The organism is Pseudomonas sp. FJ2-5-13, from assembly GCF_029201605.1.
Taxonomy (GTDB): domain Bacteria; phylum Pseudomonadota; class Gammaproteobacteria; order Pseudomonadales; family Pseudomonadaceae; genus Aquipseudomonas; species Aquipseudomonas lactis.
The window spans coordinates 4,363,780-4,421,450 of the sequence record NZ_CP104045.1 but is presented as its reverse complement, the minus strand read 5'-3'; the positions used below and the strand labels follow the sequence as shown (position 1 = coordinate 4,421,450).

At 61.4% G+C, this 57,671-nt stretch carries 47 protein-coding genes, 1 other RNA gene and 1 pseudogene (2 of these 49 only partly in view); 25 read left to right on the top strand and 24 right to left on the bottom strand.

All coding sequences use genetic code 11. From position 1 onward, the window contains the following. The 5 genes from nirB to N2A98_RS19450 all read right to left on the bottom strand — a co-directional run. Nucleotides 1–1,832: the 5' portion of a nitrite reductase large subunit NirB gene (gene nirB / locus N2A98_RS19470; protein ID WP_044275100.1), read on the bottom strand. It extends 622 nt beyond the left edge of the window; only the first 1,832 of its 2,454 coding nucleotides appear in the window; its start codon is at nt 1,830–1,832; its stop codon lies off the left edge, out of view. Nucleotides 1,833–2,065: 233 nt separating this feature from the next. After that, nucleotides 2,066–3,733: a bifunctional protein-serine/threonine kinase/phosphatase gene (locus tag N2A98_RS19465; protein ID WP_275622523.1), complete on the bottom strand. Its 1,668-nt coding sequence runs from the start codon at nt 3,731–3,733 to the stop codon at nt 2,066–2,068. Next, entirely contained in the window at nt 3,733–4,944 is a 1,212-nt protein-coding gene (locus N2A98_RS19460; RefSeq protein WP_003193275.1) for a nitrate/nitrite transporter, read from the bottom strand. Before N2A98_RS19460 ends, N2A98_RS19465 begins: the two co-directional genes overlap by 1 nt. Before the next feature lie 147 nt (nt 4,945–5,091). Then, nucleotides 5,092–5,667, bottom strand: a complete 576-nt coding sequence (locus tag N2A98_RS19455; protein WP_003193274.1) for an ANTAR domain-containing protein — start codon at nt 5,665–5,667, stop codon at nt 5,092–5,094. A gap of 13 nt (nt 5,668–5,680) precedes the next feature. Continuing rightward, the gene (locus N2A98_RS19450) at nt 5,681–6,880 is read right to left on the bottom strand and encodes a CmpA/NrtA family ABC transporter substrate-binding protein (RefSeq protein ID WP_078803615.1); all 1,200 of its coding nucleotides are present in this window, start codon (nt 6,878–6,880) and stop codon (nt 5,681–5,683) included. Between the two features lie 246 nt (nt 6,881–7,126). Between N2A98_RS19450 and N2A98_RS19445 the strand changes: the two genes are divergently transcribed. From N2A98_RS19445 to N2A98_RS19425, 5 genes are all read left to right on the top strand, one after another. Further along, the gene (locus N2A98_RS19445) at nt 7,127–7,858 is read left to right on the top strand and encodes a secretin N-terminal domain-containing protein (protein ID WP_275622522.1); all 732 of its coding nucleotides are present in this window, start codon (nt 7,127–7,129) and stop codon (nt 7,856–7,858) included. 15 nt (nt 7,859–7,873) lie between these two features. After that, nucleotides 7,874–8,089: a FliM/FliN family flagellar motor switch protein gene (locus N2A98_RS19440; protein ID WP_003193267.1), complete on the top strand. Its 216-nt coding sequence runs from the start codon at nt 7,874–7,876 to the stop codon at nt 8,087–8,089. A 166-nt stretch (nt 8,090–8,255) separates the two neighbouring features. Next, entirely contained in the window at nt 8,256–8,645 is a 390-nt protein-coding gene (locus tag N2A98_RS19435) for a winged helix-turn-helix domain-containing protein (protein ID WP_044275094.1), read from the top strand. After that, nucleotides 8,632–9,099, top strand: coding sequence for a transglycosylase SLT domain-containing protein (locus tag N2A98_RS19430; RefSeq protein ID WP_044275092.1), 468 nt, complete (start codon nt 8,632–8,634; stop codon nt 9,097–9,099). Before N2A98_RS19435 ends, N2A98_RS19430 begins: the two co-directional genes overlap by 14 nt. A gap of 85 nt (nt 9,100–9,184) precedes the next feature. Beyond that, the gene (locus N2A98_RS19425) at nt 9,185–10,204 is read left to right on the top strand and encodes a quinone-dependent dihydroorotate dehydrogenase (protein ID WP_275622521.1); all 1,020 of its coding nucleotides are present in this window, start codon (nt 9,185–9,187) and stop codon (nt 10,202–10,204) included. 121 nt (nt 10,205–10,325) lie between these two features. Here N2A98_RS19425 and N2A98_RS19420 read toward each other — a convergent pair whose 3' ends face one another. Continuing rightward, on the bottom strand, nt 10,326–10,541 hold the full coding sequence (locus N2A98_RS19420; protein WP_002553055.1) for a ribosome modulation factor: 216 nt from the start codon (nt 10,539–10,541) through the stop codon (nt 10,326–10,328). 532 nt (nt 10,542–11,073) lie between these two features. On the opposite strand from N2A98_RS19420, the gene rlmKL reads away from it, so the two are divergent. Then, complete coding sequence (gene rlmKL, locus N2A98_RS19415) at nt 11,074–13,338, top strand: bifunctional 23S rRNA (guanine(2069)-N(7))-methyltransferase RlmK/23S rRNA (guanine(2445)-N(2))-methyltransferase RlmL (RefSeq protein ID WP_034128371.1); 2,265 nt, start codon at nt 11,074–11,076, stop codon at nt 13,336–13,338. 253 nt (nt 13,339–13,591) lie between these two features. Beyond that, entirely contained in the window at nt 13,592–16,015 is a 2,424-nt protein-coding gene (locus N2A98_RS19410; protein ID WP_078803611.1) for a GGDEF domain-containing protein, read from the top strand. Between the two features lie 48 nt (nt 16,016–16,063). Here N2A98_RS19410 and dacB read toward each other — a convergent pair whose 3' ends face one another. Beyond that, complete coding sequence (dacB, locus tag N2A98_RS19405; protein WP_003193256.1) at nt 16,064–17,524, bottom strand: D-alanyl-D-alanine carboxypeptidase/D-alanyl-D-alanine-endopeptidase; 1,461 nt, start codon at nt 17,522–17,524, stop codon at nt 16,064–16,066. Between the two features lie 236 nt (nt 17,525–17,760). Here dacB and N2A98_RS19400 point away from each other — a divergent pair, with 236 nt between their 5' ends. After that, on the top strand, nt 17,761–18,105 hold the full coding sequence (locus tag N2A98_RS19400) for a YggL family protein (protein WP_003193255.1): 345 nt from the start codon (nt 17,761–17,763) through the stop codon (nt 18,103–18,105). Between the two features lie 37 nt (nt 18,106–18,142). Here N2A98_RS19400 and N2A98_RS19395 read toward each other — a convergent pair whose 3' ends face one another. Continuing rightward, nucleotides 18,143–19,333, bottom strand: a complete 1,191-nt coding sequence (locus N2A98_RS19395; RefSeq protein ID WP_019820510.1) for a benzoate/H(+) symporter BenE family transporter — start codon at nt 19,331–19,333, stop codon at nt 18,143–18,145. A gap of 339 nt (nt 19,334–19,672) precedes the next feature. On the opposite strand from N2A98_RS19395, the gene N2A98_RS19390 reads away from it, so the two are divergent. Beyond that, the gene (locus N2A98_RS19390) at nt 19,673–20,437 is read left to right on the top strand and encodes a GntR family transcriptional regulator (protein ID WP_014719469.1); all 765 of its coding nucleotides are present in this window, start codon (nt 19,673–19,675) and stop codon (nt 20,435–20,437) included. Nucleotides 20,438–20,592: 155 nt separating this feature from the next. Here the strand turns inward: N2A98_RS19390 and guaD are convergent, their stop codons facing one another. From guaD to xdhA, 4 genes are all read right to left on the bottom strand, one after another. Then, nucleotides 20,593–21,897: a guanine deaminase gene (gene guaD, locus N2A98_RS19385; RefSeq protein WP_275622520.1), complete on the bottom strand. Its 1,305-nt coding sequence runs from the start codon at nt 21,895–21,897 to the stop codon at nt 20,593–20,595. Between the two features lie 12 nt (nt 21,898–21,909). Then, nucleotides 21,910–22,749, bottom strand: coding sequence for a xanthine dehydrogenase accessory protein XdhC (gene xdhC, locus N2A98_RS19380; RefSeq protein WP_275622519.1), 840 nt, complete (start codon nt 22,747–22,749; stop codon nt 21,910–21,912). 115 nt (nt 22,750–22,864) lie between these two features. After that, nucleotides 22,865–25,264, bottom strand: coding sequence for a xanthine dehydrogenase molybdopterin binding subunit (gene xdhB, locus N2A98_RS19375; RefSeq protein WP_078803608.1), 2,400 nt, complete (start codon nt 25,262–25,264; stop codon nt 22,865–22,867). Beyond that, the gene (gene xdhA / locus N2A98_RS19370; RefSeq protein WP_275622518.1) at nt 25,257–26,705 is read right to left on the bottom strand and encodes a xanthine dehydrogenase small subunit; all 1,449 of its coding nucleotides are present in this window, start codon (nt 26,703–26,705) and stop codon (nt 25,257–25,259) included. The genes xdhB and xdhA overlap by 8 nt, the downstream gene beginning before the upstream one ends. A 280-nt stretch (nt 26,706–26,985) precedes the next feature. Here xdhA and N2A98_RS19365 point away from each other — a divergent pair, with 280 nt between their 5' ends. The 4 genes from N2A98_RS19365 to ligA all read left to right on the top strand — a co-directional run bounded on the left by N2A98_RS19365 (nt 26,986) and on the right by ligA (nt 34,712). Next, complete coding sequence (locus tag N2A98_RS19365; protein ID WP_044275079.1) at nt 26,986–27,645, top strand: GntR family transcriptional regulator; 660 nt, start codon at nt 26,986–26,988, stop codon at nt 27,643–27,645. A 2-nt stretch (nt 27,646–27,647) separates the two neighbouring features. Continuing rightward, entirely contained in the window at nt 27,648–31,136 is a 3,489-nt protein-coding gene (smc, locus tag N2A98_RS19360; protein WP_275622517.1) for a chromosome segregation protein SMC, read from the top strand. A gap of 258 nt (nt 31,137–31,394) precedes the next feature. Next, nucleotides 31,395–32,258: a cell division protein ZipA gene (gene zipA, locus N2A98_RS19355; protein WP_032895820.1), complete on the top strand. Its 864-nt coding sequence runs from the start codon at nt 31,395–31,397 to the stop codon at nt 32,256–32,258. A gap of 87 nt (nt 32,259–32,345) precedes the next feature. Then, nucleotides 32,346–34,712 (top strand): NAD-dependent DNA ligase LigA, encoded by a 2,367-nt coding sequence (ligA, locus tag N2A98_RS19350; protein ID WP_078466681.1) that lies wholly within the window; start codon nt 32,346–32,348, stop codon nt 34,710–34,712. Nucleotides 34,713–34,726: 14 nt separating this feature from the next. On the opposite strand, the pseudogene N2A98_RS19345 reads toward ligA, so the two are convergent. Further along, nucleotides 34,727–34,849, bottom strand: a pseudogene (locus tag N2A98_RS19345) (outer membrane lipoprotein carrier protein LolA); the annotation flags it as partial. A 48-nt stretch (nt 34,850–34,897) separates the two neighbouring features. Between N2A98_RS19345 and N2A98_RS19340 the strand changes: the two are divergent. The 5 genes from N2A98_RS19340 to N2A98_RS19320 all read left to right on the top strand — a co-directional run bounded on the left by N2A98_RS19340 (nt 34,898) and on the right by N2A98_RS19320 (nt 40,169). After that, nucleotides 34,898–36,064 (top strand): putative zinc-binding metallopeptidase, encoded by a 1,167-nt coding sequence (locus tag N2A98_RS19340; RefSeq protein ID WP_153474576.1) that lies wholly within the window; start codon nt 34,898–34,900, stop codon nt 36,062–36,064. Nucleotides 36,065–36,162: 98 nt separating this feature from the next. Next, nucleotides 36,163–36,259, top strand: an RNA gene (gene ffs / locus N2A98_RS19335) — signal recognition particle sRNA small type. Between the two features lie 151 nt (nt 36,260–36,410). Further along, a complete protein-coding gene (locus N2A98_RS19330; RefSeq protein WP_275622516.1) occupies nt 36,411–38,372 on the top strand; it encodes a hypothetical protein in 1,962 nt (653 codons plus the stop codon). A 158-nt stretch (nt 38,373–38,530) separates the two neighbouring features. Beyond that, nucleotides 38,531–39,577 (top strand): N-acetylmuramidase family protein, encoded by a 1,047-nt coding sequence (locus N2A98_RS19325; protein WP_047711554.1) that lies wholly within the window; start codon nt 38,531–38,533, stop codon nt 39,575–39,577. 1 nt (nt 39,578) lies between these two features. Next, complete coding sequence (locus tag N2A98_RS19320; protein ID WP_069557131.1) at nt 39,579–40,169, top strand: hypothetical protein; 591 nt, start codon at nt 39,579–39,581, stop codon at nt 40,167–40,169. Nucleotides 40,170–40,324: 155 nt separating this feature from the next. Here N2A98_RS19320 and N2A98_RS19315 read toward each other — a convergent pair whose 3' ends face one another. Further along, nucleotides 40,325–41,188 (bottom strand): LysR substrate-binding domain-containing protein, encoded by an 864-nt coding sequence (locus tag N2A98_RS19315; RefSeq protein ID WP_078803603.1) that lies wholly within the window; start codon nt 41,186–41,188, stop codon nt 40,325–40,327. 98 nt (nt 41,189–41,286) lie between these two features. On the opposite strand from N2A98_RS19315, the gene N2A98_RS19310 reads away from it, so the two are divergent. The 6 genes from N2A98_RS19310 to N2A98_RS19285 all read left to right on the top strand — a co-directional run bounded on the left by N2A98_RS19310 (nt 41,287) and on the right by N2A98_RS19285 (nt 47,947). Then, complete coding sequence (locus N2A98_RS19310; protein ID WP_275622515.1) at nt 41,287–42,228, top strand: DMT family transporter; 942 nt, start codon at nt 41,287–41,289, stop codon at nt 42,226–42,228. 77 nt (nt 42,229–42,305) lie between these two features. Beyond that, complete coding sequence (dnaX, locus tag N2A98_RS19305) at nt 42,306–44,366, top strand: DNA polymerase III subunit gamma/tau (protein ID WP_275622514.1); 2,061 nt, start codon at nt 42,306–42,308, stop codon at nt 44,364–44,366. A 43-nt stretch (nt 44,367–44,409) separates the two neighbouring features. After that, on the top strand, nt 44,410–44,748 hold the full coding sequence (locus tag N2A98_RS19300) for a YbaB/EbfC family nucleoid-associated protein (protein WP_003193199.1): 339 nt from the start codon (nt 44,410–44,412) through the stop codon (nt 44,746–44,748). A gap of 139 nt (nt 44,749–44,887) precedes the next feature. Continuing rightward, the gene (locus N2A98_RS19295) at nt 44,888–45,922 is read left to right on the top strand and encodes an NADP-dependent oxidoreductase (RefSeq protein WP_275622513.1); all 1,035 of its coding nucleotides are present in this window, start codon (nt 44,888–44,890) and stop codon (nt 45,920–45,922) included. Between the two features lie 66 nt (nt 45,923–45,988). After that, the gene (recR, locus tag N2A98_RS19290; RefSeq protein ID WP_032895829.1) at nt 45,989–46,591 is read left to right on the top strand and encodes a recombination mediator RecR; all 603 of its coding nucleotides are present in this window, start codon (nt 45,989–45,991) and stop codon (nt 46,589–46,591) included. Between the two features lie 207 nt (nt 46,592–46,798). After that, on the top strand, nt 46,799–47,947 hold the full coding sequence (locus N2A98_RS19285; RefSeq protein WP_057709748.1) for an acyl-CoA dehydrogenase family protein: 1,149 nt from the start codon (nt 46,799–46,801) through the stop codon (nt 47,945–47,947). A gap of 112 nt (nt 47,948–48,059) precedes the next feature. Here N2A98_RS19285 and N2A98_RS19280 read toward each other — a convergent pair whose 3' ends face one another. Together N2A98_RS19280 and fnr are read right to left on the bottom strand one after the other, a co-directional pair. Beyond that, entirely contained in the window at nt 48,060–48,608 is a 549-nt protein-coding gene (locus tag N2A98_RS19280) for an adenine phosphoribosyltransferase (protein ID WP_003193191.1), read from the bottom strand. Nucleotides 48,609–48,684: 76 nt separating this feature from the next. After that, nucleotides 48,685–49,419: a fumarate/nitrate reduction transcriptional regulator Fnr gene (gene fnr, locus N2A98_RS19275; RefSeq protein WP_005790290.1), complete on the bottom strand. Its 735-nt coding sequence runs from the start codon at nt 49,417–49,419 to the stop codon at nt 48,685–48,687. Nucleotides 49,420–49,573: 154 nt separating this feature from the next. On the opposite strand from fnr, the gene N2A98_RS19270 reads away from it, so the two are divergent. Further along, nucleotides 49,574–50,035 (top strand): hypothetical protein, encoded by a 462-nt coding sequence (locus N2A98_RS19270; RefSeq protein WP_044275063.1) that lies wholly within the window; start codon nt 49,574–49,576, stop codon nt 50,033–50,035. A gap of 6 nt (nt 50,036–50,041) precedes the next feature. On the opposite strand, the gene hemN is transcribed toward N2A98_RS19270, so the two are convergent. The 8 genes from hemN to N2A98_RS19230 all read right to left on the bottom strand — a co-directional run. Continuing rightward, complete coding sequence (gene hemN / locus N2A98_RS19265) at nt 50,042–51,424, bottom strand: oxygen-independent coproporphyrinogen III oxidase (protein ID WP_153474571.1); 1,383 nt, start codon at nt 51,422–51,424, stop codon at nt 50,042–50,044. A gap of 103 nt (nt 51,425–51,527) precedes the next feature. Next, nucleotides 51,528–52,211 (bottom strand): sulfite exporter TauE/SafE family protein, encoded by a 684-nt coding sequence (locus tag N2A98_RS19260; protein ID WP_275622512.1) that lies wholly within the window; start codon nt 52,209–52,211, stop codon nt 51,528–51,530. Then, nucleotides 52,204–52,416 (bottom strand): cbb3-type cytochrome oxidase assembly protein CcoS, encoded by a 213-nt coding sequence (ccoS, locus tag N2A98_RS19255; protein ID WP_003193184.1) that lies wholly within the window; start codon nt 52,414–52,416, stop codon nt 52,204–52,206. The genes N2A98_RS19260 and ccoS overlap by 8 nt, the downstream gene beginning before the upstream one ends. 22 nt (nt 52,417–52,438) lie before the next feature. Continuing rightward, entirely contained in the window at nt 52,439–54,883 is a 2,445-nt protein-coding gene (locus tag N2A98_RS19250; RefSeq protein ID WP_275622511.1) for a heavy metal translocating P-type ATPase, read from the bottom strand. A gap of 100 nt (nt 54,884–54,983) precedes the next feature. Continuing rightward, nucleotides 54,984–55,523: a FixH family protein gene (locus N2A98_RS19245; RefSeq protein WP_032895835.1), complete on the bottom strand. Its 540-nt coding sequence runs from the start codon at nt 55,521–55,523 to the stop codon at nt 54,984–54,986. Between the two features lie 14 nt (nt 55,524–55,537). Beyond that, nucleotides 55,538–56,941: a cytochrome c oxidase accessory protein CcoG gene (gene ccoG, locus N2A98_RS19240; protein WP_078803597.1), complete on the bottom strand. Its 1,404-nt coding sequence runs from the start codon at nt 56,939–56,941 to the stop codon at nt 55,538–55,540. A gap of 207 nt (nt 56,942–57,148) precedes the next feature. Then, nucleotides 57,149–57,559, bottom strand: coding sequence for a type II toxin-antitoxin system VapC family toxin (locus tag N2A98_RS19235; protein ID WP_275622510.1), 411 nt, complete (start codon nt 57,557–57,559; stop codon nt 57,149–57,151). Further along, a protein-coding gene (locus tag N2A98_RS19230) for a type II toxin-antitoxin system Phd/YefM family antitoxin (RefSeq protein WP_003193175.1) crosses the window boundary here: on the bottom strand, nt 57,559–57,671 show its 3' end. 142 nt of this gene lie beyond the right edge of the window; 113 of the gene's 255 nt are visible here — the last part of the coding sequence; the start codon falls outside the window, past its right edge — the gene reads right to left on this strand; the stop codon is at nt 57,559–57,561. Before N2A98_RS19230 ends, N2A98_RS19235 begins: the two co-directional genes overlap by 1 nt.

The following is a 57,671-nucleotide window of genomic DNA, read 5'->3' as shown; positions in this document are numbered from 1 at the left end:
CCGAGCAAGTCAATGCGCTGGCCGCCGGTGACCTTGACCATCGGCACGTTGTACTTGTCGGCCACATCGGCGATGCGGCGCAGCTCCGAAGGATTGGTCACGCCGCCCCACATCCGTGGCACCACAGAATAGGTGCCGTCTTTTTGAATATTGGCGTGGGCCCGTTCGTTGATCAGCCGCGATTGCGGGTCGTCCTTGGCTTCGCCGGGCCAGGTGGAGATCAGGTAATAGTTGAGCGCCGGGCGGCAGGTGGCGCAGCCATTGGGGGTGCGCCAGTTCAAGTAGCGCATGGTGCTGTCGATGGTCAGCAGGTGCTGCTCGCGAATGGCCTGGCGGATCTGTCCGTGGTTGAGGTCGCTGCAGCCGCAGATGGCTTTTTCACTTTTGGGTTTTACGTCGGCGGCGCCGCCTACAGTGTTGATCAGGATCTGCTCGACCAACCCGGCACAGGAACCGCAGGAGCTGGCGGCCTTGGTGTGTTTTTTCACCTCATCGACACTGAACAACCCTTGTTCCTGGATCGCCTTGACGATGGTGCCCTTGCATACGCCATTGCAGCCGCAGACTTCGGCGCTGTCGGCCATGCTCATGGCTTTGTCCTGGCCTTGGTGGCCGACATCGCCGAGTGCATTTTCACCGAACATCAGGTGATCGCGGATTTCACCGATGGCGTGGTTCTCACGGATCTGGCGGAAGTACCAACCGCCATCGGCGGTATCGCCGTACAGGCAGGCGCCGACCAGGATGTCGTCCTTGATCACCAGCTTTTTGTACACGCCACCAATCGGGTCGGAGAGGGTGATGGTCTCGGTGCCTTCGCCACCCATGAAGTCGCCGGCGGAGAACAGGTCGATGCCGGTGACTTTCAGCTTGGTCGAGGTCACTGAGCCCTTGTAAGTGGCAAAGCCCAATTGGGCCAGGTGGTTGGCGCAGACCTTGGCCTGTTCGAACAAGGGCGCCACCAGGCCATAGGCGATGCCGCGATGGCTGGCGCATTCACCGATGGCGTAGATGCGCGGGTCGTAGGTTTGCATGGTGTCGTTGACCAGGATCCCACGGTTGCAGGGGATGCCCGACTTTTCCGCGAGTTCGGTGTTGGGGCGGATGCCGGCAGCCATCACCACCAGGTCGGCGGGGATGATGTCGCCATTTTTGAACTGCACCGAGCCGACGCGGCCGTTGCCGGCATCGTGCAGGGCCTGGGTCTGCTCGCACAGGCGGAACACCAGGCCGCGACTTTCCAGTTCGGTTTGCAGTAGCTGGCCGCTGGTCTTGTCCAGTTGCCGCTCCAGCAGCCATTCACCGATGTGCACCACCGTCACGTGCATGCCGCGCAGCATCAGGCCGTTGGCCGCTTCCAGGCCGAGCAGGCCGCCGCCGATCACCACTGCATGCTTGTGAGTCTTGGCGGTGTCGATCATCGCTTGGGTGTCGGCGATGTCGCGGTAGCCAATTACGCCCTGCAGGGTATTGCCGGGAATCGGCAGAATAAACGGCGTGGAACCGGTGGCGATCAGCAGGCGGTCGTACTCAGCCTCGGTGCCGTCTTCGGCGATGACTTTGCGCTTGACCCGGTCGATCTGCACCACCTTGCGGTTGAGCAGCAGCTTGACGTTGTTGTTCAGGTACCAATCCAGGTCGTTGAGCACGATCTCTTCGAAGGTTTGCTCACCGGCCAGTACCGGCGACAGCAGGATGCGGTTGTAGTTGGTGTGAGGCTCGGCGCCGAACACGGTGATGTCGTACAGCTCGTTGCTCAGCTTGAGCAGCTCTTCCAGGGTGCGAACCCCGGCCATGCCGTTGCCGATCATCACCAGTTTGAGTTTTTTCATGTCGTTCTCCGCAATGGCTCGACAAATCGTGCGCAAACAAAAAAGGCGTCCCCGCTAGTCAGCTAGCGAGGACGCCTTTGTCCTGGTCCCGTTCTCTCGGGAAGCTCGTCCCTTCGTCGTTGAAGGCGCGGCTATATGTGGTGTGTTGGGAAAGCTAATGCAGCAGCTGTGCCAAGTCCCTATAGCCCCAGTTTTACTGGGCGTTTACACGCAGAACCGGCGGATTCTGCCCGTTAGTGGTGCAGCAGCCAGTACAGCAGCACCAGATTGAGCAACAACGAAGCCGCCGCCAGGGTCTGCCAGACCTTCAAGGGTTCGCGTTCGAGCAAAGGCCGTGGGCGTAGGCTCAATTCGCGGCGGTCGGCCTGCTCCAGCACCAACAGCCATTCTTCGGCGGTTTCATAACGTTGGGCCGGGGCTGCGGTCACCGCCCGTTCCAGGCTGTGTGGCAACCACTCCGGCAAGTCGGGGCGATAACGGCTGGCGCTGACGGGTTGGTTAAACCTGGGCCGTTGGAAGGCCTCGATTTCACCGTAGGGGTAATGCCCGGTCAGCAGGTAATACAAGGTCACGCCGACGCTATACAAATCCTGTTGCGCCGTAGGCTGCTCGCCAGCGAACGCCTCGGGCGCGATGAAGCTTGGGGTGCCGGGCAGCAGGTGGGCACGGTCCTCGGAGAGCCCGGGGCAATAGGCCAGGCCGAAGTCCAGCACCCGCAGTTCGCCATCTTCTCCCAGCAGCAGGTTTTCCGGCTTGATGTCGCGGTGCAGGATCTGCCGGCGATGCAGCAGGCCCACGGCGCGCAGCAAGCGTTCGGCAACCGACTGCCATTGCGCCAGTGGCAGCGGGCCCTGTTGTTGGAACAGTTGGGCCAGGGTTTGTCCGGCGTATTCGCGCATCACGTAGTACAAATGCTGACGACCGCTGGCGGCATGTACTTCGGGAAAGGCGCGGCCGGCGACCCGGCGCAGAAACCATTCCTCCGATAACAAGGCCTGGGCCGCATCGGTATCCTCGCAACGCAACGGCAAGGTCTTGAGCAGCCAGGGTTGCCCCTGGGCGTCGTGCACGCGGTACAGCAATGACTGGCGACTCTGCGCCAGCACGCTTTGCACCTCCCAGCCTTCAAAGGTTTGCCCGACTTTCAGCGGTGGCGGCAGTGGCCATTGCTGCAACTGCACCAGGGCGTCGCCGAGGGTGGCGGCACCGAGTTGATCGATGCGCACCAGCAAGGCGCTGGCGTTGTCTTGGCTACCCGCCAGGTGGGCGGCGTTGACCAGGGTGTTGACGGCCAGGTCGAGGTCGCTTTGTTCGCGCAGGATCGCGCCGATGCTGTGATCGCCCAGCGTGGCCCACACCCCATCGCTGAGCAGCAGGAAACTTTCGCCCTCGCGCAGTTGGCCATCGAGGAAGTCCAGCACCAGGTGCTGATCCAGGCCGAGGGCGCGCTTGAGCACATGCTGCATGCCCGGCTGTTCCCACACATGGTCTTCGCTGATGCGTTGCAACTCGCCGTCAAGCCAACGATACGCCCGGCAATCACCGACATGGGCCAGGGTGAAACGTTGGCCGCGAAACACCAGGGCGCTGAGGGTGGTGAGCAACGGTTGCCCGCCGCCGTTGGCTTGCAACCAGCGATTCTGCGCCAGTAACAGACGCTCCAGCGCCTGGGCCACGCTCCAGGTCTGTGGCGTGGCGTAGTAGTCCAGGGCCAGGGCCTGCAAGGTCGAGCGTGCGGCCAGGCCACCGTCGGCGCATTGGCTGACGCCATCGGCCAGTGCGCACAGGTAGCCTTTGCTGGCGGCCAGTTCCGCCATGGGCGTGACCACCCGCAGGGCATCCTGGTTCTCGCTGCGCGGGCCGATGGCACTGGCCTGGGCGACGCTCAGTTGTAAGCTCATCAGACGCGGGCGGCGGTCACGGCGGCCGAACCCCAGGTGGTTCTCCAGCGCCGTTTCACCCCATGCAGGCCGAACCAGGCCAGCACACCGAGGCTGGCGAACAACCACAGGGCCAGTTGATAGCTGCCGGTGCTCTGCTTGATAGCGCCCATGCCCGCCGCGAGGGCGAAGCCACCAATGCCACCGGCCATGCCGATCAGCCCGGTCATGACGCCGATCTCACTGCGAAAACGCTGCGGCACCAGCTGGAATACCGCGCCATTGCCGGCGCCCAGGCCGAGCATGGTGCAGACGAAAAGCGCCAGCGCCGCGTAGGAACTGGGCAGATTGAACCCCACTGCCGCAATGCAGATCACCGCCACGCTGTACATGCCGAGCAGAGTCTTGATCCCGCCGAACCGGTCTGCCAGGGCGCCGCCCAAGGGGCGCATCAGGCTGCCGCCGAACACACAGGCGGCGGTGTAGTAGCCGGCGGTCACCGGGCTCAGGCCGTACTGGTCGTTGAAGTAGCCGGGCAGGGCGCTGGCCAGGCCGATAAACCCGCCGAAGGTCACGCTGTAGAAGAACATGAACCACCAGCTGTCACGGTCGCCCAGGGCCTTGAAGTAGTCGGCCATGGCTTTGGCTTTTGGCCGTTGAGGGGCATTGCGCGCCAGCCAGGCGAACACGATCAGGGTCAGCACCAGTGGGATCAGCGCAAAACCGAACACGTTGCTCCAACCAAACGCGGCAGCCAGCACGGGCGCCAGCAGCGCGGCAAACACGGTACCGGAGTTGCCGGCGCCGGCGATGCCCATGGCTTTGCCCTGGTGCTCCGCCGGGTACCACTGGGACGCCAAGGGCAGGGCGACCGCAAAGGACGCGCCGGCCATGCCCAGGAACATGCCCAGCAGCAACGCTTGTTCGTAGCTGTGGATCCCCAGTTTCCAGGCGCAGAACAGGGCCACGATCACAATTACCTGGCCAATCAGCCCGGCGGTCTTGGGCGACAGCTTGTCGGCCAGCATCCCCATCAAGAAGCGCAGCACCGCGCCCGCCAGGATCGGTGTGGCCACCACCAGGCCACGTTGTTGGGTGGTCAGGTGCAAGTCAGCGGCAATCTGCACCGCCAGGGGGCCCAACAGGTACCAGACCATGAAGCTCAGGTCGAAATACAGGAACGCGGCAAACAGGGTCGGGGTGTGCCCGGATTTCCAGAAGCTTGATTTCATCACGCACCTCAACGGTTGGGGGTCTAGAAACGAAAAAACGCCGCCACCGGGTTCGCGTGGGCAAACCGGGTGGGCGACGTCTTTGTCGTGGAGGGGGCAACCGCCGTTGGCTACCTGTGATAATTCTTTAGCAAGAGCTGAGCCACATCAGCCGAGCAACTCGCTCATGGCAATAATCTGCTCTGCCACCTGGATCAGTTTCTGTTGACGGCTCATGGCCTGGCGGCGCATCAGGGTGTAGGCCTCTTCTTCGTTACAGCTCTTCATCTTCATCAACAGGCCCTTGGCCAATTCGATGCGCTTGCGTTCGGCCAGTTGCTGGTCGCGTGCATGCAGCTGGGCGCGCAGGGCCTGGTCACTCTCGAAGCGCGCCATGGCCACATCGAGGATCGGTTGCAGGCGCTGGGCCTGGATGCCTTCGACGATATAGGCACTGACGCCGGACTTGATGGCCTGGCGCATCACATTTGGGTCGTGCTCGTCGGTGAACATCACGATGGGCCGGGGCTGATCGCGGCTGACCAGCACCACTTGCTCCATCACATCGCGCCCAGGTGACTCGGTATCGATCAGGATCACATCCGGGCGCACTGTTTCGACGCGTGCGGGCAGGTCGATGGTCAAGCCGGACTCATCGATCACCTCAAAGCCGGCCTCGGTCAATGCGGCCTTGAGGCGCCCGACCTTGCGCGGGGTGTCGTTGATCAACAGGATTCGCAGCATCGTCGGGCTCCTGTCAGCGCAGCGCTTGACGGTTAGTGTCATCGGCCAGGGCATGCAGATGGAAGCTGCGCGCATAGCCGGCGGGGTCGCTGCCGTCCCAGGTCTTGCCGTCGAGAAATTGGCTGCGGCGCATGTCCGAGTTGCCTGCGGCAATGCCCAGCGCCTCGGCCGCCTGGCGGTACAGCGCCAGTTGCTGCACCTGCCGGGCGACGCCCAGGTAGTCCGGGTCTTCACGCAGCAAGCCCCAGCGCCGGAACTGGGTCATGAACCACATGCCATCGCTGAGGTAAGGCAGGTTCACCTCGCCGTCGGCGAAAAAGCGCAGTGCATGGGGATCCTGCCACTGGTTGCCCAGGCCGTCGTCATAGTGCCCCAGCAGGCGTGGTTCGATGCAAGCCACAGGCGCATCGAGGTATTCAGGGGCACTGAGCAACTGGGCGGTAGAGCGGCGGTTTTCAAGGCTCTGCTCGATAAACCGGCTGGCCTCCAGGATCGCCATGACCAGCACGCGTGCGGTATTGGGGTAGGCGTCAACGAAGGCTTGGGTGCAGCCCAGGACTTTTTCCGGGTGGTCCGGCCAGATCGCCTGGCTGGTCGCCAGGGTAAAGCCCTGGTTCTGTTGCACTGCGCTGGCGCACCAGGGTTCACCCACGCAAAGGCCGTCGATGCGGCCGGCTTGCAGGTGCGCCACCATTTGCGGCGGCGGCACTACTACGCTGTTCACATCCTGCAAGGGATGAATGCCTTGGCTCGCCAGCCAGTAATACAACCACATGGCGTGGGTGCCGGTGGGAAACGTCTGGGCGAAGGTCAGTTTTGTCCGGCTTTGGTGCACGTGGCGTTTCAATGCTTCAGGAGTGATCACCCCTTGCTGTTGTAGGCCATGGGACAGGTTGATGCCCTGGCCATTCTGGTTCAGCCCCATCAGCACCGCCATGGGGCTGGGGGCGACGCCGCCGATGCCCAGGTGTACGGCATAGATCAGCCCGTAGAGACTGTGGGCGGCGTCCAGTTCACCGCTGACCAGCTTGTCGCGCAGGTTGGCCCAGGACGCCTGGCGCTTGAGGTTGAGGGTGAGGCCGTAGGGTTGGGCGAAGCCCTGGGTGGCGGCGACCACCAGCGAGGCGCAATCGGTCAGGGCCATGAACCCCAGGTCCAGGCTGCTCTTTTCCGGGGCATCGCTGCCGTTTACCCAAGCCAGCGGATCGTTCATCAATACCTGCCTTTTTCTGAAAAAAAAGCGCCGTTTCCCAGGTTGGCGTATAGGCCATTGCAGGGGAACGACGCCTTTGTCCGTAGGCCCGTGCCGCCGTTGGTGCGAGCCTGATACAGAGTGCAAAGCAAGGCACATGCCATGGGTGGGGCGGTGCAACTGGCCGTCAGCTTTCGATCATGATTGAACCTCGTGCGCCTCGCAGTATGGCCGCTTCTTCAGGCCAGACCGCCAGGCATACCCACGGTGCACGCTGATTTACTCGCAACCCTCAATTGCCGCTGGCTGTTCAGCGCGCTGCTGTGCGCCGCGCTGTTGCTGGGCAGTCGCACGGCCTATGGCGAGGTGTTGCAGCTCTACGCTGCCGACGACACGAGAAGCTCGGCGGTGGTGCTGCGGCATATTTCCGTCGGTAAGCTGCGCGGCATCATGCGCCGTGCGGGGCTGGATGAGCCGCGTTACCCACTGCGTGAACACGGCGGGCGTACGTTCTATGTAACCGGCCCTTCCAGTTATGTCGATCAGGTGTTGCGTCTTGCCCAACGGATGGACCGACCCCCTCGCAAGGTGCCAGAGCGCGCCCCGGTGTTCGGCGTGGTGAAAGTGATCAATGTCCTCGTGGACGATCACCTGCAAGGTGCGGGAGCCAACAAGGTCCAGGTACCGGGCATGGCCTCCATGCTCGAAGCTCGGCTATCCCAGGCGCAGAAGGATCAACTGGCCGATGGCCGCCTTGCGGTGATGGCCTATCCGGATACCAACAGTCTGTTGGTCAAGGGCCCACCCGCCCAGGTGAAGGTTATCGAAAAACTGGTGGCCGAGCTGGATGTCGCCCAGCCGCTGGATGACGCCTCGCCAGGGCAGGCTGGCGTAGGTGGCGACGGACTGCCCTGGATTGGCCCACCTCAGTTGAGCCCCGCGCAACACGAGCGTGTGCGACGTGCGTTCCTGGGAGCGGACCCTGAGTTTTCCCCCTGAAAAAGGCGTTTGTCCATGCACCTGGAAATATTGCTGCAGGAGCAACTGATCAGCCGCAAGCGTTTGGCCGCATTCGCACCGGGGAAGGTGCTGCCCTTGGACCCAGGCGTCACCCGCTGTGTGGAGGTGCGGGTCAATGGACAACTGATGGCAGTGGGAGAGTTGGTGCAGTTGGAGGATCGGCTAGGGGTTGAATTGCAGGAGACGTTTCAGGAGTGGTTGCCGCGATAAGGGTGCGTTAGCGAATTGTCTGACCGGCAGTGGCCAAAAAAAGGCGAATGAATGGGTTTTTTCCTAACGCGGGTCTTCGAGCCGTTTTTTTATAGTCGTGCCAATGGCAGATGAGCTGGTCACACAGTAAGGATTTGAATGTCAGTAGTCGACTACAGAGGTGCGTATGGCCGTCGTGACGGATGAAACGACGACGTCCCTGGTTTTCGCGCGTTGGACCTTGCATGGTGACGGCCGGTTGACGGGCGTGGAGGCGGATATTCAGTTGCCTCCCAAGGAGGGGCACGTGCTGCGGTTGCTGCTGGCCTCCGGTGGCGCGCTGATGACCAAGGACCGTTTGCTGGAGCTGGCCTGGCCTCGGGGTGAAGTGGCCGAAGAGTCACTCACGCGGTGTATCTATTCCCTGCGCAAGCACTTGAGGGCCGACAAAGGCTTTATCAAGACGATTTATGGCAAGGGCTATCGCTTTACCTGCCCGGTGCGCACAGGTGATCAACCCAGGGCAGTGGCACACGTGTGCGCCGTCTGTGGTCAGGCCAGCAATGTCCAGGGTTAAGGCATGGGGCAAAGGCCTGATGCTCGGGGTATTGATGGGCAGCAGCCAGGCCTGGGCCTTTTGCTGGGAAGAGGCGGCCAGCCGCTACGACCTTGAGCCGGAGTTGCTGCAAGCTATCGCCTCGGTCGAATCGGGTTACCGGGCCCAAGCGATGAACTACACCAACCGCAATGGCACGCGGGATATCGGCTTGATGCAAATCAACAGCATCCACTTGCCGCGCTTGCTCAAGCAGGGCATTACCGAAGAACGGCTGTTGAGCGAGCCTTGCCTGTCGGTGGAAGTAGGCGCCTCGATTCTTGCCGAATTCATCCAGCGGTTTGGCTATAACTGGACGGCGGTGGGAGCTTACAACGTGGGGCCGGGGCCCGGGCCACAGCGTGAGGCATTGCGTCTGCGCTACGCCGAAAGGATCTGGGTGCGTTATGAGGCCTTGACGGCGCAACGTCAATGAGATCAGGTGGCACGCCTCGCATGCAGGCCGCCACCCTGGCTATAATCACCGCCACCTTTTGTCGCCATCCGAGTCTAGCCCGCCCATGTATACCCTGGCCCGCCAGCTGTTGTTCAAACTCTCCCCGGAAACCTCCCACGATCTGTCCCTGGACCTGATCGGTGCCGGTGGCCGCCTGGGGCTCAATGGCCTGGTATGCAAGGCACCGGCGAAAGTGCCGGTGTCGGTGATGGGGTTGAACTTCCCCAACCCGGTCGGGCTGGCAGCCGGCCTGGACAAGAACGGCGCGGCCATCGACGGGTTTGCGCAGTTGGGTTTCGGTTTTGTCGAAATCGGCACCGTGACGCCGCGGCCGCAACCGGGCAACCCCAAGCCGCGCATTTTCCGCCTGCCGGAAGCGGAGGCGATCATCAATCGCATGGGCTTTAACAACCTCGGGGTCGACCATCTGCTGTCGCGGGTTCAGGCGGCGAAGTACACCGGCATCCTGGGTATCAACATCGGCAAGAACTTCGACACGCCGGTGGAGCGTGCGGTGGATGACTACCTGATTTGCCTGGACAAGGTCTACGCCCACGCCAGCTATGTCACCGTCAACGTCAGCTCGCCCAACACCCCGGGCCTGCGCAGCCTGCAATTTGGTGATTCCCTCAAGCAACTGCTCGAAGCCTTGCGCCAGCGCCAGGAAGACTTGGCCGTGCGTCATGGCAAGCGTGTGCCGCTGGCTATCAAGATAGCGCCGGACATGAGCGATGAAGAAACCATACTGGTGGCCCAGGCCCTGCTGGATTCTGGGATGGATGCGGTGATTGCGACCAACACCACCCTCAGCCGCGTGGGCGTCGAAGGCCTGGCCCATGGTGACGAGGCGGGCGGCCTGTCGGGCGCGCCGGTGCGTGACAAGAGCACCCATATCGTCAAGGTGCTGGCAGCCGAGTTGGCCGGGCGTTTGCCGATCATCGCGGTGGGCGGTATCACCGAAGGCAAGCATGCGGCTGAGAAGATCGCGGCCGGCGCCAGCCTGGTGCAGTTGTACTCCGGCTTTATCTACAAAGGGCCGGCGCTGATTCGCCAGTCGGTGGACGCCATAGCTGCCTTGCGCTGAGCAGGCAATAAAAAGGGCTCCATGAAGGAGCCCCTGGGCCGAAGCCCGCCGCCCGGATGGGGCGCGCGTGGTTAAGTCGTTACAGATTCAAAGATGTGTGTGTCGCAATTAAATCCCCTGATTAGCCGACGGCGTGAAGTTCGTTGAGTCTGTGGATGCCCGCAGTGCCAGTCATACCGTCCCAGTTGTCGCCGCGTCCTTCTCGCCAGCCGTTGATCCAGGCTTGGCGTACCGACGGTAGAGTAAATGGGCAAAGCTCACGGGATTTTCCATGAACGCCATATTGATATCCGCGTAAAAATGCTCTTTCCAACGGATCACGCTTAAGTCTTCTCATAGGGTGTTTCCCTCACTTGTTGACTGTCTAGATATCCTTCGGCCTTGTCCAAGGCCGGGCAGAGTTTTTCTGCCGTTGGTGGGCTCGCTGCCGGCGTGGCGAGCCGATGTGTTGGCACCGTTACGGCGCCAACCTGTGTTGAGTTCTAACCAATAGGTCACATGTATTCAATGATCGTTTTGTCATAAGCACGTAACGATAACGATGCTATAGCCATAAGCTGGGCTGGTTATTCGCCCCTTTTATAGGGCAAAGCCAGCTATGATGTGCCCTGCAAAGAGGAAAGGTTTAATTCCTTAGTGAGAATGCCCGCCTGTTGCAGTCGGTTATTATTCGACGAAGGGTCGGAATATTTCTTTTTGTTGCGCAACATTCTTCTTCTGCCTCGCCCATAAAGGCTCAAGAGCCCGCCAGACGGGGTGGAACGGCACATTCGTGCCACGCGAGCACTCTTCGAGAAAAGTGCTTGATTGAAAACCGAACCGGCGATGCGTCGCCTGTTCACTTATTGCTGAAAAGCCTGGAATGCCCCATGTCGGACCGTTTTGAACTCTTCCTCACCTGCCCCAAGGGCCTCGAAGGCCTGCTGATCGAGGAAGCCGTCGGGCTTGGCCTTGAGGAAGCCCGCGAGCACACCTCGGCCGTGCGCGGCATGGCCGACATGGAAACCGCCTACCGCTTGTGCCTCTGGTCGCGCCTGGCCAACCGTGTGTTGCTGGTGCTCAAGCGCTTCCCGATGAAGGACGCCGAGGATCTTTACCACGGCGTGCTGGACATCGAATGGGCTGACCACATGGTCCCCGACGGAACCCTCGCGGTGGAGTTCAGCGGCCATGGCTCGGGCATCGACAACACCCACTTCGGCGCGCTGAAGGTCAAGGATGCGATCGTCGACAAACTGCGCACCCCGACCGGCGAACGTCCGTCCATCGACAAGATCAACCCTGACCTGCGCATTCACCTGCGCCTGGACCGTGGCGAAGCCATCCTGTCCCTGGACCTTTCCGGCCACAGCCTGCACCAGCGCGGCTACCGCCTGCAGCAGGGCGCGGCACCCCTGAAGGAAAACCTGGCGGCGGCGATCCTGATCCGCGCCGGTTGGCCGCGTATTGCAGCCGAAGGCGGCGCACTCACAGACCCGATGTGCGGTGTGGGTACCTTCCTTGTCGAAGGCGCGATGATCGCCGCCGACATGGCCCCCAACCTCAACCGTGAACTCTGGGGGTTCACCACCTGGCTGGGCCACGTCCCGGCGCTGTGGAAAAAATTGCACGCAGAAGCCACTGAGCGTGCCGCCATCGGCATGAACAAGCCGCCGTTGTGGGTACGTGGCTATGAAGCCGACCCACGCCTGATCCAGCCTGCGCGCAATAACATCGAGCGCGCCGGGCTGAGTCATTGGATCAAGGTGTACCAGGGCGAAGTCGGTACTTTCGAGCCGCGCCCGGACCAGAACCAGAAAGGCCTGGTCATCTGCAACCCACCTTACGGCGAGCGCTTGGGTGATGAAGCCAGCCTGTTGTACCTCTACCAGAACCTCGGCGAGCGTCTGCGCCAGGCCTGCATGGGCTGGGAGGCGGCGGTGTTTACCGGCGCGCCAGACCTGGGCAAGCGCATGGGGATCCGTAGCCACAAACAGTATTCGTTCTGGAACGGCGCATTGCCGTGCAAGTTGCTGCTGATCAAGGTCAACCCGGATCAGTTCGTCACGGGCGAGCGCCGCACCCCTGAGCAGCGCCAGGCCGAACGTGAGCAAGCGGCTTACGACCAGGCCCCGAGCGAGCCGGCAGAGCGTCAGTACAACAAGAACGGCAACCCGATCAAACCCGCCCCGGCCCCCGTGGTGGAGCAGGCGCGCTTGAGCGAAGGCGGGCAGATGTTTGCCAACCGCCTGCAGAAGAACCTCAAGCTGTTGGGCAAATGGGCCAAGCGCGAAGGCGTGGATTGCTACCGTGTGTATGACGCCGACATGCCTGAGTACTCCATGGCCATCGACCTGTACCACGATTGGGTGCACGTGCAGGAATACGCCGCGCCAAAATCCATCGACCCGGAGAAAGCCTCGGCCCGTATGTTCGATGCCCTGGCGGCCATTCCCCAGGCACTGAATGTCGACAAGAGCCGTGTGGTGGTCAAGCGTCGTGAGCGTCAGAGCGGCACCAAGCAATACGAGCGTCAGAGTGCCCAAGGTAAATTCACCGAGGTCAGCGAAGGCGGCGTGAAGTTGCTGGTCAACCTCACCGATTACCTGGACACCGGCCTGTTCCTCGACCATCGCCCGATGCGCATGCGCATTCAGAAGGAAGCGGCGGGCAAGCGTTTCCTCAATCTGTATTGCTACACCGCCACCGCCAGTGTGCATGCTGCCAAGGGCGGCGCGCGCAGCACCACCAGCGTCGACCTGTCCAAGACCTACCTGGACTGGGCGCGTCGCAACTTCTCCCTCAACGGCTTTTCCGACAAGAACCGCCTGGAACAGGGTGACGTGATGGCGTGGCTGGAAGCGAGCCGCGATGAATTCGACATGATCTTCATCGACCCGCCGACCTTCTCCAACTCCAAGCGCATGGAAGGCATCTTCGACGTGCAGCGTGACCATGTGCAGTTGCTCGACCTGGCCATGGCGCGCCTGGCGCCGGGTGGCGTGTTGTACTTCTCCAACAACTTCCGCAAGTTCCAGCTGGAAGACAACCTCAGCGAACGCTATGCGGTCGAGGAAATCAGCGACAAAACCATCGACCCGGATTTTGCGCGCAATGCCAAGATCCACCGCGCCTGGAAAATCACCGCACGCTGATTCTCCCTTGTAGGAGCGAGCTTGCTCGCGAAGATCGTCAACGGTAACGCGGATATCCTGGATGAACGCGGTGCCTGTGAGTTTTTCGCGAGCAAGCTCGCTCCTACGGTAAGCCTCTGTGGCGAGAGAGCTTGCTCCCTCGCCCCAATAAGCCTGTTGACGGTTTTGCACTGGTCAAACCCCTGACCGATGGCTATAACTTAAGCCCTAGCCAAAGTGACACCCCCGCACACTGGCGCTGTGAGTGTTGCCTATGCCGATGCAAGTCGTTCGCCCGAAAATCCTTGGTTTTATCAGTGAGCAGGCATCGGCTTGGCTGGTGGCATTGGTGGTGTTATCAATCGGTAGCGCGCTGACGGTGGTTGTCGCATGGGCGGCATCCGACTTATATCAGCAACAGGTGCGCCAGCGGTTCCAGTTGCTGGTCAACGAGCGCTACACCCGCATCCAGGAACGTTTCGAAGACCAGGAGCAGCGCCTGGGCAGCTTGCAGCGTTTCTTCGTCAATTCCGGCGAGGTGTCCCGCGCCGAGTTCGACGGTTTCGCCAAACCGCTGTTGTTGCATGCCCGTGCTTATGCCTGGGCTCCACGGATATTTCGCACGCAGCGCAGCCTGTTTGAGCAGGACATTTCTCGCCAGCGCGGCATTCCTTTCAGTATCCGCGAACTGAATACTGCAGGTGAGTTGGCGCCAGCGGCCGAACGCGATGAATACGTACCGGTGCTGTACAGCCAGACACAAAGTCTGCTGGGCTCGCCGCTGGGCTTTGATCTGCTGGCCCAACCCCTGCGTCGCTCAGCTCTGGAGCGTGCGCAACAAAGCGGCCAGTTGGCGGTGTCGCAACCCATGCAACTGGTGGGGGTGGAACCCGCTTATGCGGCAGGCGTGTTGTTGGTGGCGCCCGTGAGCAAGCTCGCAGGTGCCGAGCCCTACGGCTATGTGATGGCGGTGATCAGCATGCGTCAGCTGGTAGCCGAGGGGTTGCCCAGGCCCAACCGGGACAACCTGGTGATGCAGATCGTAGACACTTCCGACACCCAGCAACGGGTGTTGTATGCCTCCAGCAACGCCTTGGGCAGCAGTGGCTTGACGGCTGCGCGCCGCCTCACCCTGGGCGACCATGTCTATGCCCTGAGCCTGAGCGCCAGCGAAGTGTTCGACAGGGCCAACCATTCTTCGATGCACGCCATTCTGGCGATGGGCGTGTTGCTCAGCGCCTTGCTCAGTGCGCTGCTTTACATGCTGGTGAGCCAGCGCCAGCGCGCACTGAAACTGGTGGAGCAACGCACCGTGCAATTGCGTGCCCGTGAGCAGGAGTTGCGTGGCGCCCATGGGCAACTGCGCAGTGTGCTGAATGCGGCGACTCAAGTGGCGATCATTGCCACGGACCTGCGCGGCGTGATCAACACCTTCAATGCCGGTGCCGAGCAGATGCTGGGCTTTACGGCCGAGGAGGTGCTGGGGCATATGACCTTGGACCGTCTGCACGTAGCCATGGAACTCGACGCCCGCGCTGAGCCGTTGAGCAGGGCGCTGGGCAAGCGCATCCCCGCGAGCCAGGCGATGCTGGTGGAGAGCCCGGACAGTCAACATGAAGGACGTGAGTGGACGCTGGTGCGCAAGGACGGCAGCCAACTGACGGTCAACATGTTGCCGACCGTGCTCTTGGATGACCATGGCCTGTGGGTCGGACACCTGGCGATTTACCTGGATGTCACCGAGCAAAAGCGCGCCTATGAGGCCCTTGCCGTACGCGACCGCCTGCTGAAAAAACTCAGCGCCCACGTGCCGGGTGGGATCTTCCAGTTCACCCTGGAACCCCAGGACACCTGGCGTTTCATCTATGCCAGCGAAGGCATGCGCGATATCTATGAAATCGAGTTGGGCGTGCTGCAGCAGGATGGGAGCACGGTCCTGGAGCGCATTCATCCTTTGGACCTGGAGCGCGTGCGTGCGTCGATACGCCTTTCTGCGTTGCAACTGAGCCATTGGCGTGAAGAGTACCGCGTGCAATTACCCCAACGAGGCCTGCGCTGGATTCGCGGCGAAGCGACGCCGGAAGAGTTGCCGGGAGGCGGTACGCTTTGGCACGGTTATGTCTCGGATATTTCGGATCTCAAACGGGTCGAGGAAGAACTGCGTGCGCTGTCCATCACCGACTCTCTGACAGGGATCTATAACCGCCGCTATTTCCAGGATCGCCTCAAGGGCGAAATGCTCCGGCTCAACCGTATGTCTGGCGCGCTTTCGTTGATCATGCTCGATATCGACCACTTCAAGCGCATCAACGATCAGCACGGCCATGCCGTGGGCGACGGCGTGCTGCAGGAGTTGTGCAAGCGTATCGGCCAACGCTTGCGCCGCACCGATGTATTTTGCCGGATCGGCGGGGAAGAGTTTGTGGTGCTGTGCCCCAACACCGATGGCGCCCAGGCCTACAGCCTGGCGATGCAGTTGTGGCAGTCGCTGCGCGATGCGGCGATGGAACCGGTGGGGGTGGTTACCGCCAGTTTTGGCGTGGCCAGTTGGCGAGTCGATGAAGGTATCGATGGGTTGCTGCTGCGCGCGGATTCGGCGGTGTACGTGGCCAAGCAGGCGGGCAGGGATCGGGTGCAGGTGTGTGGGAGCGGGCTTGCCCGCGAAGGCGGTGCGTCAGTTGTCGAAGATATCGACTGAACAACCGCTATCGCGGGCAAGCCCGCTCCCACAGGGTAAATGGGGTGCTTAGAGAACCGGCGCGGCGGCAACGGCCTTCGGCTGGCGATACAGGTCCAGCAGTACCTGATCCAACACCGACGAGGCTCCCCAAGGTTTGGGGTCGTTGAGAATCGCCACCACCGCCCAGGTATTGCCATTGTTGTCGCGGCTGTAGCCGGCGATGGCGCGTACGGTGTTCAAGGTGCCGGTCTTCACATGGGCTTCGCCGCGCAGGGCGGTGGTTTTCAGGCGTTTACGCATGGTGCCGTCGGTGCCGGCGATCGGCATCGAGCTGATGTACTCCGCCGCATAAGGGCTTTTCCACGCGGCTTGCAGCATGGCCGCCATCTCGCGGGCGCTGACCCGTTCGGCGCGGGACAGGCCGGAGCCGTTTTCCATCACCAGGTGCGGCGCGGTGATGCCTTTTTTGGCCAGCCACTGGCGCACGACACGTTGCGCGGCCTTGGCATCGTCGCCATCGGCATCGTTGCGAAACTGTGCACCCAGGCTCAGGAACAACTGTTGGGCCATGGTGTTGTTACTGTATTTGTTGATGTCACGGATGATCTCCGCCAGGTCCGGTGAGAAGGCGCGAGCCAGGACTTTTGCATCCTTGGGCACCGGTGCCTGGATATCACGGCCCTGGATGGTGCCGCCCAACTCCTTCCAGATCGCCCGCACGGCGCCTGCGGTGTAGGTGGCGTGGTCGAGCAGCGACAGGTAGGTCTGCGAGCTGCAGCCATCACCCAGTTGGCCGCTGACGGTCACGGTCACGCTGCCGTCGGCGGCGGTCACCGGGCTGTAGCGCACGTCACCGGTGCACTGTTTGGCGTTGGTGACTTTCACCTGATTGTCGATGCGGATGCTGGCAATCGGCGGTTCGACCGATACGATCACCCGCCCTGAATCATTGCGGGTCACGAAGCGCAGGGCCTTGAGGTTGACCAGCAAGGCGTCGGGCTTGACCAGGAACGGCTTGTTTTCGTCGTTGCCGTCGTCATTGAACTCGGGCAATTGCGGCTGGTTGAAGAAGTTACGGTCCAGCACCAGGTCGCCGGTGACTTGCTGCACGCCATTGGCGCGCAGGTCGCGCATCAGCAGCCAGAGTTTTTCCATGTTCAGCTTGGGATCGCCGCCGCCCTTGAGGTACAGGTTGCCGCGCAACACGCCGCCGCTGAGGGTGCCATCGGTGTAGAACTCGGTCTTCCACTGATGGTTGGGGCCGAGCATTTCCAGGGCCGCGTAAGTGGTGACCAGCTTCATGGTGGAGGCCGGGTTCACCGAGACGTCGGCGTTGAAAACCGTAGGGGTACCCGGGCCGTTCAGGGGCAGCATCACCAGAGACAGCGCGGTATTTTGCAGCTTGGCCTTCTGCAAGGCCTGCGCAACGCTGGGTGGCAGGGTGTTATTGACGGGAGCGGCGCAAACGGAAAAGGCCAGGGGCAAGACAACACTGGCAAGTAACACTGAACGCAAAGATTTGATCATAAGAAATAAAACCCTACTGCTGAGGAGGGTGAAAAAGGCGAGGGGTATGGAAGAAAATCCCTCAGTGGTCACGAAAGTGTCGGCATTATGCCCCAAGCTGGCGCCACGTGTAGCTGAACGATAGCTGCTAATCGTGGTTTTTTTGCGCGCATTTGCCCGTCGGTCCCAGAGAGTCGGGCAATTGCCGCCTTAAACTGCTAAAGTGCCGCCCGTTAATACTTATGAGGATTGTTCCAATGGCGACTAACCGTTCCCAGCGTCTGCGCAAAAAACTGTGCGTTGATGAATTTCAAGAGCTGGGTTTCGAACTGAACCTGGACTTCAACGAAGGCCTGAGTGAAGAAGCTATCGACGCTTTCCTCGAAGCATTCATCAAAGAAGCCATGGAAGCCAATGGCCTGGGCTATGTGGGCGGCGATGACTACGGTCTGGTTTGCCTGCAGAAGCGTGGCTCGGTCTCCGAAGAGCAGCGTGCTGCGGTCGAAGCCTGGCTGAAAACCCGTTCCGAGCTGACCAAGGCTGAAGTCAGCCCGTTGCTGGACGTGTGGTATCCAGAAAAGCCGATCAACGCGGCTAAGTGATACTGAAAAAAACGGCGACCTGAGGGTCGCCGTTTTTTTATGCCTTGCGCCAATTCAGAATCAGCAGCGTCAACACCCCCGCCACAATCCCCCAGAACGCCGACCCGATGGAAAACAACGTCAAGCCTGACGCGGTGACCATAAAGGTGATCAGCGCCGCTTCCCGTTCCTTCGGCTCATTCATGGCGATGCTCAAGCCATTGATGATCGAGCCAAACAACGCCAACGCCGCAATCGACAGCACCAACTCCTTGGGCAGCGCCGCGAACAACGCCGCCAAGGTCGCGCCGAATACCCCGGCAATCCCGTAGAACACTCCACACCACACCGCGGCGGTGTAGCGCTTGTTGCGGTCTTCATGGGCGTGCGGCCCGGTGCAGATCGCGGCGCTGATCGCCGCCAGGTTGATGCCGTGGGAGCCGAACGGTGCCAGCACCAACGAGGCCAGGCCGGTGGTGGTGATCAACGGCGAAGCCGGCACGGTGTAACCGTCGGCCCGCAGCACCGCAACGCCGGGCATGTTCTGCGAGGTCATGGCCACCACGAACAGCGGGATGCCGATGCTGATGGTCGCCGCCAGCGAGAAGTGCGGCGTGGTCCACACGGGCGTCGCCACTTCCAGATGAAAGCCGCTGAAGTCCAGCAGCCCCATCAGCCCTGACAAAGCGGTGCCGATGAGCAAGGCGGCCAGCACGGCATAACGCGGCGACAGGCGCTTGATGATCAGGTAGGTGAAGAACATTCCCAGCACCAGCCCGGTACGGTGCTGGGCGGCGACGAAAATTTCGCTGCCGATCTTGAACAGAATCCCCGCCAGCAGCGCCGCCGCCAGTGATGCTGGAATCCGCTTGACCAGTTTCTCAAAGCTGCCGGTCAACCCGCAGAGCGTCACCAGTACCGCGCAAGTGATGTAGGCACCGATGGCCTCGCCATAGCTCACGCCACCCAGGCTTGTGATCAGCAGCGCCGCGCCAGGGGTGGACCAGGCGATGGTGATGGGGGTGCGATAACGCAGGGACAGGCCGATGCTGCACACCGCCATGCCGATGGAAATCGCCCAGATCCACGAAGAAATCTGCGCGGTGGTCAAGCCGGCGGCCTGGCCGGCCTGGAACATCAGCACCAGGGAGCTGGTGTAGCCGGTCATCATGGCGATAAAGCCGGCGACGACGGCCGACGCAGAAGTGTCGGCCAGTGGGCGCAAGGGCGCTTGGGTGGCGTCGGTCATGGAGAGGTGTTCCTTTTTACCTGACTCCGCACGCTGTAGGAGCGAGCTTGCTCGCGAAAATCGCCGACGATAACGCGGGCAATCAGATTAAACGCGGCGCCCTTGGGTTCTTCGCGAGCAAGCTCGCTCCTACAGTGGGATGTCGTTCATGGGAAATCGTGGAATCAAGCCTAAACTCAAACGTAACGAGTCATTGCAATACAGCCGTGGCCGCAAACAGCCGTACAGTGTGTTGGCGCAATGGGTTGTGTACAATGTGCGCTGTTTTTAGGTGATACTTGCCAGCGACACGCTGTTGCCGTATTACCGTTAATTCGCCGTTCTCAAACCCGAGTGCCCATGAACGAACAGTTGCAACCTCTCAAGAAACAACCGCGAGCCGGCAAGGCCGGTCGCAGCGGAACCCAGGACGATATCGTCTATGCGCATATCTTCGAGGCGATCCTTGAACAACGCCTGGCGCCCGGAACCAAATTGAGTGAAGAGGCACTGGGCGAGATCTTCGGCGTGAGCCGCACCATCATTCGCCGCGCGCTGTCGCGCCTGGCCCATGAAAGCGTGGTACTGCTGCGGCCCAATCGCGGTGCGGTGGTTGCCAGCCCAAGCGTCGAAGAAGCGCGCCAGGTGTTCATGGCCCGGCGCCTGGTGGAGCGGGCGATCACGGAGTTGGCGGTGCAGCACGCCACGGCCGAGCAGTTGGCCGAGTTGCGCCAGATGGTCAACGACGAGCGCGACAGCTTTTCGCGCGGTGATCGCGGCGCCGGTATCCGTCTCTCCGGCGAATTCCACTTGAAGCTGGCCGAAGCCGCGAAGAACGCGCCGCTGATCAGCTTCCAGCGCAGCCTGGTGTCGCAGACGTCATTGATCATCGCCCAGTACGAAAGCGGCAACCGCTCGCACTGTTCCTACGATGAACACACCCAGTTGATCGATGCGATCGAAGCCCGGGATGCGACGTTGGCGGTGAACTTGATGATGCATCACATGGATCACATCGACAGCAAGCTCAACCTCGATGAAGAGAGTGCGTCGGATGATTTGCATGCGGTGTTTTCGCATCTTTTACAGACTAAAAAACCTGGGCGCTCGTCTGTAAAGTTGTAAACCCAATCAAATGTGGGAGCTGGTTTGTGTGGGAGCCGGGCTTGCCCGCGATGCAGGCGCCGCGGTGTATCAGTTACACCGCGGTGATGCTATCGCAGGCAAGCCAGCTCCCACACAAGCCCGTTCCCACATTTGTTTCGATGGTGTATCCGAAATCAGCGCTGGTGCACGAGCTGCCCGGCTGCATAGGTTTGCAGCACCGTCCGGTCATCCCCCAACGTCATCAGCACAAACAACGTCTCGGCAATGTTATTGGCCTGTTTCAGGCGATAGCTCAGCAGTGGCGTGGCGTTGTAATCCAACACTAGGAAGTCCGCATCGGTGCCCGGCTGCAAGGTGCCGATCTTGTCTTCCAGGCGCAGCGCTCGAGCGCCGCCCAGGGTTGCCAGGTACAGCGACTTGAACGGGCTCAAGCGCGCACCTTGCAACTGCATGACCTTGTAGGCTTCGTTCAGGGTTTGCAGCAGCGAGAAGCTGGTGCCGCCACCCACGTCGGTGCCCAGGCCCACGTTCAAGTTGTGTTTCTCGGCCATCGGCAGGTTGAACAGGCCACTGCCGAGGAAGAGGTTCGAGGTCGGGCAGAACGCGACTGCCGAGCCGGTCTCTGCCAGCCGTGCGCATTCGTCATCACACAGGTGTACGCCGTGGGCAAACACCGAGCGCTCGCCGAGCAGCTTGTAATGGTCGTAGACATCCAGGTAGCCGTTGCGCTCCGGGAACAGCTCGTTTACCCACTCGATTTCCTGCTTGTTTTCGCTGATGTGGGTCTGCATGTACAAATCCGGGTACTCGCCCAGCAGTTGCCCGGCCAGCGTCAGTTGCTCCGGCGTGCTGGTAGGCGCGAAGCGTGGCGTCACCGCGTAATGCAGGCGGCCCTTACCGTGCCAGCGTTCGATCAGCGCCTTGCTTTCCTGGTAGCCGGATTCGGCGGTGTCGGTCAGATAGTCCGGCGCGTTGCGGTCCATCATCACCTTGCCGGCAATCATGCGCAGGTCGAGTTTCTCGGCCGCTTCAAAGAATGCATTCACCGATTGCGGGTGCACGCTGCCGAACACCAGCGCGGTGGTGGTGCCGTTGCGCAGCAGTTCCTTGATGAAGATGTTGGCGACTTCTTCAGCGTGAGCCTTGTCGGCAAACTGGCTTTCACAGGGGAAGGTGTAGGTGTTGAGCCAGTCCAGCAGTTGCTCGCCATAGGCGCCGACCATCCCGGTTTGCGGCAGGTGAATATGGGTGTCGATCAAGCCAGGGGTGATCAACGCATCCTGGTAATGGGTGATGTCGATATCGGCGGGCAGGCTCGGCAGCAGGTCGCTGGCGTGGCCAAGGGCGCTGATCTGGCCGTTATCGATCACCAGCAGGCCGTCCTCGAAATATTCGTAGGAGGCATCGATCCCAACAACGGCAGGGTCGGCGATGCTGTGCAGGATGGCGGCACGGTAGGCTTTGCGAGTCAAAGGCATGATCGTCTCAACTTAGATAGCGTGGCTGCGGCGCGAAGCCGGCAGCAGTTTGGCAATAGGTTCGGCGCCGGCAAGGTGCTGGCCGAAATTGGCGTTATAGGTGGCGATGATTTCGCCGGCGATGGAGATGGCGATCTCCACCGGTAGCTTGCCCTTGACCTCGGGGAGGCCCATGGGGCAACGCATGCGCTGTAACTGCGTGGCATCAACGCCACGGTCACGCAGGCGGTGTTCGAATTTGACCCGCTTGGTTTTCGAGCCGATCAGGCCGAAGTAGGCGAAGTCGTTGCGCTTGAGCAGGGCGGCGGTCAGTTCCAGGTCCAGCGCGTGGTTGTGGGTCATGACGATGCAGTAACTGCCTGCAGGCAGGTCGGCAATTTCGTCGACCGGCTCTTCGCTGACGATTTTACGCACGCCTTGGGGGATGTGCTGCGGGAATTCCTGCTCGCGGGAATCGATCCAGCGCACCCGGCAGGGCAGGCTTGCCAGCAATGGCACCAACGCACGGCCGACATGGCCGGCGCCAAATACAGCGATGTGCGCCTGCGCCTGGCCCATGGGCTCGAACAGCAGCACGGTCACGCCGCCGCAGCATTGGCCCAGGCTGGCGCCGAGGCTGAAGCGCTCCAGGTGAGTGTTCTGCTGGCCGCGCACCAACATGTCCCGGGCGATCTGCATCGCCTTGTATTCCAGGTGCCCGCCGCCGATGGTGTCGAAGGCCTGCGCGGCGCTGATGACCATCTTGGAACCGGCGTTGCGCGGGGTGGAGCCGAGTTCTTCGATGATGGTGACGAGCACGCAGGGTTCGCCCTGGTTTTGCAAGGTGGCGAGGGCGCTGATCCAGTTGTCCATGTCTACCTCAACATTTCTGCTGTTAGTTCGGCCGCCTTCGCGAGCAAGCCCGCTCCCACATGGGAATGCATTTCAAGTGTGGGAGCGGGCTTGCTCGCGAAGGCGGCGCCTGGGTCTAGAGCGAAGCCATCTCGGTGTCAGCCTCGACAGCTTTCGCCACCTGTAACTGCCGCATCTGCTCACACCCCCACAACACCCGCTCGGGCGTCGCTGGCGCATCAATGTGGGGCTGATGGCGATAATCACCGAGGCTCGCCACCGCATCCTTGATCGCACACCACGACGCAATGCCGAGCATGAACGGCGGCTCACCCACGGCCTTGGAATGGAACACTGTGTCTTCCGGGTTCTTGCGGTTCTCTACCAGCTTCACTCGCAGGTCCAGCGGCATGTCGGCCACCGCCGGGATCTTGTAGCTGGCCGGGCCGTTGGTCATCAGCTTGCCCTTGTTGTTCCACACCAGCTCTTCCATGGTCAGCCAGCCCATGCCCTGAATGAAGCCGCCTTCGACCTGGCCGATGTCGATGGCCGGGTTCAGCGAGGCGCCCACATCGTGCAGGATGTCGGTGCGCAGCATTTTGTATTCGCCGGTCAGGGTGTCGACGATCACTTCGCAGCAGGCCGCGCCGAACGCGTAGTAGTAGAACGGCCGCCCGCGTGACTGGCTGCGGTCGTAGAAGATTTTCGGGGTCTTGTAGAAACCTGTGCTGGAGAGCGACACCTGGGCGAAATACGCCTGCTGGATCAACGCTTCGAAGCTGAGGATCTGCTCGCGCACGCGCACATGGCCGTTGCGAAACTCCACGTCCGCCTCGCTTACGTCGTACTTGCGCGCCGCAAATTCCACCAGCCGCTGCTTGATGGTTTCGGCCGCATTCTGCGCGGCCTTGCCGTTCAGGTCGGCGCCGCTGGAGGCCGCGGTGGGCGAGGTGTTAGGCACCTTGTCGGTGTTGGTGGCGGTGATCTGGACGCGGTCGATCTCTACCTGGAATACCTCGGCCACGACTTGCGCGACCTTGGTATTCAAGCCCTGGCCCATCTCGGTGCCGCCGTGGTTCAGGTGGATGCTGCCGTCGGTGTAGATATGGATCAGTGCGCCAGCCTGGTTGAGGAAGCTGGCGGTGAAGGAAATACCGAATTTCACCGGGGTCAGCGCCAAGCCCTTTTTCAGGATCGGGCTGTGGGCGTTGTACAGGCGGATCGCTTCGCGGCGCTCGGCATATTGGCTGCTGGCTTCCAACTCGGCGGTCATTTCTTCGAGCATGTTGTGCTCGACGGTCTGGTAGTAGTGGGTGACGTTGCGCTCGGTCTTGCCGTAGTAGTTGGCCTTGCGCACGGCCAGCGGGTCTTGGCCCAGATGGCGCGCGATGGCGTCCATCACCTCTTCGATGGCGACCATGCCCTGGGGGCCGCCGAAGCCGCGATAGGCGGTGTTGGAGGCGGTGTTGGTCTTGCAGCGATGGCCGTTGACCGTGGCGTCGCCCAGGTAATACGAGTTGTCGGCGTGGAACATGGCGCGGTCGACAATCGAGTTGGACAGGTCCGGCGAACAACCGCAGTTACCCGCCAGCTCCAGGTTGATGCCGTGCAGGCGGCCGTTGTCGTCAAAGCCCACGTCGTATTCGATATAGAAGGGGTGGCGCTTGCCGGTCATCAGCATGTCTTCGACCCGTGGCAGGCGCATCTTGGTCGGCTGGCCAGTGAGGCGCGCCACCACGGCGCACAGGCACGCCGGGCTGGCGGCCTGGGTTTCCTTGCCGCCAAAGCCACCGCCCATGCGGCGCATGTCCACCACAATCTTGTTCATCGACACATCCAGCACCTCCGCCACCAGCTTCTGCACTTCGGTGGGGTTTTGCGTGGAGCAATAGACGATCATGCCGCCATCTTCGGTGGGCATCACCGAAGAAATCTGGGTTTCCAGATAGAAGTGTTCCTGGCCACCGATATGCAAGGTGCCCTGAATACGGTGCTTGGCACTTGCCAGCGCAGCGGCCGAATCGCCGCGCTGGTGAGTGTGGCTGTCGAGCACGAAGTGCTTGTTGCGAAACGCCTCGACCACATCCAGCACTGGCTCCAGGTCTTCATATTCGATCACCGCCGCCATCGCCGCCTTGCGTGCGGTTTCCAGGTCGCGGGCGGCCACGGCCAGCACCACCTGGCCGACGAACTGCACGGTGTCGATGGCCAGCAGCGGGTCGCCGGGCATCAGCGGGCCGATGTCTTTCAGGCCTGGCACGTCTTCGTGGGTGATGACTATGCGTACGCCGTCGAAGGCATAGCAGGGCGCGGTGTCGATGCTGATGATGCGGGCGTGGGCACGGTCGGACATGCGCGCATACAGGTGCAACTGGTTGGGGAATTCCAGGCGGTCGTCGATGTACTGCGCTTCACCGCTGACGTGCTTGGCGGCGCTGTCATGCTTGACGCTGCGCCCGACCCCGGTGGTGAGGTCCTGGGCAAACAGTGCGGCAAGTTCGGCCTGGGTTTTTACCACGGCGTGATGGTTAGACATAAGCGGTCACCCGAGTCTCGATGTGCGGCGTTTGCAGTTCGATGAAGTATTTGCGCAGCAGGTTTTGCGCGCTGAGCAGGCGGTATTCCTTGCTGGCGCGAAAGTCCGACAGTGGGGTGAAGTCCTGTGCCAGGGCGGCGCAGGCTTTCTCGACCGTGGCCAAGTTCCAGATGGCGCCCAACAACGCGGCCTCGCAATTTTTTGCGCGTTTTGGTGTGGCGGCCATGCCTCCGAAGGCAACGCGAGCCTCGCTGATCACACCGTTGTCGATCTTCAGGTTGAACGCTGCGCACACGGCGGAAATATCGTCGTCCAGACGCTTGGACACCTTGTAGGCCCGAAACAGCGTGTGGCCCTTGGGCACGATGATGGTCTCGATGAACTCGCTGTCCTGGCGGGCGGTGACGCGGTAGTCGATGAAGTAGTCTTCCAGCGCCAGGGTACGGCGGGTGTTGCCCTTGCACAGTACGATCTGTGCGCCCAGGGCAATCAGCAGCGGCGGCGAATCACCAATGGGCGAAGCGTTGCCGATATTGCCGCCCAGGCTGCCCTGGTTGCGAATTTGCAGGGAGGCGAAGCGGTGCAGCAGTTCGCCGAAGTCCGGGTATTCGTGGTGCAGCGCGGCGTAGCAGTCGGAGAGGGCGGTGGCTGCGCCGATTTCCAGGCGGTCGTCGAACTGCTCGATGCGTTTCATGGCTTCAATGTTGCCCACGTAGATCATCACCGGCAGGGTGCGGTGGAACTGGGTGACTTCCAGCGCCAGGTCAGTGCCACCGGCCAGCAGGCGGGCCTGCGGGTAGGCGTCATAGAGGTCGGCCAGGTCGGCGACGGTCAACGGCACCAGGCAGCGCTTGTCACCGCTGTTGAGTTCACCGGTCTGGGTCGGCGCGATGGCTTTAAGGCGTGCGATGGTTTCAGCCAGGCGGCTGTCGAATTGATCCTGGGGTTTGTTGCAGCAGGCCTGTTCGGCAGCGGCGAGGATCGGGCGATAACCGGTGCAGCGACACAGGTTGCCGGCCAGGGCTTCATGGGCTTTCTGGCTGTCGGGGGCGTCGCTGTTTTTTTGCAGGGCAAACAGCGACATCACAAAACCTGGGGTGCAAAAGCCGCACTGCGAACCGTGGCACTCGACCATGGCCTGTTGCACGCTGTGCAATTGGCCCTGGTGCTTGAGGTCTTCGACGCTGATCAGTTGTTTGCCGTGCAGTGACGACACAAATGTCAGGCAGGAGTTGAGGCTGCGATAACGAATCTGCTCGGCGCCTTGCTCGTCGGTGTGCAGCTCGCCGACCACCACGGTGCACGCGCCACAGTCGCCACTGGCGCAGCCTTCCTTGGTACCGGGTTTGCCCACATGCTCGCGCAGATAGTTGAGCACGGTCAGGTTGGGGTCCAGGGCGTGCTCGCTACGGAGTTCCTGGTTAAGTAAAAACTGGATCACGGAAGGCCTCGCAGACTCATTATTGTTGTTAACCGCTTTGCGCCGAATCTAGTCATGTCTGACTTTTCGGTCAATGGTTTTCTGACCTAAGGGTCAAGAAAATGCGGTCGCAACACGTTCAATTATGGTCCAGTCTTCTGGAACCGGCGTTTTTGGCGGCTTACAGGCTTTCAACGTTGCTTATTTCATGCCAAATTCGCCACGGTGGGCGTAGCGCCATCAGCGGGCCAATGCGCTACACTGCCGCGCTTGTACCGATAGCAGATTTTGAAGGGAAAACATGACGTTCAAGGCGCCGGACAGTCTCGCCGAGCAAATTGCTCACCACCTCGCCGAACGTATCATTCGCGGCGATCTCAAGCCTGGGGAGCGGATCCAGGAACAGAAGGTCACGCTGGCGCTCAACGTCAGCCGTGGTTCCGTGCGCGAAGCCTTGCTGATCCTTGAGCGCCGCCATCTGATTGCGATCCTGCCGCGCCGTGGCGCCCACGTCACCGAACTCACCGCGCACAAGGTGCAGAGCCTGTGTACGTTGATGGGCGAGATGTACATCCTGCTCGGCAATGCGGTTGCCGAAGGCTGGCAGACCCAGGCCGACATGGCGCCGTTCCTGCAGATCCAGCAACGCCTGCAACTGAGCCTGGAGCGCGAGGACATCCGCGCCTTCGTCGAAGAAAGCTTCAACGTGATGCGCGCTGCGTACCCCTTCGCCAACAACCCGTATTTGCAGGAAACTGTCGAAAACCTGCAACCGGCGATGAACCGTGCTTATTACCTGGCCCTGGATCAGCGCAAGGCGTCCATGAGCGAGTTTCAGGCGCTGTTCGCGCAATTGCTCGCTGCGGTGCTTGCCCGTGACCTGGTGCAGATTCGCCTGGTGCTCACAGCCTATTGCCAGCGCAGCAGTTCGCTGGTCATCGCAGCCTTGGCGGACGCCTAAGCGTGCGGCTCAAGTGCATCAAGTTGGCGGGGTTCAAATCCTTCGTCGACCCCACCACCGTGAACTTCCCCAGCAACATGGCGGCGGTGGTGGGGCCCAATGGCTGCGGCAAGTCGAACATTATCGACGCCGTGCGTTGGGTGATGGGCGAGAGCTCGGCGAAAAACCTGCGCGGCGAGTCGATGACCGACGTCATCTTCAACGGCTCCACCAGCCGCAAGCCGGTGAGCCAGGCCAGTATCGAGCTGGTATTCGATAATTCCGACGGCACCCTGATCGGCGAATACGCGGCCTACGCGGAAATCTCCATCCGTCGTAAAGTCACCCGCGACAGCCAGAACAGTTACTTCCTCAACGGCACCAAGTGTCGCCGTCGCGATATCACCGATATTTTCCTCGGCACCGGCCTGGGCCCGCGCAGCTACTCGATCATCGAGCAGGGCATGATCTCCAAGCTGATCGAAGCCAAGCCCGAAGACCTGCGTAACTTTATCGAAGAAGCGGCCGGCATCTCCAAATACAAGGAGCGCCGCCGCGAGACCGAAAACCGTATTCGCCGTACCCATGAAAACCTCGCCCGCCTGACCGACCTGCGTGAAGAGCTGGAGCGCCAGCTCGAACGCCTGCACCGCCAGGCCCAGGCCGCCGAGAAGTATCAGGAATACAAGGGCGAGGAGCGCCAGCTCAAGGCGCAACTGTCGGCCCTGCGCTGGCAGGCATTGAATGATCAGGTGGGCCAGCGCGAAGCGATTATTGGCACCCAGGAAGTCAGCTTTGAAGCACTGGTGGCCGAGCAGCGTAACGCCGACGCCAGCATTGAACGCCTGCGTGACGGCCACCATGAGTTGTCCGAACGCTTCAATCTGGTGCAGGGCCGCTTCTATTCGGTGGGCGGTGACATTGCTCGGGTCGAGCAGAGTATCCAGCACGGCCAGCAGCGTTTGCGCCAGTTGCAGGACGACTTGAAGGAAGCCGAACGCGCACGCCTGGAAACCGAATCGCACCTGGGCCATGACCGCACCTTGCTGCTGACCCTGGGCGAAGAGCTGGATATGCTCACCCCCGAGCAGGAAATCACCAGCGCCGCCGCCGAAGAAGCCGCCGCCGCCCTGGAAGAATCCGAAACTACCATGCACGGTTGGGAGGAACAGTGGGACGCTTTCAACCTGCGTTCCGCCGAGCCACGCCGCCAGGCCGAGGTGCAGCAGTCGCGCATCCAGCAGTTGGAAACCAGCATGGAACGCCTGGCCGAGCGCCAGCGCCGGCTGCAGGAAGAGCGCGTACTGCTCGCCGCCGACCCGGAAGACGCGGCAATCATGCAGTTGAGCGAGCAACTGGCCGAAAGCGAAATGACCCTGGAAGAGCTGGAGGCCAGCGAAGAACAGCAAGTGGAGCGCCTGGAGCAACTGCGTCAGCAATTGCACACCGCGACCCAGGCGCAGCAGCAGGCCCAAGGCGATTTGCAGCGGCTCAATGGTCGGTTGGCTTCGCTGGAAGCCTTGCAGCAAGCCGCGCTCGACCCCGGCACCGGCACCGCCGAATGGCTGCGCGACCAGCATTTGGCCGAGCGCCCGCGCCTGGCCGAAGGCTTGAAAGTCGAAGCCGGCTGGGAACTGGCGGTGGAAACCGTGCTGGGTGCCGATCTGCAAGCGGTGCTGGTGGATGATTTCGGCGGCTTCGACCTGGCCGGGTTTGCCCAGGGCGATTTGCGCCTGCTCAGCCCGGCGGCCGACGGCACGCGGGTGCCGGGCAGCTTGCTGGACAAGGTCGAGGCGGCGATAGATCTGTCGCCCTGGCTGGGCCAGGTCAGGCCGGTGGAGTCCCTTGAGCAAGCCCTGGCCCAACGCGGGCAATTGGCGGCCGGTGAAAGCCTGATCAGCCGCGATGGCTATTGGGTCGGCCGCCACTTCCTGCGGGTGCGCCGCGCCAGTGAAGCGGAAAGTGGCGTGTTAGCCCGTGGCCAGGAAATCGTCAACCTGAGCGCCGAGCGTGAAGAACGCGAAGCCACCCTGGAAAGCCTGGAAACTGAATTGCAAACCCTGCGCGCCACCCAGCGTCAGCAGGAAACCGGCCGCGAACACCTGCGTCGTCTGTTGCAGGACGAAGCGCGCCAGCAAGGCGAGTTGAAAGCCCAACTATCGGCGGGCAGGGCCAAGGTCGAACAATTGACCCTGCGCCGCACCCGTCTTGACGAAGAAGTAGCCGAGATGGGCGAACAGCGCGCCCTGGAACACGAACAGATCGGTGAAGCGCGCCTGCACTTGCAGGAAGCCCTCGACAGCATGGCCCTGGACACTGAACAGCGCGAATTGCTGTTGGCCCAGCGCGACAGCCTGCGTGAGCGCCTTGACCGCGTGCGCCAGGAAGCCCGGCAGCACAAGGATCACGCCCATCAGTTGGCCGTACGCCTGGGCTCGTTGCGCGCCCAGCACGATTCCACGCGCCAGGCCCTTGAGCGCCTGGAGATGCAGTCCGAACGCCTGACCGAAAAGCGCGAGCAACTGAGCCTCAACCTGGAGGAGGGCGAGGCGCCGCTGGAAGAGCTGCGCCTCAAGCTTGAGGAATTGCTCGACAAGCGCATGACCGTCGACGTCGAACTCAAGACCGCACAGATCGCCCTGGAAGACGCCGACCGCGAACTGCGCGACGCCGAAAAGCGCCGCACCATGGCCGAGCAGCAGTCCCAGTTGATCCGCGGCCAGCTCGAACAACAACGCATGGAATGGCAAGCCCTCACCGTGCGCCGCAAGACCTTGCAAGACCAATTGCTGGAAGACGGCTATGACCTGCACGGCGTACTCAACACCCTGACCGCCCAGGCCAACGAGAAAGACGCCGAAGAAGAACTTGAACGGATTGCCGCACGTATTCAACGCCTGGGCGCGATCAACCTCGCCGCCATCGATGAGTACCAGCAGCAGTCCGAGCGCAAACGTTATCTGGATGCTCAGGATGCCGATCTGGTCGAAGCCCTGGACACCCTGGAAAACGTGATCCGCAAAATCGACAAGGAAACCCGCAACCGCTTCAAAGATACCTTTGATCAGATTAATGGCGGTTTACAGGCGTTATTCCCAAAAGTTTTCGGTGGTGGCAGCGCCTACTTGGAACTGACGGGCGAAGATCTACTCGATACAGGGGTAACGATCATGGCGCGGCCTCCGGGCAAGAAGAACAGCACCATCCATTTGTTGTCCGGCGGCGAAAAAGCCCTGACCGCACTGGCCCTGGTATTTGCCATCTTCAAGTTGAACCCGGCGCCGTTCTGCATGCTCGACGAAGTTGACGCACCGCTGGATGACGCTAACGTTGGACGCTACGCTCGGTTGGTTAAAGAGATGTCCCAGACCGTGCAGTTCATCTATATCACCCACAACAAGATCGCCATGGAAATGGCCGACCAGTTGATGGGCGTGACGATGCATGAGCCGGGCTGTTCGCGATTGGTAGCAGTGGATGTGGAAGAGGCGATGGCGATGGTGGAATCCTGAGCCATGCCCGAGAGAGAATTTACAGCGCGGCGTAGGGCGATTTACCGGTCTGGGGAAAGTGGCAAATGGACATATTTGTTCAAGGCATTTTGACAGACGGTGTAAAGTTATCTTTGGTCGTGCTAGTTTAATGTCAATTTTTCGTGTGCGTGGGCAAAACGTCAGTCAGAACATAGAGTTGGCGCCACGTTTTAAAGCGGTTTGCACGGTGCTAAACCCCTTATTTTTCAGCATTTTTTATTAGAGGCACGGGATTACATGGAAATCGGTCTGCGCGAGTGGCTGATCGTCATCGGCATTATTGTCATTGCCGGTATTCTTTTTGATGGCTGGCGCCGCATGCGCGGTGGCAAGGGCAAGCTCAAGTTCCGTCTGGACCGAAACCTGTCCAACTTGCCTGACGACGACGGCGCCGCCGAGCTGCTGGGGCCGCCCCGTGTGCTGGATACCCACAAAGAGCCGCAACTGGACGAGCATGATTTGCCGTCGATGAGCGCACCGCTGCGTGAAGCCCGCGAACCATCGTCCAAGCGTGGCAAGCGCGGGAGCGCGGCGGTTGCCGAGCCGCATCAGGGCGACCTGAACCTCGACGTCGATGATGGCCCGAGCTTCAGCAGCCGCGATGACGATTTCCCGGACGAGACGTCCAGCAAGAGCGCGGCACGCCAATCGGTGAACGATCAGCCGGCGGCCGAAGAAGTCCTGGTCATCAGCGTGATCTGCCGTGACGCCGGCGGTTTCAAAGGCCCGGCACTCTTGCAGAACATCCTCGAAAGCGGCCTGCGTTTCGGCGAGATGGATATCTTCCATCGTCACGAAAGCATGGCCGGTAACGGCGAAGTGCTGTTCTCCATGGCCAACGCGGTCAAGCCGGGCACCTTCGATCTGGACGATATCGACCTGTTCAGCACCCCGGCGGTGAGCTTCTTCCTTGGCCTGCCAGGCCCGCGTCACCCCAAACAAGCGTTCGACGTGATGGTGGCCGCCGCCCGCAAGCTGTCCCAGGAACTCAACGGCGAGCTCAAGGACGACCAACGCAGCGTGCTTACCGCCCAGACCATCGAACACTACCGTCAGCGCATCGTCGAGTTCGAGCGTCGCGCCCTGACACAGAAACGCTGAGGATCGATCTTAAGCGTTGTCTGTAGAATCCGTGCACTAACATATTGAGCAGCTTCGGCTGCTCTTTTGCTTTATGAGAGAACACCCATGACCGCCGCCCATACCCGCATTCTCGAACTGCGCGCTGAACTGGATCAGCACAACTACCGTTACCACGTCCTCGACGAGCCGAGCATTCCGGACGCCGAGTACGACCGCCTGTTCCACGAGCTCAAGGCCCTGGAGGCCGAGCACCCGGAACTGGTGACGCGTGATTCGCCGACGCAGCGGGTTGGCAGTGCGGCGTTGTCGGCGTTCACCCAGGTCAAGCACGAGATCCCGATGCTCAGCCTGGGCAACGCCTTTGATGAAACCACCATGCTGGAGTTTGATCGCCGGGTCACCGAGGGCCTTGATCTGCCGGTGGGCGATCTGTTTGGCGCTGGCGCGGCGGTGGAATACAGCTGCGAGCCGAAGCTGGACGGCCTGGCGGTCAGCCTGCTGTACCAGGATGGCGAGTTGGTGCGCGGTGCTACCCGGGGTGATGGCACCACCGGCGAGGACATCAGCGTCAATGTGCGCACCGTGCGCAATATCCCTCTGAAACTGCATGGCACGGGCTGGCCGGCCACCCTGGAAGTGCGCGGTGAAGTGTTCATGTCCAAGGCCGGTTTCGAGCGATTGAACGCCTCGCAACTGGAAGTGGGCGGCAAAACTTTCGCCAACCCGCGCAACGCCGCAGCAGGCAGCCTGCGCCAACTGGACTCGAAGATTACCGCCAGTCGCCCGCTGGAGTTCTGCTGCTATGGCATCGGCCAAGTGACCGCGGATATCAGCGACACCCATATCGGCAACCTCAAGCAGTTGCAGAAGTGGGGCATGCCGATCAGCCACGAATTGAAGCTGGCCAAGGGTATCCAGGAATGCCTGGACTACTACCGCGACATCGGCGAGCGCCGCAATGCGCTGGGCTACGAAATCGACGGCGTGGTGTTCAAGGTCAACAGCATTGCCTACCAGCGTGAACTGGGCTTCCGCGCCCGCGAGCCGCGCTGGGCGATCGCACACAAATTCCCGGCCATGGAAGAACTCACCGAACTGCTCGACGTGGAATTCCAGGTCGGCCGTACCGGTGCGGTGACGCCGGTGGCGCGCCTCAAACCGGTCAAGGTGGCCGGCGTGACCGTGTCCAATGCCACCCTGCACAACATGGACGAAGTGGCACGCCTGGGGCTGATGATCGGCGACACCGTGATCATCCGCCGCGCCGGTGATGTGATTCCGCAGGTGGTCTCGGTGGTCACTGAACGCCGCCCGGAAAACGCCCGCGCCGTGCAGATCCCGCAAAATTGCCCGGTGTGTGGATCCCATGTGGAGCGCACGCAACTGGTCAAGCGCAGCAAAGGCAAGGAAACCGTCAGCGAAGGCGCGGTGTACCGTTGCGTCGGGCGGCTGGCCTGCGGTGCGCAGCTCAAGCAGGCGATCATTCATTTCGTCTCGCGCCGGGCCATGGACATCGACGGCCTGGGTGACAAGACCATCGAGCAACTGGTGGATGAACAGCTCATCGGTTCGCCGGCCGATCTCTACAAGCTCAAATACGAACAGATCATCGACCTGGAAGGCTTTGCCGATATCTCCAGCAAGAAGCTGATCGGCGCCATCGAAAACAGCAAGACCCCGACCCTGGCACGCTTCATCTACGCATTGGGCATTCCCGATGTGGGCGAGGAGACGGCCAAGGTTCTGGCGCGCTCGCTGGCGTCCCTGGAGCGCGTACAAAAGGCGTTGCCAGAAGTGCTGACGTACTTGCCGGATGTCGGGCTGGAAGTGGCCCATGAGATCCATAGCTTCTTTGAAGACGGCCACAACCAGCAGGTGATTGGCGCGCTGTTGTCGCCGGACGAATGCGGCCTGCAATTGCAGGAGCAAGGCGAACTCAGTGCCGAATTCGCCGCCAGCACCACCTTGGGCGGTTTGCTCGACAAGCTGCACGTACCGTCGGTGGGGCCAGGCGCGGCGCAGAAGCTCGCGGACAAGTTCGGTTCGCTGGAAGGCGTCATCAAGGCTGACTGGCTCGACATGCGCCAGGCGCTGCCCGAGAAGCAAGCCAAGGCTGTACGGGAGTTTTTCGACAATGCCGACAACGCCAACCATGCCCTGGCTATCGAGCAACAGCTCAAGGACTTCGGTATGCACTGGCAGAGCGAGAAAAAGCTCGTCGAAGGTTTACCTGAAGCCGGGCACACCTGGGTACTCACCGGCTCCCTGGAGCTGATGAGTCGCGATGTGGCTAAGGACAAGCTCGAAAGCCTGGGGGCCAAGGTGGCCGGTTCCGTTTCGGCGAAAACCCACTGTGTGGTGGCCGGGCCGGGCGCCGGTTCGAAATTGGCCAAGGCCAATGAGCTGGGCCTGAAAGTACTGGACGAGGAAGCCTTCGTCGCCTTCCTGGCCAAGCACAACATCACCGTCTGAACGGAGCGATCTCTCCACACTGTAGGAGCGAGCTTGCTCGCAAAGAACCGGAGGGCGCCGCTGTGAACCAGGCAGCCCGCGTTATCGTTGACGATCTTCGCGAGCAAGCTCGCTCCTACAGGGAGTAGTTGAACGATCTCTCACGAGAAATGATCTAGTCTCTGTCACCCCAGGGAGAGATCGCCATGTTCCGCTACTTCGAGCAACTCAGCACGCGCATCGCCGCTCCGTTCATGGCCGAAACCTCGCGCAACAGCAAGGTGTGGCAATGCCGGTGTGGCCAGTCGCTGTTCTTTCGCAACAGCCAATGCCTGGCCTGTCAGGCGGCGTTGGGTTACCAGCCGCAGCAAAGCCGCCTGTCGTCCCTGCAACCTGGGCCGGTGGTCGGTACGTGGCTGGCCGACGACAATCTCGATGCCGGCGCTTTCCGGCGCTGCGCCAACCTCGACTCACCGGCTGCGTGCAATTGGTTGATTCCTGCCCACAGCACCGCGCCGTTGTGCGTGGCCTGTAGCCTGAACCGCACCATCCCTGATCTTTCCGTTGCGGAAAACCCCGAACGCTGGCGCAAAGTCGAAACCGCCAAGCGCCGACTGGTGGCGCAACTGATCAGCCTGGGCCTGCAAGTGGTGCCCAAGAGCGTTGACGAAGAGACTGGCCTGGCCTTCGACTTTATCGGTATCGACCTGGAAGGCAACGCGCCCACCACCGGCCACGCCAATGGGCTGATCACCCTGGACATCAAGGAAGCCGACGACGCCCACCGCGAAAAAGTCCGTGTACAGATGCGCGAGCCATACCGCACCTTGCTTGGTCATTTTCGCCATGAAGTCGGCCATTACTACTGGGATCGCCTGATCGCCAACAGTCACTGGCTTAGCCCTTTTCGCGACCTGTTCGGCGACGAACGCGCCAGTTATGCCGAGGCCCTCGACCGGCACTACCAGAACGGCCCGCGCCCGGACTGGCAACTCACCTGCGTGAGCGCCTACGCCACCATGCACCCCTGGGAAGACTGGGCCGAAACCTGGGCCCACTACCTGCACATGATGGACGCCGTGGACACGGCCCTGGGCTTTGGCATGAGCGCCCGCGAGATGGACCTGGATTACCAGCCATTCCCCCTGACCACGCTCTACGACCCTCAACACCCTGGCGGCCCGGCATTCCTCTGCTTCGTCAATGCCTGGATCGAACTGGCCGGCATGCTCAACGAACTGTCCCGTGCCATGGGCCAGCCGGATTTCTATCCCTTTGTGCTGCCGCCCGCGGTGATTGCCAAGCTGCACTTTATTCACCTGGTCATCCAGGAAGAAGGCGGCAGGGCCGATGGGGTTATGGCAAGTGCTTGAGCCTTCTCATTTTTTAATCCGGAACCAACGGTTGTAACTTCCGATGAGATGGGTACAATGGCGCGGCTTGCCGAGAGGCAGCGTCGTTATGGTGACCCCATCGGTCCCCCCGCAACGATTACCCGTGAACCTGGTCAGAGCCGGAAGGCAGCAGCCACAGCGGGAACATTGTGTGCCGGGGTGTGGCTGGTGGGGTTGCCTCCATAACGCTCCCTTCTGCAGTCCCTTCTAAAACCCAAGTTATTTTCAGCCAGTCATCTGTGATGCTTATTGCACAGTGCATGACGGTCATTTCGCATCTAGTGGCATACTCCCAAGCGTCTCTTCCCCCTGGCTACGAGGCTCTATGCACTCGGAACATTTCGACTTATCCAGCCCTGTTTTCTTGCCGATCACGGAGCAAACCTGCGCGGGTTTGTTGGGCAGCGAGGGTTTCGATGCGCTTGTAGCCCTGAGTGAGCCGCAATTGGCGGCGGTGCTGGTGATCCAGAACCTGGCGCAGGTGCCGGAAAACGACCTGAGCGCCAGCGGTGCGGAAAAAGTGTTGGCCAAGCTGATTGACTGGGCAGTAGATGCCAGCCATTCGGCCAGTGTGTCCCTGCTCTCTGAAGCGCAGCGGCTGTTTGATCAGAGGAAGTTGTACTTCGGCCTCAATGTGGTCAAAAGCTTGAAGCTGCGCTTTCTGCTGGAGGAGGAAGTACAGGCGCGGGACTATCTGTTGCCCAGTGGCAAATGGGACGTCGAGTATAAAGTCCGCCACCTCAAGGCCAATGACCCGTTCAGCCAGCAGGCGATCACGCCCAGGCACCGCGAGCGCTGGTTGAGCGCCGAGCAGGACAAGCTGCTCAGAACCTTCCGCGCCAACCTGAACGAAGACCTGCACGTGCAAGGCTACGCCGGCATTGGCAAGAGTCACCTACTGGTGGCCTTGCTGGAGCACCTGCGCCCGGAAAAGACCTTGTTGCTGGCGCGTACCCCGGCAAAACTCGAAACCCTGCGTGCCCGCATGGTGGGTGTACGGGAGCGTAAGGCCGGGCATACCTTCCAGGGCTTTGCCCATGCCCTGTTGCATGGCCCCAGGCCACAGCCGCTGAATACACCGGCGAGGGTGCCGACCAAACAGGCGCTCGCTCAAGAACTGAATATCTTTGGTTTTCGCCGCCTGGAAGGGCAGGCGGTGGTGGAGGTGTGCCTCAAGGTGCTTGAGGCCTACTGCCGCTCTTGGGAGTACAGCCTGTCGGCCCAGCATTTGCCGCATTTCAAGCAACCGCTCGCCGGCGTCGATGCCAGGGTGCTGCTCGAATATTCCAGCCGGTTGTGGGGCTACCTTGAGGCGAACCCGGCCTGGGGCCGCCACACCGGGTTTGAAGCCTTGTTGATGATCAAACGCGCGAGCCTGGCAGGCTGCGTGGTGCCCGAGCGCTATACCCATGTGCTGATCGATGAGAGCCAGGATATCCCGGCGCCGCTGCTGCAAATCATCGAGCGCGGCCGCCAGGTGCTGATCACCTTGGGGGATGAGTATCAGCAGGCCAGTGGCGGCGTGGTCAAGCGCGCCCGTGAGGTTCGCCATACCGACGTGTGCTACTCCGTGCGTTCCGGGCGCAATGTCGAGCGCCTGGTCAACCCATTGATCAGCTTGCACTCGGAAAAAACCAAATCGCTTTTCGAGGGCGCCCGCGATGCCGACGTGGGTATTGAGTTTTACCCCCAGGGTTTTGTGCCCCCGCAAGGTTGCGTGGTGTTGACCGCCTCCCATTGGGACACCATGCAGTGGGCGATCCAACTGAGCCACGCCCGTTGTGCGTTCGGCCTGGCGAGCAAAGAGGCCCAGCAGTCGCTCAAGCACTTCATGGACACGGTCATCGCGTTGTTCAAACCCGATTTCTATAGCAATGAGTTCAATGACCTCGGCCCCCATCCGTTTTTCAGCGATATGGCCGATTGGCAGCAGGTGCGCGAAGCCTGCCAGTTCGATGAGGCGTTTGTGTGGGTCGAGGCCGAGCTGGAAAAAGGCTTCAACGTGGCGGATGTCACGCGGTTGAACCGGTTGAGCGGCCATCCGGACGAGCGCGTCCTGCTGATGCTGGCGCAGGACGCGGGCGGCATGGAGTTCGACCGAGTACTGCTCACCCCGGAACTGTTGACCAATGTGAAGTTCCAGGACGCCTACGCGTTCGATCAACGACTCTGCGCGGTGTATATCGCGATTTCACGGGCCAGGGTGCAGTTGTATCTGCCCTACGATGTGGTCGAGTGGCTCGACTACCACAAGTATCAAAAGACCCGTGAATCCCACGGTTACTAAGCAATTTAATCCGGCTGTTTCACAACTTTCATAAAGCCCTCTGGACAACCCGCAGACCGCCTTGTTAGCTTGCGCCGGCCACTTGTTTCAGTGTATGACAAGGGCATGGATTTGATATTGAAGTGCTATCACTTCTTTCACTCACAAGGATGTCTGTCATGAAAAGCCTGCAAGGGTTGCCTCGTCTTATCAGTGCTCCGGTAGGGACGCCCGGCAAAGCCCGCAACTTGCCCGCCGATGTTCAGTGCATCCAGTATTTATTCAATTTGATCATTCCCAAGATGGGGTTTGCCTTGCTCGAAAACGGCAAGTGCGACGGCCAGTTGGTGCAGTGCATCAGCCAGTATCAGTTTCGCCATCTCAAGTACGCCCATCCCGATGGCGTGATCGACCCCACCGGGCGCACGTTCAACAGTCTGATCGAAGAGGCACTGAAGGTGCCGGTGCGGGCTTTTCCCACTACGCGCATTCCGACGTTTCTCAATATCTTTGGCAATAACAACGTCGATGCGGTGCAGGCCACGGTCAATGTGTACCTGGACCGCGTGCGTGCGGTCATCGAGGCTGAGCGGCGTAACCGGCAGTTGATGATGCAGTCCACCTGCGACGGCGGGACAACCTTGAGCGATACGGATTTCCAGAATGCCGCCAAGCTATTGGGCAACGGCATTTCGGTGAATGTGGTCAAGGCGTTCGCCACGGTGGAGTCGGGCGGGAAGGTGGGTTTCGGGCCCGCCAAGTTGCCGATCATCGCCTTTGAAGGGCACCACTTTCGCAAGTACACCAAGCACATCTACGACCAGTCGCAGCCGCTGCTGTCGTATGTCTACAAGAAAAAAGCCGGCCCGCAATGGCAGACGAACAACAAGGATCAGGTCAAGGCCTGGGAGACCATGGCCACTGCCTTTGCGCTGGACCAGGAAGCCGCGCTGATGTCGGCCTCCTGGGGCATGTTTCAGATCATGGGGTTCAATTTTGCGGCGTGCGGATTCAAGACCGTGTTTGAGTTCGTGGCGTCATTGAAGATCAATGCCGGTAACCAACTCAAGGCCTATCTCAGCCTCTGCAGCCACAACTCGGCATTGTTGAGCGCGATGAAAAACAAGGATTTCACCGCCATGGCGCGTAACTATAACGGCGATGATTACGGCAACTATGACGTCCTGATGAAACAAGCCTACGAAGCCTTTGAAGGGAAGAAATAAGATGATTCGTTATCTGGCGATGGGAGTGTTGTCGTGGTGCGCCGTGGCGCCCGCGTTGGCCGGCTCGGCGGCGTTGCATTCAGGTAAATATGAAGGGCTGATGCTGGCGGTGACGCCTGGGCATCAGGTCGAGGGGTTCTATCAGGAATCGATGGGCGAGGGTGTGGCCCGTGGCTGCACGTTCTACCTCCAAGGCAAGCCAGAGGCGCTCACCACCTGGCTGGACGCTGCCTACCCAGGCAGTGTGGCCGCGGCGCCCGACGGGGTGACCCTGACGGTGGAGCAGGGCCGCCAACACCCTGGCTGCATCAATGTGCTGATGCCGGAGATCGCCACCGGCCTGGAGTTGAGCCAGACCGCCAGCAAGCAATGGATCGGCTTGGTGACGGTGTCTGCCGACAAGGCTTACCTGCTGAAAACGCCGGGCGCCAAAGCGGCAAAGCGGCCCTACATCGTCAAGCATGACGTGGTGGGCGTACTGGCATTCAAGGACGGCTGGGCGCAGGTGGAATTTATCAACGCTGACGACCGTTCGTTCACGGGCTGGATCAGCCAGGCCCAGTACGCACGATTGGCTGCGCCCAAGCCCTAAAAAGGTGGGGGGCCTAATGCCAGTCACTGGTGGGAGCGGGCTTGCTCGCGAAGGCGTCAGCCCAGTAAACATTGATGTTGCCTGATACACAGCCTTCGCGAGCAAGCCCGCTCCCACATTTGATCTTCATGGCTGCGAGCCTTAAGGCAATCCCGTCAGCCGAAGGTCTCGCGCAGTAGCCCGGCAAACGCATCTCGCGCCAGGTGCCGCTGGGTGTCCGTGTGCCAGAACAACAGGTTGTCCACGGGCGCCAGCGCTTCAAAGCGATACGACGCCAGCTGATTGGCCTGCTCATAGCGCGCCAGGATCCCCTCGGGTGCCAACGCCACGCCAATCCCCGCACTGACGCATCCGATGATCGTGCCCCAACTGGCATAGCTGGCGATCGCAGGCTTGACGTCGTGGGGCTTGAGCCAGTTTTCCAGGGCGGCGCGATAAGGGCAGCCCGGCGGCCATACCAGCAATGTACGGCCGGCCAAGTCCTCGGCGCTGTTGATAGGTGCGCTGCACGCGCTGGCGATCAGCACCAGGCGTTCACTGTAGACCACGCTCTGTTCCAGCCTCGTGCGTTTGCCGCCGGCGGCCACCAGCGCCACATCCAGGCGGTGGTGTTGCAGGTCGTCCAGCAGTTGCGCCCAGGCACCGGTGACCAGTTCCAGGCTGACATCGGGATAACGCCGGTGGTATTCCGCCAGCAATGGCGGCAGGCGCCCGCTGGCACTGGATTCCACCGCACCGATGCGCAAGGTGCCACGGGGAATGGCGTTGGCATCCACCGCGCGTTTGGATTCATCCACCAGCGCCAGGATACGTTCGCAGTAATCCAGGAAGATCTCTCCCGCAGCGCTGATCGCCAGCCCTCGGCCAGCACGGATAAACAACGGCGTGCCCAACTCGCTTTCCAGCTGCTTGATGCGCGTGGTGATGTTGGACGGCACGCAGTGCAATTGCAGCGCAGCCTGGGCCACGCTGCCGGTTTGCGCCACGGCTCGCACCATTTTCAGTTGGGCCAGTTCCATTGCTCAGTTCCAGTGATTTCAGAAGTCAGAAACGCTTAATTGTCCTATGCCTGGCGTGGGCCAAGACTGGCAGCATTCCTTTTGCGTGGATGCTGTCGATGAATACTCCGTCACCTCTAAAGCTTACGCTAGTCATTGCCAGCGTTATCCTCTGTTGGGCGTATTCGCCGATCGGCGTGCACATGGGGCTGCACAGTTATAGCCCCGGCCAATTGGCGCTGCTGCGGTTTCTGATCGCGTCGGTATTCATGGGCGGTGTGGCCTGGGTGGTGGGCATTGGACGGCCACCGTTGCGCGACGTGCCGTGGCTGTTGGTGCTGGGCTTTTTCGGGGTGTTCCTGCACCACACCAGTCTCAACTATGGGCAACAATGGGTGACGGCGGCAGCGTCGAGTGTGTTGGCGCAGTCGGCGCCGTTGTTCAGTGTGTTGATCGCGTTTTTGTGCTTGAAAGAGCGGGTCAGCGCCTGGCGCTGGGGCTGCGTGCTGTTGGGGTTGGGCGGAGTAGTGGTGGTGATCTGGGGCGACCGGGGCATAGGCGATATCAACCCACGGGGTTTGCTGATCTTGTTGGCGGCCTGCTCATGGAGTGTGTACTTCGCCATCCAGCGGCATCATGCCCAGCGCTACAGCCCGTTGACCATGGCGTGCTACATGGTGTGGTCTGGCACCCTGATGCTGTGCGTGAACCTGCCGGGCCTGCCCGTCGCCATCGTGCAGGCACCGATGGTGGAGAATCTTGCCGTGCTGGTGCTGGGTATTTTCCCCAGTGCCTTGGCCTATCTGGCCTGGGGTTACGTGTTGAAGCACGTCGAGGTCAGTCGTGCGTCGGTGGCGATGTACCTGATTCCACCGGTTGCCATGCTGATGGCCGCCACGCTGCTTGGCGAACACGTCACCCTGCAGGTGATGCTGGGCGCAGTGATCGTGCTGGCAAGTGTCGCCGCTATCAGTCTGGAAGGGCGTTGGCGCTCCAAGGTGCCAGCAAATCGCCCGCAGGTGCCCTCCGGGAGGCCAATTGAACAAGCTTCGTCAGATTAGACGAGCGTGCCGGATGCAATTTCCCCCTTGCTCCGCTAGCATTACCGGCTTCCGCTTCCCAGTTGCGACGGTTTTCGATGAGTTATCAGGTTCTTGCACGTAAATGGCGCCCGCGCTCGTTCCGCGAAATGGTCGGCCAGACCCATGTGCTCAAGGCTCTGATCAATGCCTTGGACAGCCAACGGCTGCACCACGCCTACCTGTTCACCGGTACACGCGGGGTGGGCAAGACCACGATTGCGCGCATCATCGCCAAGTGCCTGAATTGTGAAACCGGTATCACCTCGACGCCTTGTGGCACCTGTTCGGTGTGCCGTGAGATCGACGAAGGGCGTTTCGTCGACCTGATCGAGATCGACGCCGCGAGCCGTACCAAGGTCGAAGACACCCGCGAGCTGCTGGACAACGTGCAGTACGCGCCGAGCCGTGGCCGCTTCAAGGTCTACCTGATCGACGAAGTGCACATGCTGTCCAGCCACTCCTTCAACGCCTTGTTGAAAACCCTGGAAGAGCCGCCGCCCTACGTCAAGTTCATCCTGGCCACCACCGACCCGCAGAAACTTCCGGCAACGATTTTGTCGCGGTGCCTGCAGTTCTCCCTGAAAAACATGACCCCCGAGCGTGTGGTCGAGCATTTGACCCATGTGCTGGGCGTCGAGAACGTACCGTTCGAAGACGACGCGCTGTGGTTGCTGGGCCGTGCCGCCGACGGTTCGATGCGCGATGCCATGAGCCTCACCGACCAGGCCATCGCGTTTGGTGAAGGCAAGGTCATGGCCGCCGACGTGCGCGCCATGCTCGGTACCCTGGACCACGGCCAGGTGTTCGACGTGCTGCACGCGCTGATCGAGGGTGACGCCAAGGCGTTGCTCGAGGCCGTGCGCCACCTGTCGGAGCAAGGCCCGGACTGGAACGGTGTGCTCTCGGAAATTCTCAACGTATTGCACCGCGTCGCCATCGCCCAAGCCCTGCCGGAAGGCGTGGACAACGGCCATGGCGACCGTGATCGCGTATTGGCCCTTGCCCAAGCCTTGCCGGCCGAAGACGTACAGTTCTACTACCAGATGGGCTTGATCGGCCGCCGCGACCTGCCCCTGGCACCCGACCCGCGGGGTGGCTTTGAAATGGTGCTGCTGCGCATGCTGGCGTTCCGGCCAGCAGATTCGGCAGACGCGCCGAGACAGCCGCTAAAGCCAGTGGGGATCAGCCAGGCCACAGTTGATTCCGCCAAACCCGTGGCTGGCGCGGCCGTTGTTGCGCCAGTGGTTGCTGCGCCTGAGCCGGTTGCGCCGGCACCTGAGCCCGAACCTGCGCCGGTTGCCGTCGCACCGGTGGTCGAGCCCGAGCCGGTCATCGAGCCTGCGCCCGTGGTCGACTTGCCTTGGAATGACCCGATCGAAGCGCAAGTAGAGCCCGAGCAACAACCCGCCGTGGAGCCCGTGCTGGAAACCACCGGCGAGCAGCCCGAGCTGACGCCGATGCCTGCGCCGACTCCGGACAGCGTGGTGCCGGATGCCCCTGAGTGGGTATCGGCACCGGTTCCCGAGCCGACGGTCGCCCAGGTTGACGCGGCCACCCCAGGCATTGACCTGGACGACGAGCCGCCGCTGGACGAAGATTACATCGAGCCGGACATGGATTCGGCCTACAGCTACCTGGACGACTTGGCCAGCGAGCACACCGCCGAACCTGCGCCCGAGCCCGAGGCAGAACCTGCCGCGGCCCCGGCTACCGGCCTGGCCCTGCAATGGCTGGAATTGTTTCCGAAATTGCCGATCTCCGGCATGACCGGCAGTATCGCCGCCAACTGCACCCTGATTTCCATCGAAGGCGACCACTGGCTGCTGCACCTGGACCCGGCCCATAGCGCCTTGTTCAACGCCACCCAGCAGCGCCGGCTCAACGATGCGCTCAACCAGTACCATGGGCGCACGCTGACCATTGCCATCGAGCTGATCAAGCCCGAGCAGGAAACCCCGGCCCAGGCCGCGACCCGTCGGCGCCTTAATCGCCAGCGCGAGGCCGAGGATTCGATCCACGCAGATCCGCTTATCCAACAAATGATGCAACAGTTCGGTGCGGTCGTCCGCCACGATACTATTGAACCTGTCGAAGCCCCGGTGTCCCAAGCGTCATGACTCCGGGCTACTCATTGATCCACGTACTTTTGAGGTGATTCCCATGATGAAAGGTGGCATGGCCGGCCTGATGAAGCAGGCGCAGCAGATGCAGGAAAAAATGGCCAAGATGCAGGAAGAACTGGCCAACGCCGAAGTCACCGGTAAAGCCGGTGGCGATATGGTCAGCGTGGTGATGACCGGTCGTCACGACATCAAGCGTGTCAGCATCGACCCAAGCGTATTGCCGGGCGTGGGTGAAGATGACCTGGAAATGCTCGAAGCGCTGTTCGCCGCAGCCGTCAATGACGCTGTGCGCAAGATCGAAGCCAACAGCCAGGACAAAATGTCCGGCGTGACCGCTGGCATGCAACTGCCACCGGGCATGAAACTGCCGTTCTGATACACGCTTTAGCTAGACTCAAATGCCAGGCATAGCGCCTGGCATTTTTTTGCGCGGTCGAAACATCGAACCCCAAGCCTTCACCGATGGTCTGCACCCTATACCGTTGAAACCACTCACCGATAAAGGAGCCCCGCTGATGCCTCAAGAAATGACGCTCAACCAACGCATCGTTCTGGTCTCACGCCCTCAAGGCGCCCCCACGCCGGAAAACTTTCGCCTGGAACGCGTGAGCCTGCCGGAGCTGGCAGACGGCCAGGTGCTGCTCAAGACGCTGTACCTGTCTTTGGACCCCTACATGCGTGGACGCATGAGTGACGCGCCGTCCTACGCAGCACCCGTGGAAATCGGCGAGGTGATGACCGGTGGGGCTGTCAGCCGTGTCGAGCAATCGCGCAACCCGAAATTCGAAGTGGGCGACCTGGTGGTCGGCGCCACTGGCTGGCAAAGCCACTGTATTTGCGAAGGCCAAAACCTGATCCCGCTGCCCAAGGGCCTGCCGAGCCCGTCGATGGCCTTGGGCGTACTGGGTATGCCAGGCATGACCGCCTATATGGGCCTGATGGATATCGGCCAGCCCAAGGCCGGGGAAACCCTGGTGGTGGCGGCTGCGTCTGGCGCGGTGGGGTCGGTGGTGGGCCAGGTGGCCAAGCTCAAGGGCTTGCGCGTGGTGGGCATTGCCGGTGGCGCCGACAAGTGCCGCTATGTGGTGGATGAGTTGGGCTTTGACGCCTGTATCGACCACAAGCGCGAAGATTTCGCCCATGAACTGGCCCTGGCCTGCTTCAAAGGCGTGGACATCTACTTTGAAAACGTCGGCGGTAAAGTCTTCGATGCCGTGCTGCCTTTGCTCAACCCCAAGGCGCGCGTGCCGCTGTGCGGGTTGATCGCCGGCTATAACGCCCATGAAGCGCCCAGCGGCCCTGACCGTTTGCCGGCGCTGCAACGCACCTTGCTGACCAAGCGGGTGCGCATCCAGGGCTTTATCGTGTTCGATGACTACGGCGACCGCCAGCCGGAGTTCCTCAGCGCCATGGCGCCTTGGGTGCGCGAGGGCAAGATCAAGTTCCGCGAGGACGTGGTCGATGGCCTGGAGCAGGCGCCCGAAGCCTTTATCGGCCTGCTCGAAGGGCGCAACTTCGGCAAGTTGGTGGTGCGCGTCGCGCAGGATTGAGTATTTGACGCTAATCCGGGGCGCGGGTATAAACCGCGTCTCGTTGTTTTGTCGGACCCTTCGCCCATGAGCTTCAGCCCCCTGATTCGCCAACTGATCGACGCCTTGCGCACTTTGCCCGGTGTCGGCCAGAAAACTGCCCAGCGCATGGCGCTGCAACTGCTGGAGCGTGATCGCAGCGGCGGCACTCGCCTGGCTCAGGCTCTGAGCCAGGCCATGGAAGGCGTGGGCCACTGCCGCCAGTGCCGAACCCTCACCGAAGAAGAGCTCTGCCCACAATGCGCCGACCCGCGTCGCGACGACACGTTGCTGTGCGTGGTGGAAGGGCCGATGGATGTGTACGCCGTGGAGCAGACCGGTTACCGCGGGCGTTACTTTGTGCTCAAGGGCCACCTGTCGCCGCTCGATGGCCTGGGGCCGGAAGCCATCGGTATTCCACAACTGGTGGCGCGGATCCAAGAGCAGGGCACCTTTACTGAAGTGATCCTGGCAACCAACCCGACGGTGGAAGGTGAAGCCACGGCGCACTACATTGCCCAACTGCTGACCAACAAAGGCTTGATCACTTCGCGGATTGCCCATGGCGTGCCGTTGGGAGGGGAGTTGGAACTGGTGGATGGCGGTACCTTGGCGCACTCGTTCGCAGGCCGCAAGCCGATCGCCCTCTAAAACCCACTGCAATCTGGGACTTCCTAACCCTGTAGGAGCGAGCTTGCTCGCGAAAAACCAATAGGCGCCGCGTTCACGCAGGAAGCACGCGTTATCGTTAACGGTTTTCGCGAGCAAGCTCGCTCCTATAGGGTTAGCGCAGACACATGACTTGATAACCAAGCAAGCGCTTGGTAAGTTCGCTCCATCCCGCCATGGAGCTTGCCGATGTCTGCCTATCAGGAATACTTCGATCCCAGCCACCAATTGGTCCGCGACAGCGTGCGCCGATTCGTCGAGCGCGAGATGTTGCCCGGCATCGAGCAGTGGGAGGAGGCGCAAAGCTTTCCTCGCGAGCTCTACCTCAAGGCCGGTGCGGCGGGGATTCTAGGCATTGGCTACCCCGAAACCCTGGGTGGCAGCCACGAAGGCGATCTGTTCGCCAAGGTCGCCGCCAGCGAAGAGCTGATGCGCTGCGGCTCCGGTGGCGTGGTGGCAGGGCTCGGCTCGCTGGATATCGGCCTGCCGCCCATCGTCAAATGGGCCCGGCCCGACGTGCGTGAGCGCATAGCGCCTCGGGTGCTGGCTGGCGAAAAGATCATCGCCCTGGCGGTCACCGAGCCCAGCGGCGGCTCTGATGTGGCCAACCTGCAAACCCGCGCCGTACGTGAAGGCGAGCATTACCGCGTAAGCGGCGCCAAGACCTTTATCACCAGCGGCATTCGCGCTGACTTCTACACCGTAGCCGTGCGCACGGGCGGGCCGGGCTTTGGCGGCATCAGCTTGCTGCTGATCGAAAAAGACACCCCGGGTTTCACCGTCGGCCAGCCACTGAAGAAGATGGGCTGGTGGGCATCGGACACCGCCGAGTTGTTCTTCGACGATTGCCGCGTGCCTGTGGGCAACCTTATCGGCGTCGAGAACATGGGCTTTGCCTGCATCATGGGCAACTTCCAGAGTGAACGTCTGGCCTTGGCGCTGATGGCCAACATGACTGCACAGCTGGCCCTGGAGGAAAGCCTTCAGTGGGCCGCCCAGCGTGAAGCATTCGGCAAACCTATCGGCAAATTCCAGGTGCTCAAGCATCGCCTGGCGGAAATGGCTACCGCCGTGGAAGTTTCCCGCGAGTTCACCTATCGCCAGGCCGCGAAAATGGCCGCTGGCAAGAGTGTGATCAAAGAGATTTCCATGGCCAAGAACCTGGCCACCGATACCGCTGATCGAGTGACGTATGACGCGGTGCAGATCCTGGGTGGGCAGGGGTATATGCGGGGCAGCCTGGTGGAGCGGCTGTATCGTGATAACCGGATTCTGTCGATTGGTGGCGGGACGCGTGAAGTGATGAATGAGATTATCAGTAAGCAGATGGGGCTTTGATTTTTAATGGTGTTCTTTCGAGTGCCTTCGCGAGCAAGCCCGCTCCCACATGTGGAATGCATTTCAAATGTGGGAGCGGGCTTGCTCGCGAAGGCGTCAGTCCTGACGCCCCTTACCTTTCGGTCAGCCCAAACTGCGTCAGACAAAACGTCGGAATGCCCATGTCTGCCAACCGCTGCGAGCCACCCAGCTCCGGCAAATCGATAATCGCCGCCGCTTCAAAGATCTTTGCCCCCATGCGCCGCACCAGGTTCGCCGCCGCAATCAGGGTGCCGCCGGTGGCGATCAGGTCATCGAACATCAGTACGGAGTCGCCTTCGCACAGGCTGTCGGCGTGCACTTCCAGGAAGGCTTCGCCGTACTCGGTCTGGTAACCCTCGGCCAGCACGTCCGCCGGCAGCTTGCCTTGCTTGCGAAACAGGATCAGCGGCTTGTTGAGCTGGTAAGCGATGATCGAGCCGATCAGGAAGCCACGGGCATCCATCGCACCAATATGGGTGAAGTCGGCTTCGACATAGCGTTGGGCAAAGCTGTCGGCCACCAGGCGCAGGGCGCGGGGCGATTGGAACAGCGGCGTGATGTCACGGAAGATCACCCCAGGCTTGGGGAAGTCGATGACGGGGCGAATCAGGGATTTGATGTCGAACGAATCAAAGGTCATCGTCGAGGAGTCCAGAGCGGAAAACGGACTCGAAGTATACCTGCGGCCTCACCGATTGGCGCGGCCGCAGCCTGGATTAGACCTCCAGAGAACCGCCAGCCAAGGCACACAGCTGGATCGGGTCGAGGATATGCACCTCTTTACCTTCTGCGGCAATCAACTGGTTCTGCTGGAAACGGGTAAACACGCGGGACACGGTCTCCACCGCCAGGCCCAGGTAATTACCGATTTCATTACGCGACATGCTCAGGCGGAACTGGTTGGCCGAGAACCCACGGGCACGGAAGCGCGCCGACAGGTTGACCAGGAACGTGGCGATGCGCTCATCGGCGGTTTTCTTCGACAGCAGCAGCATCATTTGCTGGTCGTCACGAATCTCGCGGCTCATCACGCGCATCAACTGGCGGCGCAACTGCGGCAGTTGCAGGGCCAATTCATCCAGGCGCTCGAAAGGAATTTCGCACACCGACGTCGTCTCCAGGGCCTGGGCCGACACCGGGTGAATCTCGGTGTCCATCCCCGACAGCCCGACCAGCTCGCTGGGCAGGTGGAAACCGGTGATTTGCTCTTCGCCGCCGTCGCTGAGGCTGAAGGTCTTCAACGCGCCCGAGCGTACTGCATAGACGGAATCAAACTTGTCGCCCTGGCGAAACAGAAACTCGCCTTTTTTCAGCGGGCGGCCGCGTTTGACGATGTCGTCCAGCGCATCCATGTCTTCCAGATTCAACGAAAGTGGCAGGCAGAGGGGGGCCAGGCTGCAATCCTTGCAATGGGCCTGGCTGTGAGCGCGCAGTTTGACTGGCTCGGACATTTCTTAAATCCTTGTGGGAAAACACACATAAGACGTAAGGGTAACGCACTGAGGGGCACGGAGGCCAGCGTGTACAAAAACCTGTCGCGAGGTAAAGATTTGCCCGAAACGGCCGATAGCACTGCCATCGAATACCAACACGGTGGCTCAGACCATGTTATCCCTCAGTACTCAACTGGCTTCACGCACCCAGATCCAGGCACTGCCAGAAACCAAGAAGGCGGCCGCGACCGATGCTGCTGCGGTTGCGCCGACGGATGAAGCCAAGCCTGCGGTGTCAGTGACCATTTCCGGCGCTGCGATGAAAGCGGCGGCGGCTGAGAAAACCTCAAACAGTGATATCGACGACAGTGGCTTGGCGGACAACGTCAAGAACCTGCTGAAGATGATCCGTGAGATTAAAAAGCAAATTGCCGAGAAACAGGCCGAGATGGCTGCGGTGATGGCCGACAAGACCCTCAGCCCGGAACAGGCCCGCGCCCGACTCTCTGGCCTGCAATCGGCCTTGAGTGGGCTGCAAGCCAGCCTGACCAGCGCCCAGGCATCCCTTGCCAAGGCCATGAAAGACATGAGCGCCGGTGATGCGGTCAAGGCCGCCAGCCTGGCCATGAAGTAAAGGCCTTCAGATAACCCGCGAAAACCGCTGCCTGTTCTGGTGCTCCAGGTAGGCATCGAACACCATGCACACCGAGCGCACCAGCAAGCGCCCGGCCGGCAGTACGCGAATGCCCTGGGCGTCCAGTTCGATCAAGCCATCATCAGCCATGGTCTGCAATTGCGGCCATAACTCGGCAAAGTAGCCGCGAAAATCGATGTTGTACGCCTGTTCGATCGCCTCGAAGCCCAGGCTGAAATTGCAGATCAATTGCTGAATCACCTCCCTTCGCAGACGGTCGTCCGTTGTGCACACCAAACCACGGCTGGTCGCCAACTGCGCGCCCGCCAAAGCGTTCTGATACTGGTTCAGGTCACTGCTGTTCTGGCAATACAGGTCGCCGATCTGGCTGATCGCCGACACCCCCAGCCCAATCAGGTCGCAGTGCCCGTGGGTGGTGTAACCCTGGAAGTTGCGCTGCAGCTTGCCTTCTTCCTGGGCCACCGCCAGTTCGTCGTCGGGCAGGGCAAAGTGGTCCATGCCGATGTAGCGGTAACCGGCCTGGGTCAGTTGTTCGATGGTGGTTTGCAGCATCAACAGTTTTTCTGCCGGCGAGGGCAGGTCGTCGGTGTTGATCCGCCGCTGGGGCATGAAGCGTTCCGGCAGGTGCGCGTAGTTGAACACCGACAGGCGGTCAGGCTGCAAGCGGATGACTTCTTCCACGGTGCGCGCAAAGTTCAACGGCGACTGCTTGGGCAGGCCGTAGATCAGGTCGATATTGATCGAGCGAAATTGCAAGGTGCGCGCTGCATCGATCACGGCGCGGGTTTCCTCCAGGCTTTGCAGGCGATTGACCGCCCGTTGCACCTCGGGGTCGAGGTCTTGCAGGCCGATGCTCACGCGGTTGAAGCCCAGTTCACGCAGCAGGCCCATGGTGGCCCAGTCGGCTTCGCGCGGGTCGATTTCGATGCCGTAGTCGCCCGAATCGTCATCCAGCAAATTGAAATGCTGGCGCAGGCATTTCATCACCTGGCGCAGTTCATCGTGGCTGAGAAAGGTTGGCGTACCGCCGCCGAAGTGCAACTGTTCCACGGGCTGCTGCGGGTCGAGGTGGCAGGCCACCAATTGGATTTCCTGCTCCAGGCGCTGCAGGTAGGCCTGGGCGCGGCCACGGTCCTTGGTGATCACCTTGTTGCAGGCGCAGTAGTAACAAATGTTGGCGCAGAACGGCACGTGCACATACAACGACAGTGGCCGCACGGCCTTGCGGCTGTCACGCAGGGCGTGGAGCAGGTCGAAGGTGCCGACCTGGCTGTCAAATTGTACGGCGGTGGGGTAGGACGTGTAGCGCGGCCCCGCCAAGTCGTAGCGGTGAATCAGATCTGTGTCCCAACGAATGGCGTCGAGCATGCGGGCGGTCCCCCGGATTGGCTAGTGGGCCGAGTCTAGGGGCAGGGCGGTGCAGGCATCTTGATTTGCATCAACGGGGAGCGGCGCTATGCCACAGGGCCTGCTAATGCCCCATTAGCCAGTGCTGATGGGGCCCGGGCAAGGTCCAGAGACCGAAGATCATCACCAGCACGCCACCGGCCATCCGTACGCTGCGCTTGCGCAACAACGCTGTCACCCGTTCGGCGGCCAGCCCGGTGGCCAACAGCACCGGCCAGGTGCCCAGCCCGAACGCCAGCATCAGTAAGGCACTGTCCAGCGCATTGCCCTGGCTCGCCGCCCATAGCAGGCTGCTGTAGACGAGCCCGCACGGCAACCAGCCCCACAGCGCGCCCAGCAGCAAGGCTCGCGGCAGGCTGGACACCGGCAGCAAACGGTTGGCCACCGGCTGCAGATGCCGCCACAGGCCGCGCCCCAGGCTCTCGATACGGGTGAGGCCGCTCCACCATCCGGCCAGGTACAGGCCCATACAGATCAGCAGCAACCCGGCCAGCACACGCATGAACATCGCCGCCGGGCTGTTGGCCACCGCCCAGCCGGCCAGGCCGATCAATAAGCCGGCGGTGGCATAGCTGAGGATGCGCCCCAGGTTGTATGCCAGCAGCAGGCGAAAACGGCGGCTGCGCTGTTCCTTGGGGATCGCCAGGGTCAGCGCGCCCATCAGTCCGCCGCACATGCCCAGGCAATGGCCACCGCCGAGCAGGCCGAGGATCAGCGCCGAGACCAGCAAAGGCGCCAGCTCAAGCATGAGGGGGCTCTTTGGGCGGTTGCTCGGGGCTGTTGGCTTCGTCGATGGCGGCCAGGTGGTTCGGGTCCTGGTCGTCGAACAACACGCTGTGTGCCGGGCCATCAAGGTCTTCGTACTGGCCGCTGTCCACGGCCCAGAAGAAGATGTAGATGGCCACGCCCACTAACAGCAGTGCCGCAGGAATCATCACGTAGAGAGCTGGCATCTGTACTCCATGCCCACGCGGCTCAGGCCGGCAGCGGGCGGGTTACTGGGGCGGTGCCCGAGGCTTGCGCGCTCGGCAGGCGAGTGAGGCGCAACGCGTTGAGCACCACGGTCAACGAACTGAGGGACATGCCGATCGCCGCCCAGATCGGAGTGATCCAACCCAGGGCGGCAAACGGCAGCATAAGCCCATTGTACAACCCGGCCCACAACAGGTTCTCGATGATCACTCGGCGAGTACGCCGCGCAAGGCTGAAGGCCTGCACCAGCGCATCCAGGCGGTTGGACAACAGCACCGCATCGGCGCTGGTTTTCGCCAGGTCCGTGGCCGAGCCCATCGCCACGCTGATATCAGCGGCGGCCAGCACCGGCACATCATTGACTCCATCGCCCAGCATCAGCACTTTGCGACCTTCCTTGTGCAGGGTTTGCAGCACCTGCAGCTTGTCGTCAGGGCGCAGGCTGCCGTGGGCTTCGTCGATACCCAGCTCAGAGGCGACACTGGCCACCATCGGCGAGCTGTCGCCGGAGAGCAGCAGCGTGCGCCAGCCCCGCGCCTTGCAGGCGGCGAGCAAGGCGGGTGCGTCGCTGCGCAGGCGGTCATCCAGTACGAACCAGGCCAGGGCGCCGCTGCGGTCGCCCAGCAGCAGCCATTGCCCGGCTTCGTCCGGTGAGGCGGGAATCGCACAGCCACTGAGTTCACAGACAAAACCCGGCTGGCCGATGCGCAACAGACGTTCGCCCACACGACCTTCCAGGCCCAGGCCTGGGGTGCTCAGCACTTCATCGGCGGCCAGCGGCGCGCGGCCGAAGGCACGGGCAATCGGGTGTTCGGAACGGTTCTCCAGGGCGGCAGCGAGGCCCAGGCATTGGTCGCTGTCCAGCGCACTCAAGGGCCGAATGGCGCGCAACGCCAGGCGCCCTTCGGTGAGGGTGCCGGTCTTGTCGAAAATCACCGTATCAATCTGGTTCAGGCCCTCGAGCACATGGCCGCGGGTCAGCAGCAACCCAAGGCTGTGCAAGGTGCCAGTGGCGGCGGTGAGGGCGGTGGGCGTGGCCAGGGACAGCGCGCACGGGCAGGTCGCCACCAGCATCGCCAGTACAATCCAGAACGCCCGCGACGGGTCCAGCTCCCACCACAGCAAGCCGATCAGCGCGGCGGCGATCAGCGAGCACAACAAGAACCACTGCGCAGCGCGGTCGGCGATCTGTGCCAGGCGCGGCTTCTCGGCCTGGGCGCGCTCCAGTAGGCGCACGATGGCAGACAAGCGCGTGTCATGGCCCAATGCGCGCACTTGGACGGTCAGCGCGCCCTCGACATTCAGCGTGCCGGCCGTGACGTTGTCGCCCGTGCGCCGAGGTTGCGGCAGGTACTCGCCGGTCAGCAGGGATTCATCGATGCTGGATTGGCCGTCGAGAATTACGCCATCCGCTGGCAGCACCGCACCGGGATGCACCAGCACCCGATCACCCAGCGCCAATTCGCTAAGCAGGATGCGCTCGCTCTGGCCATCGTCTTTGAGTCGTAGGCAGGAGGCGGGCAACAGGTTGACCAGTTGGGCGGTGGCTGCGGCGGTGCGTTCCCGAGCGCGGCGCTCAAGGTAGCGCCCGGCCAGCAGGAACAGGGCAAACATGCCCACGGCATCGAAATACAGTTCGCCCACGCCGGTGATCGCGGTCCAGATGCCGGCCAGGTACGCGCCGCCAATCGCCAGGGACACCGAGACGTCCATCGTCAGGTGGCGCGTGCGCAGGTCACGCAGGGCGCCTTTGAAGAAGGGCGCGCAGCTGTAGAACACGATGGGCGTGGTGAGAAACATCGCAACCCAGCGCAGGATGATGTGCAGCTCCGGGCTCAGGTCGATATTGAATTCCGGCCAGGTGGCCATGGTTGCCATCATGGCCTGGAACCACAGCAAACCGGCGACCCCCAGTTGTCGCAGGGCCAGGCGATTCTCGCTGGCCAATTGTTCGGCGGCGCGGTCGGCCTGGTAAGGGTGGGCGGCGTAACCGATATGGCGCAGCTCGCTGAGCAGTTGGCTCAACGGCAATTGCCCATCGGCCCAGCGCACGTGCAGGCGGTGGTTGGACAGGTTCAATCGCGCTTCGGCCACGGCGGGCAGGCTGCGCAGGTGTTTCTCGATCAACCAGCCGCAGGCGGCGCAACTGATGCCTTCCATCAGCAGGGTGGTTTCGGCCAGCTCGCCTTGATGGCGCACAAAGGGTTTTTGCACATCGGCGCGGTCGTACAGCGCCAGTTCGTCCACCAACTGCACGGGCAGCGCCTCGGGGTTGGCCGAGGCTTCGCTGCGGTGTTGGTAATAGCTTTCCAGCCCGCCGGCCACTATCGCCTCGGCCACGGCCTGGCAGCCCGGGCAGCAGAGTTCACGGCGTTCGCCGAGGATCTGGGCGGTGAACCGGCTGCCGGAGGGGACGGGTAGGGCGCAGTGGTAGCAGGGGGTGGTCATGGTTCGAGGTCTTTGGTGGCTGGGAGGGCCTCTTCGCGGGCAAGCCCGCTCCCACAGGGTGTCGAGCGGGCTTGCTCGCGAAGCGCGGAGCGCAGGCTGTTTATTTTTTCAGGTCTTCAGCGCCCTGCAACGGTTCGTCACCCAGCAGCAAGTCCTTGTCGTGGCTGACCTCTTCTTCTTCGAACAGGCGCCAGGTGTTTCCGCCTTCCACGCCAAGCAGTTCCACGAAACGGCGACCTTCAACCTTGTCGGTGACCTGGCCGATGTAACGACCGGGCTCGCTGTCGCTGCGGGTGAGGTTGATCTTGCGATCCTTCTCTGGCTGGGTCGGGGAGATCAGGTTCAGCTCAAGGGTTTTTGGATTGCTGTAGCCAGTCAGTTGCAGCTCGACCTCGCCGGTCAATTCGTCCAGGTGCAGCTTGCCGCGCAGTTGCAGGGTCTGGGCCAGGCGTTCGCGGTCCAGGGAACGGTTGATGCCTTTGCCGGCCTCGTAATAGTTGTCGTTGACCAGGTTGTCCGGGTTATTCACCGCGATGGTCACCATGGACAAGGTCAGGGTCACCGAGCAGGCCAGGATCGCGATGATGATCCAGGGCCAGAGGTGTTTGTACCAAGGGCTGGCGGCAGTAGTTGCGGGCATGCGTAGGTTCCCCGTTAACGGACTTGTGGGCCGATGAATCGGCTCTTGGCTTCAATATGGACGCTGGTGTCATCGGCGTCCTTGAGGATGAAGGTCACCTCGTTGGTGCTCGACGGCAACTGCTCCGGCGCACTCGACAACTCCACTGGCATGCTGACGATATCGCCGGCGGCCACTTTGATTTCGCGACGGCCTTGCAGCTTGAGGTCCGGCAGGCCGCCGGCGTCGAGCACGTAGGTGTGGTCGCGCTGGTCTTTGTTCATGATCTTCAGGCTGTAGACGTTTTCGATGCGCCCTTCTGCGTTTTCGCGGTACAGCACGCGGTCCTTGCTGACGTCGAAACCCACCAGCGAGCGCATGAAGAAGGCCGCCACCAACAGGCTGATCATCGCCAGCAATACCAGGGCGTAACCGATCAGGCGCGGGCGCAGCTTATGGGTTTTCTGCCCCGACAGGTTATGTTCGGTGGTGTAGCTGATCAGTCCGCGTGGGTACTCCATCTTGTCCATGATGTTGTCGCAGGCATCGATACAGGCGGCGCAGCCGATGCATTCGATTTGCAGACCATCGCGGATGTCGATACCGGTAGGGCACACCTGTACGCACATCGTGCAGTCGATGCAGTCGCCCAGGCCCTGGGCCTTGTAGTCGGTACCCTTTTTACGTGGCCCACGCACTTCGCCACGGCGCGGGTCATAGGACACGATCAAGGTGTCCTTGTCGAACATCACGCTCTGGAAGCGCGCATAGGGGCACATGTAGATGCACACCTGTTCGCGCAGCCAGCCGGCGTTGCCGTAGGTGGCGAGGGTGAAGAAACCCACCCAGAAATACGACCAGCCATCGGCCTGGCCAGTGAAGAAATCGAATACCAGTTCGCGGATCGGCGAGAAGTAGCCGACGAAGGTGATGCCGGTGGCAAAGCCGATCAGCAGCCACAGGCTGTGCTTGCTGAACTTGCGCAGGAACTTGTTGGCGCTCATCGGCGCCTTGTCGAGCTTGATGCGCTGGTTGCGGTCGCCTTCGGTGACCTTTTCACACCACATGAAGATCCACGTCCACACGCTTTGCGGGCAGGTATAGCCACACCACACGCGCCCGGCGTACACGGTGATAAAGAACAGGCCAAATGCCGCCACAATGAGAATGCCCGACAGCAGGATGAAATCCTGGGGCCAGAACGTCGCACCAAAAATAAAGAATTTACGCTCCGGCAGGTTCCACCATACCGCCTGGTGGCCGCCCCAGTTCAGCCACACGGTGCCGAAGTACAACAGGAACAGAGCGGCACCGCCGACCATGCGCAAGTTGCGGAACAAGCCAGTGAAGGCGCGGGTGTAGATCTTCTCTCTTGAAGCGTAGAGGTCGACGGTTTTGGCAGGCGGGGTAACGTCATGTACCGGTATCTGGTCGCTCATCATTGCATCCCACGGCGGTGGAGATTTGCCTCGGCAAGTACGTGCCAACCGGGGTCAAATTAAGGGTGTTGCAGTGGCCTAATGATACGCCCCCGAGGGTGTGCAAAGGGTGCGACCTTTGGTCGCGTTGGGGGAAATCAATTGATGGTGTACGTGATCTGGATCAATTGACTTGGCAAGTATGGACGGTTTTTGCCAGTAAGCCGGTCATTCGCCCCATGGATTGAGCAGTGGCACGCCACTCGATTTGAAGTCGCTGACGTTGCGCGTGACTACGGTGAGTCCGTGAACCAGCGCGGTTGCGGCAATCAATGCATCGCTTTCGTTGGCCCGGTCGGGTACATGCAAGTGCGCGCAACGCAACGCGACTGCTGCATCGACGGGCAGGATTCTGGCATCGAAGGCGGGCATTACATGACGCTTGAGCCAGGTTCTCAACACCTTCCCCTGAACCGGGTCTCGCCGTTCAATTCGCAGGACTCCGGTTTCCAGTTCCTTCAGCGTGATCGCCGAAATAAACATGCGCGGCGCTACTACGCTTTTTGCCCAAGCCACGACATTTGCATCAGCCTGAGGTTTACGCAGTTCAGAGATCACATTTGTGTCGAGTAGATACATCAAGAAAAGTCCACGGGTCGATGAATGATCACGGCACGTTCGGTTTCGAAGTCGATATCGGCCGCTTCCGGCATCACCAACAGGTCGACAATGTCGGCGTTCAGACCTGTAA

Bases quoted from the DNA above. Each gene is read 5' to 3' on its own strand.
- N2A98_RS19270 (WP_044275063.1), top strand. From the start codon at position 49,574: ATGTTATCCCTCAGTACTCAACTGGCTTCACGCACCCAGATCCAGGCA.
- N2A98_RS19310 (WP_275622515.1), top strand. From the start codon at position 41,287: ATGAATACTCCGTCACCTCTAAAGCTTACGCTAGTCATTGCCAGCGTT.
- N2A98_RS19250 (WP_275622511.1), bottom strand. From the start codon at position 54,883: ATGACCACCCCCTGCTACCACTGCGCCCTACCCGTCCCCTCCGGCAGC.
- N2A98_RS19440 (WP_003193267.1), top strand. From the start codon at position 7,874: ATGCACCTGGAAATATTGCTGCAGGAGCAACTGATCAGCCGCAAGCGT.
- N2A98_RS19325 (WP_047711554.1), top strand. From the start codon at position 38,531: ATGAAAAGCCTGCAAGGGTTGCCTCGTCTTATCAGTGCTCCGGTAGGG.
- N2A98_RS19330 (WP_275622516.1), top strand. From the start codon at position 36,411: ATGCACTCGGAACATTTCGACTTATCCAGCCCTGTTTTCTTGCCGATC.
- guaD (WP_275622520.1), bottom strand. From the start codon at position 21,897: ATGCCTTTGACTCGCAAAGCCTACCGTGCCGCCATCCTGCACAGCATC.
- N2A98_RS19300 (WP_003193199.1), top strand. From the start codon at position 44,410: ATGATGAAAGGTGGCATGGCCGGCCTGATGAAGCAGGCGCAGCAGATG.
- N2A98_RS19420 (WP_002553055.1), bottom strand. From the start codon at position 10,541: ATGAGAAGACTTAAGCGTGATCCGTTGGAAAGAGCATTTTTACGCGGA.
- N2A98_RS19280 (WP_003193191.1), bottom strand. From the start codon at position 48,608: ATGACCTTTGATTCGTTCGACATCAAATCCCTGATTCGCCCCGTCATC.
- ligA (WP_078466681.1), top strand. From the start codon at position 32,346: ATGACCGCCGCCCATACCCGCATTCTCGAACTGCGCGCTGAACTGGAT.
- ccoS (WP_003193184.1), bottom strand. From the start codon at position 52,416: ATGCCAGCTCTCTACGTGATGATTCCTGCGGCACTGCTGTTAGTGGGC.
- N2A98_RS19260 (WP_275622512.1), bottom strand. From the start codon at position 52,211: ATGCTTGAGCTGGCGCCTTTGCTGGTCTCGGCGCTGATCCTCGGCCTG.
- N2A98_RS19460 (WP_003193275.1), bottom strand. From the start codon at position 4,944: ATGAAATCAAGCTTCTGGAAATCCGGGCACACCCCGACCCTGTTTGCC.
- N2A98_RS19235 (WP_275622510.1), bottom strand. From the start codon at position 57,559: ATGTATCTACTCGACACAAATGTGATCTCTGAACTGCGTAAACCTCAG.
- N2A98_RS19245 (WP_032895835.1), bottom strand. From the start codon at position 55,523: ATGCCCGCAACTACTGCCGCCAGCCCTTGGTACAAACACCTCTGGCCC.
- N2A98_RS19400 (WP_003193255.1), top strand. From the start codon at position 17,761: ATGGCGACTAACCGTTCCCAGCGTCTGCGCAAAAAACTGTGCGTTGAT.
- xdhB (WP_078803608.1), bottom strand. From the start codon at position 25,264: ATGTCTAACCATCACGCCGTGGTAAAAACCCAGGCCGAACTTGCCGCA.
- N2A98_RS19365 (WP_044275079.1), top strand. From the start codon at position 26,986: ATGACGTTCAAGGCGCCGGACAGTCTCGCCGAGCAAATTGCTCACCAC.
- dacB (WP_003193256.1), bottom strand. From the start codon at position 17,524: ATGATCAAATCTTTGCGTTCAGTGTTACTTGCCAGTGTTGTCTTGCCC.
- ccoG (WP_078803597.1), bottom strand. From the start codon at position 56,941: ATGAGCGACCAGATACCGGTACATGACGTTACCCCGCCTGCCAAAACC.
- zipA (WP_032895820.1), top strand. From the start codon at position 31,395: ATGGAAATCGGTCTGCGCGAGTGGCTGATCGTCATCGGCATTATTGTC.
- hemN (WP_153474571.1), bottom strand. From the start codon at position 51,424: ATGCTCGACGCCATTCGTTGGGACACAGATCTGATTCACCGCTACGAC.
- xdhC (WP_275622519.1), bottom strand. From the start codon at position 22,749: ATGGACAACTGGATCAGCGCCCTCGCCACCTTGCAAAACCAGGGCGAA.
- N2A98_RS19315 (WP_078803603.1), bottom strand. From the start codon at position 41,188: ATGGAACTGGCCCAACTGAAAATGGTGCGAGCCGTGGCGCAAACCGGC.
- N2A98_RS19435 (WP_044275094.1), top strand. From the start codon at position 8,256: ATGGCCGTCGTGACGGATGAAACGACGACGTCCCTGGTTTTCGCGCGT.
- N2A98_RS19285 (WP_057709748.1), top strand. From the start codon at position 46,799: ATGTCTGCCTATCAGGAATACTTCGATCCCAGCCACCAATTGGTCCGC.
- N2A98_RS19295 (WP_275622513.1), top strand. From the start codon at position 44,888: ATGCCTCAAGAAATGACGCTCAACCAACGCATCGTTCTGGTCTCACGC.
- N2A98_RS19430 (WP_044275092.1), top strand. From the start codon at position 8,632: ATGTCCAGGGTTAAGGCATGGGGCAAAGGCCTGATGCTCGGGGTATTG.
- recR (WP_032895829.1), top strand. From the start codon at position 45,989: ATGAGCTTCAGCCCCCTGATTCGCCAACTGATCGACGCCTTGCGCACT.
- N2A98_RS19450 (WP_078803615.1), bottom strand. From the start codon at position 6,880: ATGAACGATCCGCTGGCTTGGGTAAACGGCAGCGATGCCCCGGAAAAG.
- fnr (WP_005790290.1), bottom strand. From the start codon at position 49,419: ATGTCCGAGCCAGTCAAACTGCGCGCTCACAGCCAGGCCCATTGCAAG.
- N2A98_RS19465 (WP_275622523.1), bottom strand. From the start codon at position 3,733: ATGAGCTTACAACTGAGCGTCGCCCAGGCCAGTGCCATCGGCCCGCGC.
- N2A98_RS19425 (WP_275622521.1), top strand. From the start codon at position 9,185: ATGTATACCCTGGCCCGCCAGCTGTTGTTCAAACTCTCCCCGGAAACC.
- N2A98_RS19390 (WP_014719469.1), top strand. From the start codon at position 19,673: ATGAACGAACAGTTGCAACCTCTCAAGAAACAACCGCGAGCCGGCAAG.
- N2A98_RS19340 (WP_153474576.1), top strand. From the start codon at position 34,898: ATGTTCCGCTACTTCGAGCAACTCAGCACGCGCATCGCCGCTCCGTTC.
- N2A98_RS19455 (WP_003193274.1), bottom strand. From the start codon at position 5,667: ATGCTGCGAATCCTGTTGATCAACGACACCCCGCGCAAGGTCGGGCGC.
- N2A98_RS19410 (WP_078803611.1), top strand. From the start codon at position 13,592: ATGCCGATGCAAGTCGTTCGCCCGAAAATCCTTGGTTTTATCAGTGAG.
- N2A98_RS19320 (WP_069557131.1), top strand. From the start codon at position 39,579: ATGATTCGTTATCTGGCGATGGGAGTGTTGTCGTGGTGCGCCGTGGCG.
- N2A98_RS19395 (WP_019820510.1), bottom strand. From the start codon at position 19,333: ATGACCGACGCCACCCAAGCGCCCTTGCGCCCACTGGCCGACACTTCT.
- dnaX (WP_275622514.1), top strand. From the start codon at position 42,306: ATGAGTTATCAGGTTCTTGCACGTAAATGGCGCCCGCGCTCGTTCCGC.
- rlmKL (WP_034128371.1), top strand. From the start codon at position 11,074: ATGTCGGACCGTTTTGAACTCTTCCTCACCTGCCCCAAGGGCCTCGAA.